General features: G+C 38.5%; 46 protein-coding genes and 1 riboswitch (1 of these 47 running past the window's edge). Of the genes, 19 read left to right on the top strand and 27 right to left on the bottom strand.

Annotation, left to right across the window (positions count from 1 at the left end; all coding sequences use genetic code 11):
• From BT797_RS06365 to BT797_RS06340, 6 genes are all read right to left on the bottom strand, one after another.
• Positions 1-2,312, bottom strand: the 5' portion of a protein-coding gene (locus tag BT797_RS06365) for a phosphotransferase (RefSeq protein WP_075471364.1). Its footprint begins 421 nt before the window's first position; only the first 2,312 of its 2,733 coding nucleotides appear in the window; its start codon is at positions 2,310-2,312; its stop codon lies off the left edge, out of view.
• A gap of 21 nt (positions 2,313-2,333) precedes the next feature.
• On the bottom strand, positions 2,334-3,266 hold the full coding sequence (locus tag BT797_RS06360) for a UbiA family prenyltransferase (RefSeq protein WP_075471363.1): 933 nt from the start codon (positions 3,264-3,266) through the stop codon (positions 2,334-2,336).
• Positions 3,267-3,323: 57 nt separating this feature from the next.
• Complete coding sequence (locus BT797_RS06355; protein ID WP_075471362.1) at positions 3,324-5,618, bottom strand: efflux RND transporter permease subunit; 2,295 nt, start codon at positions 5,616-5,618, stop codon at positions 3,324-3,326.
• A 685-nt stretch (positions 5,619-6,303) separates the two neighbouring features.
• Entirely contained in the window at positions 6,304-7,635 is a 1,332-nt protein-coding gene (locus BT797_RS06350; protein WP_139291747.1) for a hypothetical protein, read from the bottom strand.
• A gap of 31 nt (positions 7,636-7,666) precedes the next feature.
• The gene (locus BT797_RS06345) at positions 7,667-8,467 is read right to left on the bottom strand and encodes an outer membrane lipoprotein-sorting protein (protein ID WP_075471360.1); all 801 of its coding nucleotides are present in this window, start codon (positions 8,465-8,467) and stop codon (positions 7,667-7,669) included.
• A 406-nt stretch (positions 8,468-8,873) separates the two neighbouring features.
• Complete coding sequence (locus BT797_RS06340) at positions 8,874-9,422, bottom strand: hypothetical protein (protein ID WP_045109959.1); 549 nt, start codon at positions 9,420-9,422, stop codon at positions 8,874-8,876.
• Between the two features lie 286 nt (positions 9,423-9,708).
• Positions 9,709-9,813: riboswitch (TPP riboswitch) on the top strand.
• Positions 9,814-9,886: 73 nt separating this feature from the next.
• Between BT797_RS06340 and thiD the strand changes: the two genes are divergently transcribed.
• The 5 genes from thiD (at position 9,887) to tenA (ending at position 14,048) form a co-directional block, all read left to right on the top strand.
• The gene (gene thiD, locus BT797_RS06335; RefSeq protein ID WP_075471359.1) at positions 9,887-10,720 is read left to right on the top strand and encodes a bifunctional hydroxymethylpyrimidine kinase/phosphomethylpyrimidine kinase; all 834 of its coding nucleotides are present in this window, start codon (positions 9,887-9,889) and stop codon (positions 10,718-10,720) included.
• On the top strand, positions 10,713-11,522 hold the full coding sequence (locus tag BT797_RS06330; RefSeq protein WP_170860820.1) for an ABC transporter ATP-binding protein: 810 nt from the start codon (positions 10,713-10,715) through the stop codon (positions 11,520-11,522). Before thiD ends, BT797_RS06330 begins: the two co-directional genes overlap by 8 nt.
• Positions 11,515-12,321 carry an ABC transporter permease gene (locus tag BT797_RS06325; RefSeq protein ID WP_045109956.1) on the top strand — a complete coding sequence of 269 codons (807 nt, stop codon included), beginning with the start codon at positions 11,515-11,517 and terminating at the stop codon, positions 12,319-12,321. The genes BT797_RS06330 and BT797_RS06325 overlap by 8 nt, the downstream gene beginning before the upstream one ends.
• Before the next feature lie 85 nt (positions 12,322-12,406).
• A complete protein-coding gene (locus BT797_RS06320) occupies positions 12,407-13,354 on the top strand; it encodes an ABC transporter substrate-binding protein (RefSeq protein WP_045109955.1) in 948 nt (315 codons plus the stop codon).
• A 31-nt stretch (positions 13,355-13,385) separates the two neighbouring features.
• On the top strand, positions 13,386-14,048 hold the full coding sequence (gene tenA / locus BT797_RS06315) for a thiaminase II (RefSeq protein ID WP_045109954.1): 663 nt from the start codon (positions 13,386-13,388) through the stop codon (positions 14,046-14,048).
• Positions 14,049-14,160: 112 nt separating this feature from the next.
• Here tenA and BT797_RS06310 read toward each other — a convergent pair whose 3' ends face one another.
• The 4 genes from BT797_RS06310 to mrcB are packed head-to-tail and all read right to left on the bottom strand — an operon-like array spanning position 14,161 to position 19,543.
• Complete coding sequence (locus BT797_RS06310; RefSeq protein ID WP_045109953.1) at positions 14,161-14,877, bottom strand: 3'-5' exonuclease; 717 nt, start codon at positions 14,875-14,877, stop codon at positions 14,161-14,163.
• Positions 14,878-14,886: 9 nt separating this feature from the next.
• The gene (locus BT797_RS06305; RefSeq protein WP_045109952.1) at positions 14,887-16,764 is read right to left on the bottom strand and encodes a DUF294 nucleotidyltransferase-like domain-containing protein; all 1,878 of its coding nucleotides are present in this window, start codon (positions 16,762-16,764) and stop codon (positions 14,887-14,889) included.
• A 19-nt stretch (positions 16,765-16,783) separates the two neighbouring features.
• Entirely contained in the window at positions 16,784-17,245 is a 462-nt protein-coding gene (locus tag BT797_RS06300; protein ID WP_045109951.1) for a tetratricopeptide repeat protein, read from the bottom strand.
• A gap of 36 nt (positions 17,246-17,281) precedes the next feature.
• Positions 17,282-19,543, bottom strand: coding sequence for a penicillin-binding protein 1B (gene mrcB / locus BT797_RS06295; RefSeq protein WP_045109950.1), 2,262 nt, complete (start codon positions 19,541-19,543; stop codon positions 17,282-17,284).
• 438 nt (positions 19,544-19,981) lie between these two features.
• On the opposite strand from mrcB, the gene BT797_RS06290 reads away from it, so the two are divergent.
• Positions 19,982-20,464 carry a hypothetical protein gene (locus BT797_RS06290; RefSeq protein ID WP_045109949.1) on the top strand — a complete coding sequence of 161 codons (483 nt, stop codon included), beginning with the start codon at positions 19,982-19,984 and terminating at the stop codon, positions 20,462-20,464.
• A 61-nt stretch (positions 20,465-20,525) separates the two neighbouring features.
• Here the strand turns inward: BT797_RS06290 and BT797_RS06285 are convergent, their stop codons facing one another.
• The 5 genes from BT797_RS06285 to BT797_RS06265 form a co-directional block, all read right to left on the bottom strand.
• Positions 20,526-21,752, bottom strand: coding sequence for an L-lactate MFS transporter (locus BT797_RS06285; RefSeq protein WP_045109948.1), 1,227 nt, complete (start codon positions 21,750-21,752; stop codon positions 20,526-20,528).
• A 350-nt stretch (positions 21,753-22,102) separates the two neighbouring features.
• Complete coding sequence (locus BT797_RS06280; RefSeq protein ID WP_045109947.1) at positions 22,103-23,293, bottom strand: amino acid aminotransferase; 1,191 nt, start codon at positions 23,291-23,293, stop codon at positions 22,103-22,105.
• Between the two features lie 226 nt (positions 23,294-23,519).
• The gene (gene pntB / locus BT797_RS06275) at positions 23,520-25,055 is read right to left on the bottom strand and encodes a Re/Si-specific NAD(P)(+) transhydrogenase subunit beta (RefSeq protein ID WP_045109946.1); all 1,536 of its coding nucleotides are present in this window, start codon (positions 25,053-25,055) and stop codon (positions 23,520-23,522) included.
• An 11-nt stretch (positions 25,056-25,066) separates the two neighbouring features.
• Positions 25,067-26,608 (bottom strand): Re/Si-specific NAD(P)(+) transhydrogenase subunit alpha, encoded by a 1,542-nt coding sequence (locus tag BT797_RS06270; RefSeq protein ID WP_045109945.1) that lies wholly within the window; start codon positions 26,606-26,608, stop codon positions 25,067-25,069.
• Positions 26,609-27,248: 640 nt separating this feature from the next.
• Complete coding sequence (locus BT797_RS06265; protein WP_045109944.1) at positions 27,249-27,704, bottom strand: hypothetical protein; 456 nt, start codon at positions 27,702-27,704, stop codon at positions 27,249-27,251.
• Positions 27,705-27,934: 230 nt separating this feature from the next.
• Here BT797_RS06265 and BT797_RS06260 point away from each other — a divergent pair, with 230 nt between their 5' ends.
• From BT797_RS06260 to BT797_RS06250, 3 genes are all read left to right on the top strand, one after another.
• A complete protein-coding gene (locus tag BT797_RS06260; protein ID WP_045109943.1) occupies positions 27,935-28,639 on the top strand; it encodes a response regulator transcription factor in 705 nt (234 codons plus the stop codon).
• Positions 28,629-30,095 carry a sensor histidine kinase gene (locus tag BT797_RS06255; protein WP_244534291.1) on the top strand — a complete coding sequence of 489 codons (1,467 nt, stop codon included), beginning with the start codon at positions 28,629-28,631 and terminating at the stop codon, positions 30,093-30,095. Before BT797_RS06260 ends, BT797_RS06255 begins: the two co-directional genes overlap by 11 nt.
• A gap of 231 nt (positions 30,096-30,326) precedes the next feature.
• Positions 30,327-31,349 carry a hypothetical protein gene (locus tag BT797_RS06250; protein WP_045109942.1) on the top strand — a complete coding sequence of 341 codons (1,023 nt, stop codon included), beginning with the start codon at positions 30,327-30,329 and terminating at the stop codon, positions 31,347-31,349.
• Between the two features lie 153 nt (positions 31,350-31,502).
• On the opposite strand, the gene BT797_RS06245 is transcribed toward BT797_RS06250, so the two are convergent.
• Positions 31,503-31,751 carry a DUF3297 family protein gene (locus BT797_RS06245; RefSeq protein WP_045109941.1) on the bottom strand — a complete coding sequence of 83 codons (249 nt, stop codon included), beginning with the start codon at positions 31,749-31,751 and terminating at the stop codon, positions 31,503-31,505.
• A gap of 927 nt (positions 31,752-32,678) precedes the next feature.
• Here BT797_RS06245 and BT797_RS06240 point away from each other — a divergent pair.
• Positions 32,679-33,476 carry a response regulator gene (locus tag BT797_RS06240; protein ID WP_045109940.1) on the top strand — a complete coding sequence of 266 codons (798 nt, stop codon included), beginning with the start codon at positions 32,679-32,681 and terminating at the stop codon, positions 33,474-33,476.
• Positions 33,477-33,548: 72 nt separating this feature from the next.
• On the opposite strand, the gene BT797_RS06235 is transcribed toward BT797_RS06240, so the two are convergent.
• Positions 33,549-34,469 (bottom strand): LysR family transcriptional regulator, encoded by a 921-nt coding sequence (locus tag BT797_RS06235; RefSeq protein WP_045109939.1) that lies wholly within the window; start codon positions 34,467-34,469, stop codon positions 33,549-33,551.
• 215 nt (positions 34,470-34,684) lie between these two features.
• Between BT797_RS06235 and metE the strand changes: the two genes are divergently transcribed.
• A complete protein-coding gene (gene metE / locus BT797_RS06230; protein WP_045109938.1) occupies positions 34,685-36,967 on the top strand; it encodes a 5-methyltetrahydropteroyltriglutamate--homocysteine S-methyltransferase in 2,283 nt (760 codons plus the stop codon).
• A 159-nt stretch (positions 36,968-37,126) separates the two neighbouring features.
• Here metE and BT797_RS06225 read toward each other — a convergent pair whose 3' ends face one another.
• Entirely contained in the window at positions 37,127-37,426 is a 300-nt protein-coding gene (locus BT797_RS06225) for a Dabb family protein (protein WP_045109937.1), read from the bottom strand.
• Positions 37,427-37,634: 208 nt separating this feature from the next.
• Between BT797_RS06225 and BT797_RS06220 the strand changes: the two genes are divergently transcribed.
• The 3 genes from BT797_RS06220 (at position 37,635) to BT797_RS06210 (ending at position 40,778) form a co-directional block, all read left to right on the top strand.
• The gene (locus BT797_RS06220; protein ID WP_045109936.1) at positions 37,635-39,362 is read left to right on the top strand and encodes a choice-of-anchor I family protein; all 1,728 of its coding nucleotides are present in this window, start codon (positions 37,635-37,637) and stop codon (positions 39,360-39,362) included.
• A 208-nt stretch (positions 39,363-39,570) separates the two neighbouring features.
• Complete coding sequence (locus tag BT797_RS06215) at positions 39,571-39,984, top strand: hypothetical protein (protein WP_045109935.1); 414 nt, start codon at positions 39,571-39,573, stop codon at positions 39,982-39,984.
• A gap of 296 nt (positions 39,985-40,280) precedes the next feature.
• On the top strand, positions 40,281-40,778 hold the full coding sequence (locus BT797_RS06210; RefSeq protein ID WP_075471358.1) for a hypothetical protein: 498 nt from the start codon (positions 40,281-40,283) through the stop codon (positions 40,776-40,778).
• A 71-nt stretch (positions 40,779-40,849) separates the two neighbouring features.
• Here the strand turns inward: BT797_RS06210 and yejK are convergent, their stop codons facing one another.
• The gene (gene yejK / locus BT797_RS06205) at positions 40,850-41,884 is read right to left on the bottom strand and encodes a nucleoid-associated protein YejK (RefSeq protein ID WP_045109933.1); all 1,035 of its coding nucleotides are present in this window, start codon (positions 41,882-41,884) and stop codon (positions 40,850-40,852) included.
• Between the two features lie 80 nt (positions 41,885-41,964).
• Here yejK and BT797_RS06200 point away from each other — a divergent pair, with 80 nt between their 5' ends.
• On the top strand, positions 41,965-42,195 hold the full coding sequence (locus tag BT797_RS06200) for a YejL family protein (RefSeq protein WP_019442879.1): 231 nt from the start codon (positions 41,965-41,967) through the stop codon (positions 42,193-42,195).
• Positions 42,196-42,278: 83 nt separating this feature from the next.
• On the top strand, positions 42,279-44,165 hold the full coding sequence (locus BT797_RS06195) for a DUF3413 domain-containing protein (protein ID WP_045109932.1): 1,887 nt from the start codon (positions 42,279-42,281) through the stop codon (positions 44,163-44,165).
• Positions 44,166-44,175: 10 nt separating this feature from the next.
• Here the strand turns inward: BT797_RS06195 and BT797_RS06190 are convergent, their stop codons facing one another.
• Positions 44,176-44,853, bottom strand: coding sequence for a metallophosphoesterase (locus BT797_RS06190; RefSeq protein ID WP_045109931.1), 678 nt, complete (start codon positions 44,851-44,853; stop codon positions 44,176-44,178).
• A 361-nt stretch (positions 44,854-45,214) separates the two neighbouring features.
• Between BT797_RS06190 and BT797_RS06185 the strand changes: the two genes are divergently transcribed.
• Positions 45,215-47,002, top strand: a complete 1,788-nt coding sequence (locus BT797_RS06185; RefSeq protein WP_075471357.1) for a GMC oxidoreductase — start codon at positions 45,215-45,217, stop codon at positions 47,000-47,002.
• A 10-nt stretch (positions 47,003-47,012) separates the two neighbouring features.
• Here the strand turns inward: BT797_RS06185 and BT797_RS06180 are convergent, their stop codons facing one another.
• Positions 47,013-47,267 (bottom strand): GIY-YIG nuclease family protein, encoded by a 255-nt coding sequence (locus BT797_RS06180; protein WP_045109929.1) that lies wholly within the window; start codon positions 47,265-47,267, stop codon positions 47,013-47,015.
• Between the two features lie 158 nt (positions 47,268-47,425).
• On the opposite strand from BT797_RS06180, the gene dacB reads away from it, so the two are divergent.
• The gene (dacB, locus tag BT797_RS06175) at positions 47,426-48,907 is read left to right on the top strand and encodes a D-alanyl-D-alanine carboxypeptidase/D-alanyl-D-alanine endopeptidase (protein WP_244534292.1); all 1,482 of its coding nucleotides are present in this window, start codon (positions 47,426-47,428) and stop codon (positions 48,905-48,907) included.
• A gap of 135 nt (positions 48,908-49,042) precedes the next feature.
• On the opposite strand, the gene BT797_RS06170 is transcribed toward dacB, so the two are convergent.
• The 5 genes from BT797_RS06170 to BT797_RS06150 form a co-directional block, all read right to left on the bottom strand.
• On the bottom strand, positions 49,043-50,344 hold the full coding sequence (locus BT797_RS06170) for an inosine/guanosine kinase (RefSeq protein ID WP_045109928.1): 1,302 nt from the start codon (positions 50,342-50,344) through the stop codon (positions 49,043-49,045).
• A gap of 144 nt (positions 50,345-50,488) precedes the next feature.
• A complete protein-coding gene (locus BT797_RS06165; protein WP_045112472.1) occupies positions 50,489-50,824 on the bottom strand; it encodes a hypothetical protein in 336 nt (111 codons plus the stop codon).
• Between the two features lie 88 nt (positions 50,825-50,912).
• The gene (locus BT797_RS06160) at positions 50,913-52,055 is read right to left on the bottom strand and encodes a fatty acid desaturase (RefSeq protein ID WP_045109927.1); all 1,143 of its coding nucleotides are present in this window, start codon (positions 52,053-52,055) and stop codon (positions 50,913-50,915) included.
• A 475-nt stretch (positions 52,056-52,530) separates the two neighbouring features.
• Positions 52,531-53,556, bottom strand: a complete 1,026-nt coding sequence (gene tdh, locus BT797_RS06155) for an L-threonine 3-dehydrogenase (RefSeq protein WP_045109926.1) — start codon at positions 53,554-53,556, stop codon at positions 52,531-52,533.
• 18 nt (positions 53,557-53,574) lie between these two features.
• Complete coding sequence (locus BT797_RS06150) at positions 53,575-54,765, bottom strand: glycine C-acetyltransferase (RefSeq protein WP_045109925.1); 1,191 nt, start codon at positions 54,763-54,765, stop codon at positions 53,575-53,577.
• A gap of 164 nt (positions 54,766-54,929) precedes the next feature.
• Here BT797_RS06150 and BT797_RS06145 point away from each other — a divergent pair, with 164 nt between their 5' ends.
• A complete protein-coding gene (locus BT797_RS06145) occupies positions 54,930-55,838 on the top strand; it encodes a LysR family transcriptional regulator (RefSeq protein ID WP_075471356.1) in 909 nt (302 codons plus the stop codon).
• A gap of 474 nt (positions 55,839-56,312) precedes the next feature.
• Here the strand turns inward: BT797_RS06145 and BT797_RS23815 are convergent.
• On the bottom strand, positions 56,313-57,671 hold a 1,359-nt coding region (locus tag BT797_RS23815; RefSeq protein WP_170860821.1), incomplete at its 5' end, for a hypothetical protein.

Genomic DNA, 57,671 nt, shown 5'->3' with positions numbered 1-57,671 from the left:
CAATCTTTTAATGTATTAACACGATTGATAAAACGAACCATGTCTTTTTCACAGAACCATTCGGGGAAATCTTCTGTCGCATGCGTGCCTAACATTTCCCACAGGTAAATTTTTTCCTGCATGTTTTCGCTGTTAGGCACATCCATGATCCACTCTTTTTTGGCGAGCTCATCTTCACGACCATACCAAATTGCATGAACTTCAGCGACACCTTCAATTGCGGCATTAATATGCTCAGGAGTCCAACCAGAAGTATCGTCGGCGCTATCCATTAGTTCCATGTTTTCCATGAGTTCTTGAACTAATATATAAGACTCACGACTATCATCCTGAACGGTCATATATGTTTTAGGCGCATTACGAACAAACCGAGGATCTGTTTGTGACATGATAGCCAACTCTCTTATATGGCAACCTCTGAATCCCATACTTTTTTTGAACTTATTATATGATGTGGCCAACCCAGGGTGCCCCATCGACATAATGCCATTCACCATTAAAATAACTTCGGTATCTAATGGCTTTATTTTAACCATTACGTTTACAGGATTTATTTCTCCTTCAAGAGTGAGCTGATAAGGATGATGCCCTATAATCTTGTTTACTCTTTCAGCTGTTAAATCACAGATAATACTGCAACCCGTTTTTTCTATTTCTAAGGGCTCCGCTTTGGCTACAATAATCCCGTAGTTTTGAGTATACGTTTGCATCCCTTTGGTGAAGAAATCTTTGTCTAGATCTTTCAACGTCAACCATTCAATCGGCCTATTACGCCCCATTTTTTCATGCGCTCTAGCAAATTGGTCACTGGCTAACGCAGATAAAGTGGATAGATCCAATGCCAAACAGAATGAAGTGATGATCTCTGCAAGCTTGTGTGAATTGTTCGCCCCCGCACAACCAAGTATTTCTAAGCACTCTCTTTGTTGCGTCAGGTTGGTCCCACCACCCACAGTACCAACGACCAGTGAAGGTAATTGAAGCGTAATGTAAATGTCATTATTTTCGTTCAGTTCTAAATGCAGATTACCTATCGATGACTCATGAACACTCGCAATATCTTGACCTGTAGCAACAAACATAGCGGCAATCACATTAGCAATATTAATATTAATACCGATAGTACCCGATGCAATTGCACCGTTAAGGATGTAGTGATAGGCCGTGATCAATTGCAGTGGTGTTACTTTTAGTGTTTTTTTACATATGTCTTCAGTTAATACGCACTCTGCGACGACTCTAATTCCTCGTCCCTTTAAAAATGAATGATAAGTGACTTTTTTATCATTCGAAGTATTTCCGTCAATCACGAAATTCTGTAATTTTAAATTTTCAAACTCTTTGAGCTGATCTAAAACCCACTGACAAGCCTGCCAAGTACAGGTTGTCGTCATATTTTGTCCGGCTGCGTCACCAGTTTCATAAATAAATTGAACATGTACAGCACGACCCATTAATTCAGTCGAGACTTCAACAAGATCGGCATAATTTGAATATTGACGCGTTTGCTTAACAAGCTCCTGATAATGATCTTTCACCCAATCGGCAAAAAATAAGGCTGATGATAAATCACTGAACACAAAAATGGGTGCTCGATACATACGCTGTCCTAATACACGAACGTTCACCCCGCCAGCTTGAGATAATGCCGTAGCACCTCGCGTTGCAGAAGCAATCAATGCACCTTCAGAGGTCGCCATCGGCGCATTAAATAATCCACGAGCATGTTTCCCCCGAATTAGCAGTGGACCTGCAACACCTAAAGGTATTTCGACAGAACCGATTAGTGCTTCGATATTACTCTTTAGTGAAGATTCATTAAGTGTCGTCTGAGCCACCATTTCAAGCTTTGCTTCTGTATGGCTACGCACATATTCGAGACGGTCTAATCTTGCTTCTTGAGTGTATAAACCTCGCCCTGGTACTTTTGGTAATGGTAATTGAGACAGTCTTCCATTGCTTTTTTGCTCTTGTATAAGGTGCAAGATATCGCATATTTTCCACAGCACTTTTTTAGTATCGCTATCAGTCTCATTTCGTAATTCAACCTGTGCAACACCATTATTTTGGTCAATCTGATAAACAGATAAATTATTTAACTGGAAGGCATGACCAAGAATAGATATTTTAATACTTTCAATACGCTGTCCAACACAACTAAATTGATACTCTTTACAGGAAAGCGTTAACTGACATTTAGAAACATTAAGCAGTGTCACAGCCCTGACATTCTTGTCGACACACATAGTACTCTTTGTATTAGCTACATCATTCATGCTGTAACTAACGATATTTTCACTTCTGGTTCTCATACTATAATCCTACCCTTGGGCTTAAATAAACGTTGCGATGATGACGATGAGATAACCAACAAGCAGGTTAAGACCGATAGCAGTTTCATTCTTTTCTCGAGCAGCTAAAGTTGGATAACGAATAAAAGTTAAAATGAATTTCAAGGAATAAACAAACATTGCAGATGACGCGATAACATAAATCCAAACAATTGAAACGTCTAAACTAAGTAGTAATAATATTTGCAAAAAAAGCATGCCTGATAGCAGTAAAATAATGACAAATGCTGAACCTTTAGTACCAAATATTTTTGAATATGAATCGACCGTCTCTCTCTCCTCTTCAGGTCCTCTGGTTTTACGTGTTATTTCAAAGCAAAAGCCACTCACAAATGACAACAGCATAGTCAGTATTAATGGGGTATTTAGTTCAATCCCAGGCACAGCTAAGTTAGCCAACCAATAAACGGTAATAGGCATAAGTAGCATATGAGAAAAAGCGTAAAGCGTAAGACGTTCCTCTAACCATTCACCACAAAAAAACTCAACGCCCATTAAGCATAAATAAACAAACATTATTGCCCAGGAAAAGGTAACAGCTCCAAAACTAAATGCATCTAGATACAGTGAAATAAGTACCTGAGAAACAATAGAAATAACGCCTAATACTTTTAAATTATTTAACGTAACAAGCCCACTTTGCAGAACTCGTTTAGGATGATTAAGTACATCTAACTCGTAATCTTTATGTTCATCAAAAATACGAACAAGTAAAAATAATAGCCAAGTGACTAAGCAGCTTACAATATCAAACAGAACAAGACTCGATTCACCATTATGCGTCGCTCTCGCAACGACGGCAGAAAGCAAATACAAAATAAAAAATAATACTGCATTAGGAAGTGGAAAACGTTCATCAATCCATCCAAGTATTCTTTTGTGGATAGAGTCGTTAAGGGTTAAAGCTTGTGTCATGATTAAAGTCCTTTTGGTACTATTCGAGCCTATTTATTAATGGGCTCATCCATTGAGTTATTTATCGAACTTGAGTAAAAGTAACGGTAATAAAATGAAGTCAATAACGGCAGCAAGCATCACTGTTAAGGCAAGTAATGCTCCCATTCCGTAGGTCGGTGAGAAGTGTGATAATGTCAGCAGTCCGAAACCTAAAGTAAGTACTATCGATGTAATAATGATGGCTATACCAACGATATTAAATGCGTACTCAACCGCTTCTGTCGTTGCCATATTATTTTGTTTCGCGTGACGATATTTAAATAGAAAATGAACAGTATCGTCAACAACAAGCCCTAGCCCCATACTTGCGACGATACTAAGACCTAGGTCAATGTGACCATCCATAAGCCCCCATATACCATAAGCCATCATGATCGGAATAATATTAGGGATGATACTAATAAGGCCTAGCTTCCAAGAGCGCAGCAAGAAGCTCAGTAATACTGAAATTAAGATCAACGCAAGCGCAGTTCCTTTCAGCAAGCTCTCACTATTACGATCTGAAATTTTTGCAAAAATCATATCAACACCCGACCCCTCTGTTAGCAACAGCGTAGGTGTATTCTCTGCAGCCCAAGTTGTTAACTTCAGATCAAATGCTGATAATTCTTTAGAGGATATTTTATGTAAATTGATTGTTAATCGTGTCGCTGATTTATCAAAATTAACCTGCTCGTCAACGCCCATACCATAAGGGAGTGACATTTCATAAAGCAACACAGATTGAGCTATCGCATTTTTACTATTTGGTACCTGATAAAAATCAGGATTATCTTGATTAAGTTTTTGGCTTAACTCCTTAACTTGTAGACTAAACCCATCAACATATCCGACATTATTTTGTGTGCGAACCCATTGAATTAACTTATCTAAATCTTTTTGATATTCAGGCGTTAATATGCCCAACTCACCACCTGACGCAACAGAGTATTGAATGAAGTTAACGCCATTTAATTTATCATTTTGAGTTTCAATTGCTTGACGAACATCGAAGGTCTCATCGTAATATTGATGCCATTGATCATTTAGTTCTAATTTAGTTGCGCCAAAACCACCAGCCAAAAGAAGCACAAAAGTGAATAGCCACAATAACTTTGTATGTGTTGTCAGCAGCTGACTAAACTTCATAATAATGGAGTGTAACCATCCGTTATCAATATTCGGCAGTTTCTTCGGTTCGGGCAATAGTAATAAAACAGCCGGAAACCAAGTCAAACTCAAAATACAGGCGATAATCGCCCCCAAAGCAACGAGATTACCAAGATCTCGATAAGGTGGTGACTCGCTAAAGTTTAAACAAAGAAGCCCTATCGCTGTTGTGACTGAAGTAATAACAATAGGTTTAATATTGGCTGTTAGAGCCTCTCGAATTGCAGATTCTTGCTTAAGGCCTTGGCGTATATAATATTGATAAGAGACAAGTAAATGCATGCAATCAGCAACTACAATGACCATAATCATTGACGGTACAGCACCAACAACTGGAGTGAGTTGATGCGCTTGCCAGCCAAAAATACCAAACACTGACAATACTGTCATCAAGGTCACACCAAGAGACAGAGTAGCGCCAGAAATAGAGCAAGATAAGAAATATATTGCAGCAAAAATTAATAAATAACTACTCGGAATAAGTAGCGCCATATCACGCTCAACCGCTTCCATTAACGCAATATTAATAACTGAAGTACCAAAAAGTTGGACTTTTACATTACTATTACTTATTTCTTCAAGCTTATTTCGAGCATAACTAATTAGCTCTGGAGTCGCAGCCTCATTACTTTCAGGTAAAGTGAGGGTAACCTGAACGATTGCAAGCGTTCCATCTACACTGACTAAATTGTTAAGTAGCCTAGGTTGAGTTTCTGCATACTGCTTTAATTCGAGTAAAAAAGACGGTGTCAAATGACTGTTTCCGGGTACTAAATCATTTATTTGTAAATCATCTTCATCTACGCTCATCTTTTGAAAGTTAATCAGTGAATCAACACGCCGAGAATAAGGAATAGCCCATGCTTCATCGGTTAATAATTCAAGATAATGAATAATTTCAGCCTGGTAGATACTTGGATTATTATTCGAACTCTCAACAAGAAAAGTCAGTGTGTCTTGTTTATTAAAGTCAGTTTCAAGTTGTTCAAATGTTTTTAACTGGGGATTGTCTAAACTGAAATAAGATCTGAAATCAGACGTAAAACTGAGGTTCAGGGTGCCAAAAATTGAAACAAAGATCAGACATGTGAACAAACAAATTGTTAGTTTTGGTCTTTTAATAACAAAGTTAATCAGTAAAGAGGTTTTTATGACTTCCATTTACAATATCCATCCTAAATATATAGTACAAGAACCACAGCAGTGAGCGAACGAACATTACAGAGTGGTTTTTTTAAATTTACTTTCTGATACGTTTGATACATTACTTTTCGTTAACATTTAAAAAGATAACATTTAGAATGGCCAGCTTCAACGTGTAAGCTATTGATTTAGAAGATATAAAAACAAACCATGAGTGACAGGGTGTCATATACAACCACTTTATAGCCATATAGTCTGCTAAATATGAAACTACCACCACACTATACCTCTCAGGGGTTAAACCCTAGTTTAAAACGCTAAGACCAGTAAAATAGAGTGGATATGTTAAATTGTTGTAAATAAAAGAATCAGCCTGCAAATTGAGCATAAATCATTGTAAATAAAAGAATTCACCTATATTAGGTAACATGATTCATTATAATCAGCATAAACAGGGTATCCAAATAGGAGTATTTAAATGCTTTTTTTTATTAACATATCTATAAAATTTAATATCCGCTTCCACTGTTACAGGTGGTCGATAACGAACAGTTAAACGTGGGTGATTTCAATAACGAAAGAGTCGATAAAAAGTGCAGGAGTTCAAGTAAAAATAATAAAGGAGGGATTTAACTGTATGGATATGGGGAATTAAATTAAGTGACTAACACAGCTAAAATAAGCCCTTGAAGGGCTCATTTAATTAAAAGTAATACTCGGCCGTGACTTGAATATAGTCGTCTTGTCGGAACATATAGCTAGGATCAAATGGATCGTCACTCCAAATAAACGTCGCGTTTGCAGATATTTTAGTGGACTCACCTACTCGGGTGCTTATATCAATAAATATTGTTCGAGAACCTTTATAATCAAGGTTCTGGTTTGTTCCTATCAGTAGTTCACTCGACTCTACATCATTAAATGTAAACCTTGATGCAACAGATATGTTATTGCGGTTAATGCTGAGATTATTACTCTCAATTTGACGCTTAATGTCTTCTAGATTACTCATATTTTCATTTAAATTTTTGATCTTGTCACGTGAGTCCCATGCATATTCAACGATCATCCCTATATCGATCATTGAGTCTTGAATAGCATAAAAATTATATTCAAACCCCGTAACAAATGCAGTGTAATTTTTGATTTTATCGCCACTTCGATTAATACTTTCTAGCTTAAGTATCCAATCATCATAAATGTACTGAGTATCAATGCCAAACTGATTAATCAATGGATAAAATGGCTTCAATGTTACCTGTCCAGTCGATAATACATCGGAATCAATCGATACGTTAAAATTAGGCTCTCTTGATGTACCATTAAACCAACTTACCCCAAGATCCCAGTTATCAATACTGTTTGTCCAACGGCTTGCTAGATCTATATGTGATTCACCATTCTTCGCTTCATATGTAGGATCACTATTATCTATTCTTATATCTATATATGTAGGTCCTATACCATTAGAGCGCCCTGAATTAAGTGCTCTTAATACGATAGGGGTTGGGCGAAAACGTGTTTTATCACCAGGAAAAATAACAGGTCGAAAAAAAGGTAATATCAGTAGTTCTACATTTCCCCAATCACTAAAGGTTGAAAAATGAAACATAGGCTGACCTAACTTTTCGTTTTCATCAAATCGATCTATTGCATCATTTTGATTAACTACATCAACTAAATTAAGCGTTTCTGTTACCCCCCAAAAAACCTTACCGATACCCACTTTCAATTCAAAAGTATCGTGATATGTAGAATAGATAGCTTCTCGAATATCAAAATGGGAACGGTTAGAGTCCACACTGTCTAAACGAACATAAGGTTTGAAAAGAACGCTTTGATCGTCCCCTTCCCAATAAAGTTCAGGGCTAAAATTTAGTGATAACTGCTCATCAGTTTGTTCCGAGTCAACTGGTGTTTGTATAAAATATCGAGTTTCTAGGCCCACCAAGCCACTTAAGTTTATCGCAGCGAATGAACTCGTGGAGATAATTAAACTTAATACAGCAACTAAGGACTTATTATTGTATTTCAACGAAGTCTCTAAATATCCCATAGGATTAAACTTATCTCGCACGCTTTAATGAATTTTTATTAAAATCGCGTACTGTTAACCCTTGATTAAACTTCACATCATGGTAAGTCATTGTCGTACTTTTCCCAGTTTGGTGATTAATCATGGTCATCGATTCGGCTCGCCAAAATTTATTAAGATATAGCTTGTAGTTATTTGCAGTAAGCGTCTTAAATTTTGTCGATTTACGATCATAAAAATCAACTTTGTGTACAAGATATTTGTCTTGATCCACCCAACTAATCAGTTTGGTATATCCAGAGTCTTCATCGGTAGGAAAACTTTCAATCACGAACATTTGGCTACCGTTAAACATGTCATCTTTTAGATAATTAAATTTGAATTTTTCTAGCTCGAATGAAGATAGATCTTCATATGAAAATTCGCTCCCCATAAAAGGGCCCGCTTTATTACGAGAGGAAATGCGCTTAACTCGTTTTAATGACGGTAAATAAAGCCATTGATCATCCGCTTTATTGATATGTGAAAAAGAAAGAAAAGCAGTACCTTTACGGTCTGCGGGTTTATCAAAAATAGTCAAACCTTTATCACCATCATCAACAACCTCTAGACTTTTTATTCGTATTTCTCGAATACTTTCCTTCCCTTTTGCATTACGCAGTACCATAGTGGTTTGCTGGATACTATCATTCCACCCAGAATCCCTTACCTTACGCTCTTTTGCGATAGCAAAACCTTTTTCTTCTGACGTTTGAGCTTGAGCAGTAATAAAACCGCTTGTCATAAACACAGAGATAGCTAAGACACCTGCGGTATATTTTTTATCCAACATAATAATTCCCTTTATTTTTCCCAACACTTATCTGAGCCCCTTTTGGTCGACAAGACAAACTAAAATGATACGTTCAAAGTTATCAAGCGATTCATTAATACGAACAATGACTTATCTATTTTAGGTTATCACATTGACTGGATATAACCTCACAAATATAACGTAACAACCTGTTTTGTAAGGGCTGTAAAAATAAAATTAAGCACAGTAAAACGTGATAACAGTATTACCTCTGCGATGAAATTTCATGGGGGATGGGAACAACGGGAATGAACTTAAAAGGATTTACTAAAACTTATGCATGATTTGCCTTCGATATATAGCAAATCATGGCCTACTCATATTGGTGTTGTTTGTATCAAGTAACAACACCAATAATATATAAAAAATAAATCTAGCCGCAATATTATTGCGCTAAACGAACTTCATTTGCTTCAATGTTTAATTCTGCAAGCTTATTAAGTAGTGCTTCTATATTTTTCTTCCCTGAACCTTCATTGGCCATTTGGAGGCGCGCAACACCAGAGAATGCATCACCAAAAGTAGCTGTATGTGGGGCCTTCACTACTTCATCAAGTATCACTTTACCGCTTAAAGTATCTGTCAACGTGTAGTTAACTTTTGTCGTGACTGTCATATCAAGGCCAAACAATGGCTGTTCAACGTCCACAATTTTAGCTGATAGTTGATATTTTCCCTTTTCAGAGAAAAGTCCTTGCTCTAATAGGCTCTCTTTAATTGCACCAGAAAAAGCAACATCACTAATTTCAGATGTCCAAGCAGCATTTGTATCCTCACCACCCGAAACTGACGACAAGGCCAAGTTATTTTGTACTGCTGCTGGATATACTTTTTGTTCGCCTTGATACACCATATTCTCAACCTGTGCACCCGATGCGCAACCAACTAAGTATAAACACGTTGCAATTGCCAATGTCTTTTTAACTACGTTCATTTTCATCATTCCTTTGTTTTTATAATAATCAAGAGTCGTACCTACAATTTATTTACCCCTTACAAACCGTAAGAGATAAAATATTATCACGTTGATTTTATTCGTATTAGCCTTTATAGCAAGCATATTCCATGCTCCTTTTTAGGTAATTGTGACAGTGCCTACAAATAATAATATATTAATCAAAAACAACATTATCCATTATAAAAGACACTAAAATTCGAACAATCATATCAATAGCTTAATTGTTTGATTGCGATTTCAACAAAACTTGTTACTATTGCAACACATATAGTCGGGGGGCCTAATAGGCTGAGATCGCATATTTATTGCGAGACCCGTTGAACCTGATTCAGTTAACACTGACGTAGGGAACTATCGATCTTGCTTCTCATGATTTGACCTTCTGCGTCTCTCAATCTTTGGCTTGATAAAGTTCCTGTGCGCCAGCCCTAGGAATATTTATGCTAAAGGTTATAACAAACATATCAACACCAATTGTATTAACCATTGCAGGGTCAGATAGCGGTGGCGGTGCTGGTATTCAAGCAGATATCAAAGCAATATCAGCAACTGGCAGTTATGCTTGTTCTGCAATCACCGCAATCACTGCGCAAAACACTCTCGGTGTATCCGCAATTTTTCCCATCCCACTTGAACATATCGAAAAACAACTCGATGCCGTATTTAGCGATTTAAACGTCGTGGCAGTGAAAGTTGGAATGCTTGCTGACTGCGATATTATCAACGTCGTCGCCGCTAAAATTAAGCAATTTAAGCCAGCATTTTTAGTTGTTGACCCAGTTATGATTGCTACTAGCGGCGACTTACTGCTTAAAGAATCAGCGATCAGTACGCTTAGATCAGAGCTACTACCACTTGCTGACTTAATCACCCCTAACCTACCCGAAGGAGCTGCTTTAATTGGTTCAGATGTGCCTACCAATGAAGATGAAATGGGCAGCATGATTAGCGAATTGCGTCAGCTTAATGTCAATGCAGTACTATTAAAAGGCGGTCACTTAGAGCAAGATGACAACAGTAACGATTTACTCATCTTCCAAGACCATGTGGAACAGTTAACCGCAAAACGCATTAATACCCACAATACGCACGGCACTGGCTGTACGCTATCCTCAGCAATCGCATCCTACTTAGCCCAAGGCTATGATCTACTGCAAGCTGTGAAGTTAGCTAAGCAATACATCTCCAACGCCATTGCTCACGCGGATGAATTAGATATAGGTAGCGGCCACGGTCCGGTTAATCACTTCTTTACTGGTCATGCTGATGTCTAGCACCTCGCAGACAAAGCTAAAATCGGAAGATAGCCTTGCGGTAAACATCGCGATTAAGAACGGTTATTTACATTATAACGACAGTATTGACCCCGTATTAAACAAGCTGAACATGACGGTGCCAGCTCGGCAGTGGACCTGTATTTTAGGGCGTAGCGGCAGTGGTAAAACCTCACTACTGCGTTACCTTGCAGGGCTGTTAGATCATAAAATAATGTGGTCAGGAGAACTATCAGTTAACGCGAATAACTTAGTTCAACCAGACTTAACCAATCAAATTGCTTACATGGCACAGCAAGATTTATTGCTACCTTGGTTGTCCGTGCTCGACAATGTCATGTTAAGCAGTAAATTCGGCACTGAAAAATCAGCACCAAAAACTGACAAAGCACTCGATCTACTGGCTAAGGTCGGTCTTGCTGATAATGCCAATCGTTTTCCGCAACAACTGTCTGGAGGCATGCGTCAACGCGTGGCACTGGCAAGAACATTAATGCAAGACAAACCCGTTGTATTAATGGACGAGCCCTTTTCAGCCTTAGATGCCGTGACTCGTTATCGATTACAAGACCTCGCTTGTGAATTGTTAAAAGATAAAACCGTCGTTTTAATCACACACGAGCCCCAAGAAGCGATCCGCCTCGCTGATCATATCTATATTATGCAAGGCAAGCCTGCTGAGGCAGAATACTTACAAGTACCGACATCGGCGAAACCGCGTCAATTCGATGCTGAATGTGCACAACTACAGCAACAAATCATGACTTGTTTAGCACAGGAATATGGAGCTGAGCATGAGTAATATCATTAGTGCAAACCTGACACATCAGCAGAAGAGTAAAAACAAGAAACAAATAATCCATATTAGCCCGGTACTGCGCATTATCATTAGTGCACTTGTTATTATCGGGTTATGGCAAAGCATTGTGGTCATTTTTGAAATGCCCTCTTTCATTCTTCCCACACCATTAGCTGTCTTTGAACGCTTAATCGAGCGCCATGAAGTCTTGCTTAAGCACACATTGGTGACCGCACAAGAAATTGTATTTGGCTTGTTACTCGGTTTATTCATGGGGCTATTTTTTGCGCTGCTGATGCTATTGTTTAAGCCTATTAAGCATTGGCTATTACCGATTTTGATTGCTAGCCAAGCCATCCCCGTATTCGCCATTGCACCAGTACTGATGCTTTGGTTAGGTTACGGTATGACCTCTAAAATAGTAATGGCAGCATTAATCATCTTTTTCCCCGTGACGACCTGTTGTTATGACGGTTTGCGTAATACGCCAACTGGCTATTTAGATTTGGCTAAAACCATGGGCGCAACCAAATGGCAAATGCTACGTCATATTCAACTACCAGCTTCGTTACCGACATTAGCATCGGGTATCCGTGTGGCAGTGGTGATTGCACCTATTGGTGCTGTTGCAGGTGAATGGGTCGGCTCAAGTGCAGGCTTGGGTTATCTCATGCTCCAAGCCAATGCTCGTATGATGATTGATGAAATGTTTGCAGCATTACTGATCTTATCAACTCTGTCAGTCTTACTTTATTTTATCACTGATAAAGCATTGAAGAAGCTCATTCCTTGGGACTTTTAACTAGCTACGGCTAATCACAATAACTTAATCCCCATATGGCAACTCACGATAAAAACGAAAAAACAAAAAACAAAAAGGACATTTAATGAAAAACAACATCTTATTCAAGGCCGCAGTATTTACAGCAGCTATGTTATCGGTAAATGCACATGCTGAAACGAAGACCCTAACACTGATGCTAGATTGGTTTGTTAATCCGAATCACGGTCCTATTATTATTGCCAAAGAGCGTGGTTACTTTGCAGAACAAGGGGTGAATGTGGTGATTCAAGAACCTGCTGACCCAAGCATGCCACCAAAACTTGTCGCCGCAAATAAAATTGATCTAGCTATCACATATCAACCAAATTTAACCATTGATGTCGCGGCTGGTTTACCCCTAATCCGTTCTGCGACCTTGATTGCAACACCACTCAATACCTTGATGGTACTCGACAATAACAAAATTAATAATATGTCTGATTTAAAAGGTAAAAAGATTGGTATCGCGATTGCAGGTAACGAAGAAGCAACTGTCGGCACTATGCTAAAAACAGGCGGCGTTAACTACGATGACGTACAGATCATTAACGTAGGCTGGGCACTATCATCGTCACTTGCATCAGGTAAAGTAGATGCAATTTGGGGTGGTCTGCGCAATTTTGAAACCAACCAGCTTGAACTTGAAGGTTTTAAAGCAAAAGCCTTCTTCCCAGAAGAGCACGGCATACCAGCCTATGACGAGCTAGTATTTGTTGCTAATGCCAATACCTACGACAAAGCAGCTATCCAGGCCTTCAATAAAGCACTAGAGCAAGCAACGACCTACATTGTTAATCACCCACAAGCATCATGGAAAGAGTTTGTCGCGTATGCACCAGACACGTTAAATAACGAGCTAAATAAACGTGCCTGGAACGATACCCTAACCCGTTTCGCGCTACGCCCTTCTGCGGTTGATTTAAAACGTTATGACTATTATGCCGAATTCATGTATTCACAAAAGATCATCAAAACAATACCTAAAGCACAAAATTACGTACCAACTCTGTAGAAGATAGCCGAGAAACTAGGATACATAAACAATGAATCATCAAGATCTAATTAATGCCTGCCGTGAAGATTGGAATGCCTATACCCAACATGCGTTTGTACAACAATTAGCGCAAGGAACATTAGCACAGCCGAGTTACTTACATTACCTTAAGCAGGACTTCTTGTTTCTTAAGCAATATGCCCGTGCTTACGCGTTAGCGATTTACAAAGCACGTACCTTAGCTAATATGCGTAAAGCACTACCAAGTGTGCATGCATTACTCGATTCTGAAATTGGTCACCACGTTACTTACTGTAGCAATTGGGGATTAACTGAATCAGATTTAGAAGCAGAGCCAGAAGATTTTGGTACCGTTGCTTATACACGCTATGTACTTGATGCCGGTATGGCTGGCGATATCGTCGACCTTTATGCTGCACTTGCCCCTTGCTCAATCGGATACGCCGAAATAGGCCGAAATCTAGCCGCAGATGTAAACACCAAGCTAATCGATAATCCATTCGCAAGCTGGATTGAACTCTATAGTGGTGATGAATTTCAACAAGGTGTCGCACAAGGTACATCGCATATTGATGAATTACTGGCTGAAATCGACCTAAATAGCCAACGCGGTCGTAACCTAATACATGTATTTAGAACGGCTACTCGTATGGAAATTGCATTTTGGCAGCAAGGACTTGATGTATCCTAGTTAAAATAAGAAATAAAAACAGAGCCTAATAAAACAAAATAGCGCGTTAATATAATGAAATATTAACGCACTATTTTTTAAATGCTTACTGGTTACAACTACTATCTACTATTTACAACCAAAGATTTTTAATCGGAGTGTCTGGCGAAAAGTGATAATGAATCTGGGCTTGTAATAACTCAGCTGTCGCAATCGCATCTGTTAACGCATCATGTGGTGGATACACAGGTAAATGATAACGAGATCGGCTATTTGCAAGACGAATAGAGTCCTGACGTTTACGTTTAAATAAACTGAAAAAGCCCTTGGCTTGCGCATCTTGCACATCTGCTTCTATCTGCATAGTATCAACAACAGGGAACACAATACCTTCATTAATTAAACTACGTAAATTACTATCAAAAAAATCACGTTCAATACGGCGGTAATGAACCACAACAACCTTTCCCGCTAATGCCTCTAATACGGGCTCTAGTATCCGTAACAAATCGGGCGCACCTTTTAGATCTGTATGGGTAATACCGTGAATAATAATGGAATTTTCTTGTAATTTATCCTCTGGATCAATATACCAATGCTGCGCTTGCCGACAAAAAATACGTTTCAAATTAAACGGCACTAAGCCAATGCTAATAATGCTATTTTGTTGTGAATCCAGCCCTGTCGTTTCAAAATCTAACGCGACAAAATCAATATCACTTAACTTCGTTTCATCATGATACATGCCAGTCCGGTAAAAAGACTTTAAACGTTCATCCTTACTCTGGGCTACCTTTACTTTATAAAACGCACCCCAGTTTAAAATCTCTTTATTGATAAAGTTATGCATTAATAACCCCTACATTTTATTGGCGGTATAACGATATTTTAAAAAGTTCTGCGCATTGCTTAAAACTAAAAAGGCATCTTTAAGATTACGTCGCTCAAACTCCGACATATTTTCTGGTTCAATATTATTATCCGGTTCAATTTCCGACTCCACATCTAACGCTTGGTGACGTAAGCGAACCAAGGAAATCAACTCCATCGCATGCTGTAAGTCCTGTCCTTTTGATGCTGGTAAAATGCCCGCTTCAATTATATCTTCCAAACGTTCAAATGAATTTTGCGATTGAGAGCCAATTGCCAGTCCATGTACGCGAATTAAATCTGCCAGCGGTGCTGTACCACGACGTTTTAAGTTAATTGAATTGTTATGACGCCCGTCCTTCTCCATCACAAAATTTTTGAAGAAACCCAGTGGCGGCGTACGGTTTAATGCATTACGTGCTAAACAAGCTAAGAATCGGTTATTTTTCTTAGCGCGACGTAAAATAAAGGCATTTAGCTGCTCAGCCCATTTAACCCGACCATACACGCCTGTTAAGTCAAAGAAGATAGAACAGTTTAATAATGCTTGTGGATTCGGGTTATCAATCCAGTCAGCAAAACAATCTTCCCATTCAGCTTGAGTTTTACGAAACTCAGGATTAGTTGCCATAATATCGCCTGTACAATAGGTATAGCCGCAAGCGGCTAATCCATCACATACAAACTTAGATAATTTTTCAAAATATGCGCAGTGCTTCTCATTATCATAACTATTATCTAAAATAATACCGTTGTCTTGGTCTGTTACAATCAATTGCTCATCACGTGCCATTGAGCCCAAAGCTAGAAAGCAATAAGGAACTGGAGGCTGACCTAATTCTTCTTCGGCAAGCTCGAGTAATCGCTGTTTAAAACTGCGACCGATCTCGGACATCGCGCTACCAATCATATGTGAATTCGCATCTTCATTGACCATACGTACAAAACAATCTTTGAGCTGTTTAGAGAGTAAAACAAGATCTTCAATATTTTGTTGCTGGAAAATACTGCCCGACAACAACAAACTATTTTGTGACTCATAACGAATAATATCCGCGACTTCAATAAGACCAATAGGCTGCTTGTTCTTTAAGATAGGTAAATGATGGACGTTATAGCGTAACATCATCAACATCGCTTCTGAGACATAAGCATTATGATCGAGTGACATCAACTCTGTCGACATTACATCTGAAACAGGGTTATCAACGCTCAGACCCGTCGCTATAACTTTTGCACATAAATCATGCTGAGTGATAATACCGACAAAGTTGCTGCCATCTTCATTAACAATAGTCGGATCATTAATCAAGGCTGCAGACACACTCTCTTCCGCCATCACCTTCGCAACATCTTGAATTGATGTCGTATTTTTTAACATTACTAAGTCTCGACTCAATAATGTTTTAACTTTTGAGGTAGTTAATGAGTTCGCATCATCGTTATTATCTTCAACAGCTTGCTTTAATCGAATCGTACCTTCCACTTCCGAGAAATCAGAAAACGCTTCATAACGTTCACAAAAATCATGGAAGAGCGCTTCAGGAATACAATAAACAAGCGTGTCTTTAACCGCTTTTGCTGGAAGTCGAACTTTATTATTGGCTAATAAACCCATCTGACCAAATATTTCGCCTTGATCGAGGCGGTTATATAATTCACCTTTGCGGCGGTATATTTCCACCACACCACTGCGAATAAAATACAGGTCATGGATCTTATCGCCATACTCAATAATCATCGAATCTGCACGGAAGTATGAGATCTCAATACTTTTAACCACTTCTTCTAACGCTTCTTCAGGAAGTTGATCAAAAGGTTGATACTGGCTAATAAAGTTTTTAATTTCTAGTAGTTCGATTTCCATTCTTTACTCTATTTATAAATTATAAATATGCCGCAGCACGTTCAATTAAAGATTCTGCTTGTCGACGTAACAGCCAATCTGCACCCAATGTTATCGATTTTTCAGCCAATGAGCGGGCTTGCTTATAATTACCTTGATAAAAATAACGCTCACCTAAACGGAAATAAGTTTCAGGATAACGTGGCGCGATTCGGATAGCCCGCTCTAATGATGCAATCGCAGCTCGATTATCACCACTATTTACCTGTTTTTCAGCACGTTTCATTAGTGATAATACCGCAGCAGGTGCTTGAGCCGTATCATCTACCAATGCTGGTTTGGGCTTAGCTTTTGGTTCCGGTTTGCTTTGTTCGCCCGAAACTGGAACAGTATTATTCGTCTCTTGTACTTGCGTACCATTGGAATTGTACGTAGGTATTGTCCCGCAGGCCGTTAAAAGTAATGGCAGTGCGAACAGACACGCGCGTTTTATTATTTTCATGTTACTTCCAAAATTAATGTTTAATGACAAATCGCATTATTCGACAAGATCACGGAACCACTCAATCACTCGCTTAACCCCTTGATTACAACGTAATTCAATTTCAGGTTCATAACCACTCATAAAAGGCAGCGGGATCGAGTTAAGACAACTACCTTGGCTACCTTGACCAGTATCACGATCAACCCAACCGACTGTAATATTCTGTGGTGGCAAGTTCTGAATCGGCAATGCTGAACGTTGGCGGAAAATGTCAGCCCAAACACGCAAAGCCCCACTAGAACCTGTTAAACCAGTCGTCACATTATCATCACGTCCCATCCATACAACGGCCATCATGTCACCAGAAAATCCTGCGAACCAACTGTCTCTTAGATCATTCGTTGTTCCCGTTTTACCTGCGACTTCAAAGTTTGGTAACAACCATTCGAGGGCTCTCCCCGAGCCTTCATGCGTAACAGCTTGCATCGCATGACGCAGCATGTACACAGAACCAGCATCAAAGCGCTTATCAACGGCTAACGGATAACGCTTCAACACATTACCCTTTGGATCGACAACGGCATTAATAGCTAATAAAGGTGTATAGAAACCATCCGCAGATAATGTTTGATACATTTGAGCAACGGTTAATGGCGTCATATCGACTGCGCCTAAGGTGACCGATGGCAAAGCCGCTATACGTTGTTCGACACCAAGACCATGGATCGTATTAATGACCTTATCTAAGCCAATCTCATTGCCTAAGCGTGCTGTAGCTTGATTATAAGACTTAGCAAGCGCTTTATATAACAGTACATCACCATGATCTTTCTTATCGTAGTTTTTAGGTGACCAAATATCCCCATTGGGTAAGTTTAGGTTATATTCATCATCACTGATCAAGGTAGACAGATTATACTTTTCAGGCTGTTCTAATGCTGTCAGGTACACAGCAGGTTTAATCAATGAGCCCACTTGACGCTTAGCATCTATGGCGCGATTAAAACCAGCATAACGCGCATTCGCACCACCAACAATAGCAATAACAGCGCCTGTATTTGGTCGTGTGATCACCACAGCACCTTCAAGTTTAGCACTCAAGCCATTACGTTTATGTCGTGCAATGGATTTAGTGAGACTTGACTCTGCACTACTCTGTACCAATGGATCAAAATGCGTAAAAATAGATAAACCATTCTCACTTAAATCTTCAACTTTATAGTCTCGCTGTAGTTGGCGGCGAACTAAATCAAGATAAGCAGGAAATCGCTTGGTGCTACTCGCAGTTTGCTCACCCATGCCTAACGGTTTCGCTTTAGCTGTCGCCGCTAATTCACTGTCTAAACGACCTTCTCGAACCGCAATATCTAGCACTAAATCACGACGGTTAAGTGCACGTTCAGGGTTTCGCCAAGGATTGTAATAACTTGCGCCACGCACTAATGCGACCAATAAGGCTTGCTTATCGATAGGTAAATCTGCAAGTGGTGTTTTAAAGTAATACTGGCTCGCTAAACCAAAGCCATGAATAGCACGAGGACCATCTTGACCAAGATAAATTTCGTTAATATACCCTTCTAAAATCTTTTCCTTCGAAAAGTGGAATTCAAGTAAGATTGCCATCAATGCTTCTTGTGCTTTTCGGCTAAAAGTGCGTTCAGAACTCAGGTAATAATTTTTAACCAGTTGCTGAGTCAGTGTTGACGCGCCTTGGGAAATACCACCTTGTTTAATATTCGCCACTAATGCACGGGCGATACCACGAACAGAAATACCAAAATGTTCGTAGAAGCTATCATCTTCAACCGCCACTAACATTGCTTGTAGCGACTCTGGTACTTCAGATAGCTGTACTAGCAGTCTATCTTCATTATGCGCAGGATAAATGCCACCAATAACAACTGGCTCTAATCGTAAAAGACCGACACCATCGTCAGTATCCAGTTTAGCAACCATGCCATCATTCAATAGCAACGAAATATTACGTGGAGGCTCTAAGCCATCACTAAATTGAAATCCGGGCGTATAAATGTGAACCTGATTACCTCGTATATTTGCTTGCCCAAGTTTAGTCGGACGAGCAACAAATTTATAACCTAATAAACCGAGTTCCGTTTTTAAATCAGCCGCAGTTAAAGCAGCGCCTTCGTATAATTCGAGCGGACGTGCGTAAACAGTCGATGGTACAGCCCACTTATTTTCATCAAATGTTGAACGAATAATAATATCTAAATAAATCATTACAGCTAACCCGATAAATACGGGGATTAGTAATAACTTCCACCATAAACCACTACCTTTTACATTCTTACTCACAAGCACCTCCCGTTATCATTTCACCGTTAATGACAACTCATTAAATCCGTTACTATATTCGAATAATAACATAGTAAATACACTCTAATCGATATTGTATTTAAAGTAATAATCACTACTTTAAATACTAAGTCAGACTTAAATAAGCATTTTAAAACCACATTAAAATCATAACCTTTACTACAAAATTTGTTATAAAACGATGATTAGCCCCACCTCAACCACCTTCAAGTGAAACCACCAATGATTGTATTGGAAAACAACCTTTTCTCCTTACTAAATCAACTTTAATAACACCCAAAGCAGTGGATCAATATCACTAACATAGTTTGATTTATTAGATAATAGACTGATATACAACTTATATTATAGCGAAATTGATTCTTGTAACTATGATTAAAAAAACACGGCATAGTTCATATAAAACAAGGATAAACGATGAAAAAATTAACCCCTCTCATTTTATCACTCGCAACAATAGCAACAGCCTCAGCTGAAGATAAAACATCTGGTGATGTCGACTTTTACCTCGGTGCTAAAACAGGTTATATATATACTGCGTTTGACAAACTCGATCCTAAGTTACCTGCTACTTTTCTTGTAGGTATTCAAAAGAGTGGCTTTGGTTTAGAGTTTGAAGGTACTTTTGTCGATATGGATAAAAACAGTGTTGATTTGGAATATGAGTCATACGCTATCTATGGGACATACCGCACACCTGGTACATACTATGCAAAATTAAGGGCTGGCTATTTAGAAGAGACACTGAAATCAGACACAAAAAAATGGGAAGAATATGGTTTTTCTGGCGGTATATTATTTGGTATTGAGTTTGGTGATGCATTCACGATCGAAGCGGGTTATACCGTTATTCAAGCAGACCTGAAATATTTTAGTTTAGGCGGTAATGTTCATTTTTAACAAGAAGGGATAGTCAATTTCTTGAACTATCCCTTTGACACAAATTAATAAGCGCTAATGATTAAGCTTTAGCTGCTGTTAATTTATTTCCTTCTTTCGCTAATACAGCTGCTTTATCAACTGGTTTAGTGAAGAAAGCAATTATAGTAACAGCTACTAATAGTGCAGCGAAAGCAAAATAAGTATTGTTAGTTGAACCAGCAACAGTTGCTAAGAAACCACCGAAGAAACCAGATACACCCCATGAAGAATAAAGGATACCGAAGTTAGTACCGTAGGTTTTTAGGCCATAGTTATCAGCAGTAATTGTTGGGAATACACTTAATAGTGCACCGTATGACATCGCACCAATTGCAATCGCAACCATCAGTGGCATTTGCGTTGTAATTGTAGTGAAGAATGCCATGTTACCCGCTTGAAGCATGAATACTAAAGCAAGTGTATTTACACGGCCAATTTTATCAGAAATTAAGCCACCAACTACACGACCACCTGTATTAAAGATAGCAAGTAAAACAACACTGAATGCAATTTGCTCTGATGTCAGACCAATTGATTTACTGATATTACCAATACTACCAATTAACATGATACCTGCAGCAGCCGAAACCATGAACATTACCCATAACTGGTAAAATTGAGGCGTTTTCAGCATTTGTTGCCAGCTAAGATTGATATCATCACTTGATGCAACCGCTTTCGCTTCAGATGCGTCAGCAACATAACCTGCAGGAGGCGCAACAAGTAGAGACGCCAGTGGAATAGCGATTACTAATAGGCCTGCACCTAAAATTTTGAATGTATCGTAGATACCGTAGTTTTCGATAAGGCTTGTAGATAATGGTGCTAGGTATACAGAAGCAAGTCCGAAACCACCTGCAGTTAAACCACTCACTAAACCTTTTTTACCTTTTGGCCACCATTTCATCGCACTTGGGCTAATACATGCGTATGAGAAACCGATACCGGCACCTACAATGCCTCCAAAGGTAAATTCAAGTTCTACTAAAGTCGTAGTGTAACCTGAAGTAATAAGACCAAGACCAACGAGAGTCACACCAAGCATGGCCACTTTTTGAGGACCAATCTTGTCTTGTAAAATACCAGCAATAAGTAAACAAGTAGCAAATGTGAAAACAGCAATTTTATACGGTGCTTTTACATCTGATGCATCAACGTTCAACGCTTCAGCTAGGGGGACTGTGAAAACACCCCATGCGTATAGAATACCGATAGTTAAGTTAATGCCGATGCCAGCTAATAGGATTTGCAGTGGTTTATTACTCATTATTGCCTCAAAATTACAAAGATTGCGGCAATTTACACGTTTTGTGATCTAGGTACAACTTTTAATTCAAAATATATTATTTTTGTTGATATAAAGTATTGCTAGAAAAGGGAAAGGCAATTTAAATATATATAAATAACAACAAATTAAAGATTAATCGTTTAATTATAAGCCTTTCAGTAATATTTTTAGCACTATAAACCAAAAAATAGACTTATCAGCATAATAAACATCAGCATATGAGTCTTTATATAAAAGGTCAAAATTGTATAATTACAAACTAAAATATGTATAAAAAATGGGCGCCGAAGCACCCATTTAGTCATTAATCATTTATTACTGATTACTGATTAAAGTACAGCAGCAATCGCTTTACATAAAGGCTGCATATTATCTTTAGTCATACCTGCAACACTGATACGGCCAGAACCGACAATGTAAACAGCATGCTCATCTTTTAATGTAGCAACTTGTTCTTTAGTAAGACCTGAGAATGAGAACATTCCGTTCTGACGAGTAATGAAGCTATAGTCACCAGTCACACCCATTTCAGCAAGTGTTGCTACAAATAGCTCACGCATTTCGTGGATACGAACACGCATTTCAGCTACTTCAGCAATCCATTGATTACGTAATGTTTCATCATCAAGAATAATCGCAACAACCGCTGCACCATGTGCAGGTGGATTTGAGTAGTTTGCACGAATACCAGATTTAATTTGACTAAATGCTGCAGCCGCAACATCTTGATCTTTCGCTACTAACGTTAGACCGCCAACACGTTCATTGTACAAACCAAAGTTTTTAGAGAAAGAATTCGCAACTAATAGTTCTTCACAATGCGCTGTAAATACACGTAGACCTGCAGCATCTTCTTCAACACCTGTTGCAAAACCTTGGTATGCAAAATCAAACAAAGGTAATAGTTTTTTGTTCGCACATAATTGCGCAAGTGTAGTCCACTGCTCAAGCGTTGGATCAATACCCGTTGGGTTATGGCAGCAACCGTGGAAAAGTACAACATCACCCGCTTCCGCTTCTGCTAGAGATGCGAGCATTACGTTGAAATCTAAACCACGCGTTTCAGCATTATAATATGCATACTGCTTAACTTCTAAACCCGCAGTATTGAAAACATTACCGTGATTTGCCCATGTTGGATTACTTACCCAAATGCGATTACTTGTTAAATGATTTTTGATAAAATCGGCAGCTGTACGTAGTGCACCAGTACCACCCGGTGCTTGTGCTGTAATTGCACGTTGCTTTGTTACAACCTCGCTATCAGCACCAAATAATAGTCTTTGTACTGCAGACGCATACGCTTTATGGCCTTCAATACTTAAATAACTTTTACTTTTTTCTTCATCAATTAACTTTTGCTCTGCTAATTTAACTGATTTTAAGATAGGCGTTTGACCGGTTTCATCTTTATAAATACCTACACCTAAATTGATTTTTTCGGCGCGTGGATCTTTAGCAAATGCTTCAGTTAAACCTAAAATTGGATCTGCTGCTGCTGTAACGATTTTCTCAAACATGGTATTCCCTATCTGCTTGTAATTAAACTACGTATTAAACCTAACATTTCACTTATTTATACCATCACAATCTCTAAATTCATAGCGATGTGGCAAAAAAATGGCTGAGATATAAAAAATAATTAAATAGACAAATTGTCACTCATTATAAAACAAAAGAAGGAGCCTTTCGGCTCCTTCTATCTTCAAAAAATCTTGTATCATTTAACCGATACTGACATCGCAATTACATTGCTTTGAAGATTTCTTCTACGCTTTCTTTAGCATCGCCAAATAACATAGTTGTATTTTCTTTGAAGAATAATGGGTTTTGAACACCAGCATAACCAGTTGCCATACTACGTTTGAATACAACAACGTTCGTTGCATTCCATACTTCTAGTACTGGCATACCTGAGATTGGCGAGTTTTCTTCTTTCGCTGCTGGGTTAACCGTATCATTTGCACCAATTACAAGTACTGTATCAGTATCGTTGAAATCGCCGTTGATCTCATCCATCTCTAATACGATATCGTAAGGTACTTTTGCTTCAGCAAGTAACACGTTCATGTGTCCAGGTAAACGACCCGCTACAGGGTGAATACCAAAGCGCACATCAACACCCGCGTCACGCAGTTTCTTCGTGATTGCAAATACAGGATACTGCGCTTGCGCTACAGCCATACCATAACCTGGAGTGATGATTACACGCTTAGAACCCATTAGCATTTCAGCAACTTCAGCAGCAGATGTTTCAACGTGAACACCTTGATCTTCATCGCCTGTTGGTGCAACAACATCGTTACCGAAGCCGCCTGCAATAACAGAGATAAACGAACGGTTCATCGCTTTACACATTACATAACTTAAAATTGCACCTGAAGAACCAACGAGCGCACCTGTTACGATTAACAAATCATTACCTAAGATAAGACCTGTAGCTGCACCAGCCCAACCAGAATAAGAGTTAAGCATAGATACAACAACTGGCATATCCGCACCACCAATTGATAGCACCAAATGCGCACCAAATACGATTGCGATAAGACTCATTAATACTAATGCAGTCGTGTTGCCTTCAAAACCAGCACCAACAAACGAGAACATCAGGTAAATAGTAGCAAGTAATGCAACTAAGTTCATTTTATGGCGGTGTGGTAACATTAACGCGCTCGATTTAACACGACCGTTTAATTTACCCCAAGCAATTAATGAACCAACAAATGTAACGATACCGATGAATACGCCCAGGAAGATTAACGTTAAGTGAATACTTAACATAACTGGATCTGTAATATTGTATTCGATATAACTGTTGTAACCGATAAATACAGCCGCCAAACCGCCGAAGCTGTTTAGGATCGCAACCATTTCTGGCATTTCAGTCATTCCGACTTTGTTTGCCCAGCGTACACCAAATGCACCACCAGCAAGCATAGCGGCAATGATATAACCGATATTTGTTACGTCACTACTAAATAATGTTGCAACAACCGCTACAATCATGCCCAGAATACCGACATAAATACCTTTCTGAGCCGTTTCTTGCTTTGATAACGCAGCAAGAGCAAGTACAAACAGTACCGCTGCAGCGATATATGCCGCTTCTAAAATACTTTTACCACCCGTTGCGACTGTAACTTCCTGTACCACGCCAACAGCAACAGGTGCTTGTTCTGCAACTGCAACCTGTGCCAATTGCGCGGCTTGTGTTGCTGCATCTACCGCTACTTGCGCAGCATTGATAGCATGTTGTGCAGCTTCAATTGATTCTTGAGACATTATAAAAATCCTTATTTACGGAACATTTTCAGCATACGCTCAGTAACGGCAAAACCACCGGCGATGTTGATAGTGGCAATAAATGTGCCGAGGAATGCGAGTAAGGTTACAAGACCACTCTCTGCGCCCATTTGGAAGAAAGCACCAAGAATAACAATACCTGAAATCGCATTCGTTACACTCATCAGCGGCGTATGTAATGATGCAGCCACATCCCAAATCAAGTAATAACCAATCACACAAGCCAGTGCGAATACCATTAAGTGATTTAAAAATTCAGCAGGAACATAATTTGCTAGCGCTGAATATGCCCAGATACCGCCACCCGCTAATAATGCCTTATAGATACCTGTTTTTTTCTTTTCAGGTTTAGCTGGCGCTTCTTTCACTTCTTCTTGTTTCGCTGCTTGAGGCGCTGCTGAAACTTGAATCGGTGGCGCAGGCCAAGTAATTTCACCGTCTTTAATTACCGTCACACCACGTTGAACAACATCGTCAAAGTTGATGGTCATTTCACCGTCTTTTTCTGGTGTGAGTAATTTAAGTAAGTTAACTAAATTGGTACCGTAAAGCTGTGATGCTTGTGCTGGTAGGCGACGAGCCATTTCGTTATAACCGATGACTTTAACACCACCGTCAGTCGTAATAACTTTATCAACCACACTTGGTTCAACGTTACCGCCGTTCACTGCAGCTAAATCGACAATCACACTACCCGCTTTCATTGCATCAACCATTTCTTGGCTAATTAGGCGTGGTGCTGGACGACCAGGAATTAATGCAGTGGTAATGATGATATCAGCATCAGCAACTTGCTCAGCAAGCATTTTCTGCTCTTGAACTTTATAGTCGTCACTCATGACTTTCGCGTAACCGTCACCAGAACCCGCAGACTCGTCAAAGTCTACCGTTAAGAATTCAGCACCCAAACTGGTGATCTGTTCTTTAACTTCAGGACGCGTATCGTACGCACGAACAATCGCACCTAAGCTACCCGCAGCGCCTACGGCAGCAAGACCAGCAACACCAGCACCAATGATCAGTACCTTGGCAGGTGGTACTTTGCCAGCAGCGGTAATTTGACCAGTAAAGAAACGGCCAAATTCATTCGCAGATTCGATTACTGCACGGTAACCGGCGATATTAGCCATTGAGCTCAATGCATCAAGTGACTGTGAACGTGAAATACGTGGCACAGAATCCATTGCTAAAACATTAATTTCACGTTTTGCAAGTTTCTCTAAAAGTGCTTCATTTTGGGCTGGCCAAATAAAGCTGATTAATGAAGTGCCTTTTTGTAATAACTTAATTTCTTTGTCATTCGCTGGCGCATTAACTTTTAGTACAATGTCAGAAGCCCAAACTTGTTTGGTATCTTCCGATATCGTTGCTCCAGCCGCTTCAAAAGTAGCGTCACTAAAATTAGCTAATTGACCCGCATTGCTTTCAACCAATACTGAAAAGCCTAATTTTTGTAACTGCTCAACCGTTGCTGGTGTTGCAGCAACTCGAGTTTCACCTTTGAGGCTCTCTCTTGGTATACCTATTTGCATCATCTGTTCCTGTCTGTTTCAACATCAAAGATAAAATACTACGTTCCATGTGTATCCCATATAGCATGAGGTACGGAGAAGCATCAGTACAAAATATCGGATTTAACCCCTTCATATTCAAAATGAAGAGAGTTATTTGTCACTAACGATTGTTCACAAAAATGTGACTTAACGCAACAACAATTTATATTAACTTACCTCATTTCAAATGGAAATTAGAATCTAAAATGTGGATTAAACGTAAAATAAATAATTATCTAGCTAAGATTAAAGCATCTTTGAAGTACAGTTGACAAGATTAAATTATTTTAATCTTCAATGATTTACATGACTAACATGAAAGGGTTTCGTTTGAAATGAAGTGGGATATCAAAATGGTATAATGTCTACAAATGACACTATGAAACAAATAGACATATGTTGTTACTTTTTATTATAAAGTGTAATTTTTTTACATTTTATACTTATCATGGGTTATTCATGGCTAATTTTACAGCAGCAAAGGTTAAAATATAATAAACTAAAACTAACGATTCCATAATTTAAACGTGCGTTTGATGATGATTAATCAGCTATAACTATCAAATTAAATGGTTTTACATATCAAACAGTGAAAACTATCTGTTATTCTCCACTATTTCTACACCATTAACGTTATATTCGCCGAACCTACTAGCTCCTTGTCCTTAAACAATAATATCGGATGAATATTACAGTCATCACTCGCTACCGAGAACAATTCGATATGATGATGTGATGACTCTATATTCATCCGTAAAAAGCCATTATGTATATGCCACTCACCATAGAACTGATCTCTCATAAATAAAGGACATAAGATCGCATCCCGAGTTTGTAAACAATCTAATTTAGCCGCTTGTCCACGATAAGTGGTTTCTAACCAATGTGAATTCGCCACTTCAGGATAATCAAAGTCACGTTTACCCGCCTCCCACAAAATATATTCACCCGAAGTACGGATAAAACGCGCTTCTTCATCAGAAATATCAAGTACAGATTCAGCCTCTAACGTCCCCTGAGTTTCATATTTGTATAACAAGATTAATTTATCAGTTTCGGTTATCTGGCCAAGCATGCTGTTACACTCTTATATTTAGGGTATAATTTAACGGTAGTGAAGATAAATAAAAATGCATAAATAAATGTGCATATGTATGATATCAATACAACCGCTTATAAAAAAATCCAACGTAGATCGCACTAACTAAGGCTGATATGCTCTATGTCTAGAGTTGCGATTAATATCAATACACAGTGATAAGATTAATAAACATATGTCGAAATGCGATAAGAGGTAAAAATACAATGAATACACACGTATTGGTGGTAGAAGATCAACAGGATATCGCAAATTTAATTCGCATCAATCTAGAGATAATTGGTAACAAAGTGACTTGCTGCCACAACGCTAAAGATGCATTTCAACTATTACACGACAACGAGTTCCAGCTTATTTTGTTAGACCTCAATCTGCCCGATATGGATGGATTAGACATATGTAAAACAATAAGAAGCCATGACGCTATTATTCCAATCATGATGTTAACCGCTCGCACAGAAGAGTTAGACCGTGTTCAAGGTCTAGAAGCTGGTGCGGATGATTACCTTGCTAAACCATTTAGCGTATTAGAATTACAAGCGCGCGTAAAAGCCCTACTTCGTCGTAGTAATGCACAAGCAGCAAATAACATAGTGCCAGAACAAATTAAGATTGCAGATTTAATCATAGACCAAGCAACGCATTGTGTGTATCGAAATAAAGAATTAATAACGCTGACGAGTACTGAATTTTCTTTATTATTCTTTTTAGCCAAATCTCCTGGCCGCGTGTATAGCAGAGAACAATTGCTTGCTGAAGTATGGGATTATCATAACGACTGTTATGAACATACCGTCAACTCACACATGAATAGATTAAGAAATAAAATTGAGCCAAATCCAGCAAAACCCACTTACATCAAAACAGTATGGGGCGTTGGTTATAAGCTGGAGGTCTCCGATGTCACATAGATCCTTGCTAGGACAGATAACATTTCCGTTGATTATTTTGTTTGTCACTATGGCAACGGGATTGTTTTTTATTTATTGTGTAATTACCGATACGAACTCAGCCCGCGTAGAACAAACACTACACAAAAACTTAGCTCAGCAAATAATCCACTATTCAGAGGATTTACAACAAGGCGATATTAGTCGAACAGCACTAAAACCCGCCTTCCATAGCTTAATGCTACTTGGTCCCAGCTATGAAATATACATCACCGATAGCCAAGGTAAGCTATTAGTATATGCCGCTGAACCAAGTAAGATCAAACGTAATTCTATTGACATTAAACCACTCGAACGGTTTATTAAGGGGGCGGGCTACCCTATTTATGCAGATAACCCTAGAAGTCCTAATCAGCAAAAACTGTTCTCAGCTGCGCCTATATTCCAAAACAACCAACAAATTGGCTATGTCTTTGTTATCCTCGGCGGTGATAAATACGATAGTATTGTAAAGAACCTAGCATTCGACAGTGATATATATAAGATCCTTGCTGTGTTGATTATTTTCTTCGCATTAGCCTTTATACTACTGGTGTTCATTTTTGCACGGCTCGTCAGACCTATTAGTCAACTAGATCAAGATATAACTAATTTTGTCAAAAATGACTTCACGACTGTTTCAACGTCAACACCGAATCAATATGCCGCGAATGAAATTATTAACCTGCATAATAACTTTTCGTCATTAGAAAATAAGATACACAATCAATTAACGCAAATTAAATCGACAGAACAACTACGCCGAGAAATGCTTTCACATATCTCACACGATCTCAAAACCCCGCTAGCATCCTTAAAAGGTTATCTTGAAACTTGGTTGTTACAATATCCTGAAGCCGCTGGGAGTGACTTTATTCAAGTGGCACAAAAGAACGCTAATCAATTACAGCGTCTTGTCGAGCAGATCATCGAACTAGCTCAACTCGACAGCAATACAGTAAGCCTATACCAAGAACCTGTCGCTGTTGCTGAGTTAGCACAAGACGTATTAAGCAAATTCCAGCTACAAGCACAACAAAAGAAGATTACCCTTTCCATTGAGCCTAAAGACCCAAGTCTACAAGCCATTGCCGACATTGCTAAATTGGAGCGAGTACTAACCAACCTCGTTGATAATGCCCTAAGACACTGTCAATCTGGTGACAGTATTAAGATCCATTTACAGCCTAAAGATAACCAGCTAATCATTAGTGTTGCCGATTCTGGCGTGGGTATTCCGAAGGAAGATGTTGAGCGGATTTTTGATGCTCATTTTAGGGCTAAAAATACCGTCAATGGTCAACAAGGTAACTCGGGGTTAGGACTTGCTATTGTTGCAAAACTACTTTCATTGCACCATGCCAAGATCTCAGTATCTAGCGTGCTAAGCCAAGGTACAACGTTCAGCTTTAGTTTACCGACAAGTGGGAACATATAGGTTTGACTGCAGCTTAGTTCAACCAGCTAGGCTGTAGATTTCCTTTAAAATTATTCAGAACAACTCAAACTCTTATCTCTCAATCATTTTATTCACTCTAGATCAAACTTTTCTAATAGTTATCACTACTTATCCTTATTTTAACAACAAATATATTAACTCACACTAATCTTATACAAACCATTAAATTACGGTTATTCCACTCTCACCCCCCCTTTAGGATGGATGAATATGCACTTATTTAAACTCACTCATACGCTTGTATTTATAACACTTGTCACAGGTTGTGCTAGCTTTGAAAAAAAATCATCGACAGCAGTAGAACTCCAACAAACTAAAATCAGTAACTCACGCCTCAATCAACGCGTAAATGATGCGGTAACGAAAGTTGAGCAAAATTACCTAAGGGCGAAAGATGAAAATTTTGCTACCTATGCACCCAATACTTGGAAATCTATTCAAAAAAACTTAATCAGTATGCGTAAGCTAGTGAATAGGTTTGATCCCAATGATCAAGGTTTTTTTGGCGGTCCATCAGAGAGTACTGTTTTAGAAGATATTGCAGAGGTCAGTAATGAATTAATTAAAGCACAAAAAACAAAAACTCAGGTTACTGTATTTTTAGCTCAGCCCTTAGCTGATATTGAATATCTAGCGCCCAAAATAGACACTGTATGGCAAAGAGACTTCGTGATTATTAATCAAGATTTAAGCCACATCATAAATATGATTGAGGAAGATTATTTAGTTTCAAGACAAGAGTTTGAACGAGATAAGTTACAGAAAAAAATCAGTGAACTCGAAATAAATATTGTTACAGCAGACTATTACTTTCCATTAGAAGATCAATTTAACCTATTAAATCAGCAATTAATTCCACTAAGCTACAATAATGTATCGCAGGGCTTACAACAGCTTAATACCATTATCATTACCAGCCCTCGGGATACAGCGTTGCTGACAACAACAGCGAACTTAATCACAAATGGGATTCAACGTGCAGAGCATATAACGACAGATGTAAGCTGGATCAATGGACTTGATATAAAACAACGTGAACAGATTGTTTTACACTATCGCACCACACTCGAAGGGTTAGGCACTAAGTTTATCGGTCAAGACCTATCAAACTTGTCATACAAGGCTCAAGTACAAACGTTTGAACTCGCGCTTACTGCTAAGTTAGCAAAGTTTGAAACAACAGATGCTGATACGGCTTATAAGCAACATATGTTAAGCGACCTTGATAATTAGCCTTTACAGCTAAATGGGCCTAAATTTCTCCAGGCCCTTTTGCGATGACTTAGATTCAAATAATAAGTGGCATTGCAAAAATACGTCACAATATCGCCAACTCACTAAGAGGGATTACCCTTAACTAAGTTATCTATTTTTCAATGGCACGTCTTAACGATAAAACGATTCAACAGTTCCTTTTATCGTCATCATAAGCGGTTGACCGCGACGGTCCAACGCTTTATGTGACGGTACTTTTACCCAACCTTCACTGATACAATATTCTTCAACATCGAAACGCTCTTTACCATTAAGCATAATACCAATGTCGTGCTGGAAAACTTCTTCTATATGATGTGGGCTGCGGGGATTGCCCGAAAGGCGATCCGGTAAAGCTGGTTTCGATTTAATATCGTTCATGTTCGTGACCTGTAGTAAACAAAAAGTGCGCTATTGTAGACAATATAGACCTAAGGCTCAAGGGCTGCGGTAATAAATGTTAGTCCTCTGCATCTGTATAGTTGTAAACCCCTCGTTTATTCAATACTCAACTGTTTCTAAAAATATTACACGTTGCGAATGACTCGTAACTCCGTTACTTAAAGCATCAAAAAATATAAAGCGGATAGTCATTGTAAATGGTTCCTCCCCCCCCCCCAATGACTCCTTTTAAATTTATAGAATTTACACAATGTTACGTCTATAAAATCAAATTAACCTACGAATAAAAACAGGTAATCGATTGAAATTTAATATGATTAAATCATCATCACATTCAAGAAGGAGTCATTCTATAATCATTAATTTAGACTTATATACAAGACGAGCTACCTGACTGGGTATTTTAATTTTTGGCTATAGAGAAACCTGACTATCTTTTAAAAATCCGTGATAGTTTTACCTAAATACCAATAACAATAACAATATATGTATAAATTAATCTATCGTACTGTTTTCATTAAGCACAGATTATAGCCAGTTAAATTAAAGTGGCTAAAGTTTAAACATACACAAATGAATGGGGAATTTATATTCACTTATGATGATTGAATTAAAAGTGCTAACTCATTTCGAGATAAAATCATGGTAGGAATTAAAATTACTATCGGCTATCGTTTACTATAAAACCCTCTTCATCTTCAACTCGGGGGTAAATTAAGTAACTACAAATTAATCAGTTCAGTATATTATTTACAAGAATAAAATAATATGGGCAATCAATGTCACTATTTATCGAGCTAAAACTAGACTATCTTATTAAGTCACGGTAATTTATAGCGACTATAATACATTAGTCATACTGTTGACCATTCAGCTGTAATATCAACTTATATAACAAGGAATCATATGAGTCTTGAAGTTCGTGATCTGTCCATTTTATTAATTGAGCCTTCTAGTACACAACGTAAATTTATTACAACACAATTACATGATGCTGGTGTTGATAATATCGAATGCCTTGTTTCAATCGAGCAGGCAAAGGAAAGCTTAACCGGATTTATTCCAGATTTGATCATCAGCGCGATGTACTTTGAAGATGGATCTGGGGCTGAATTGGCTGAATACGTTAAATCTAATGTGCTTACTGAAAATATTGCCTTTATGCTCATTTCTAGCGAGCAACGATTTTCAGTCTTAGATCAAGTGAAACAAGCGGGTGCGATCGCAATTTTGCCCAAGCCATTTAAATTTGTCGACTTGCAACGCGCACTTAATGCCACACTTAGTTACATTGAACCAGAAGAAATGGAACTGGATTTATACGATGTAACCTCATTAAAAATACTGGTAGTTGATGACAGTCTGACAGCGAGAAAACACATCTGTCGCGTACTCAATAGTATGGGCATTGTGAATATAACCACGGCAGAAAATGGTGTCGAAGCACTGGAATATTTAGCTCAGAATACATTCGATTTGATCGTTACCGATTACAACATGCCTGAAATGGATGGCAAAGAGCTAATTGAAAAAATCAGAATGAACCCAGAGTTATCTTACCTACCTGTGCTGATGGTGACTTCTGAAGAAGGCAGCGCACAATTAACTGCGGTAAAACAAGCAGGTGTCTCAGCACTGTGTGACAAGCCTTTTGATATTGATACGGTAAGAATGCTTGTGCAGCAGTTATTGAATGAACAATAGTACAGGTCAACTCTAAGCATAAAGGGGGAATGAACTCACTAAATTCATTCCCCCTTTTTAACAATTAAAAGACTATAAGTTCGCTGTTTTTATCCCTTTCAGCTTCTGAAATGAACTTTCTTTCGCATCTTTTAAAAACTCAACCATATAAGGCATTTCAAGTTGCTCTATACGAATAGCTGCATATAGCGTTGTCCAACAACTTTCTTCACCAAGCGGCTTAGCTAAAATATAATCTTTCTCCAAATACTCCGTTAATGCCCAATTTGGTAATGCTGCGACACCGCGTCCACTGGCTACCAACTGTAACATCATGATCGTTAATTCCGCATGTCGAATGGCATGAGGCGAAACACCCGCAGGATCTAAAAATAGATTAAAGATATCTAGTCGTTCCTGCTCAACAGGGTATGTGATCAAGGTTTCATCACTCAGGTCCTCTGGTTCGACATATGCTTTACTCGCTAAAGTATGATGACGACTAACCGCGAGCATCGGCTGATAACTAAACAGCGGTTCGTAATGAATGCCGGATAATATTTGTGGATCAGACGTCACAACTAAGTCTACGTCCCCCCGCTTTAATGCTGGTAAAGGGGCAAAGCTAAAGCCTGAGGTTAAATCAAGTTCCACTTCAGGCCAGTGGTCACGGAACACATCAATCGCAGGCATTAACCACTGAAAGCAACTGTGACATTCTATTGCCATGTGTAAACGCCCTGCATTACCCGATAATAAACGGCTAATATCACGTTCAGTATTAGCAAACATAGGCAGTACTGATTTAGCAAGTTTAAGCACCCTCTCCCCTGCGACCGTAAAGCGTAACGGCCTTGTTTTACGAATAAATAACGCCGTATTTAAACGATCTTCAAGATCTTTTATCTGATGTGATAACGCTGACTGCGTCATATAGAGGCTTTCAGATGCTTCGACTAATGAACCGGTTTTTTCTAATGCGATAATAGTTTTCAAATGCTTAACTTCGAGCATCGTTAATTTCCTTTTAAACAGATGACTAAATTTAGCATAATGCCAACATCAATTAATTTCAACTTAATCAGTAAAAATATGAATTTGATTCATGTGAAATAATATTCAATACTTTAGCCATCTAAACAGCTAAGCGTCTATACATTAAGTTTACCATTTTAATTTAAAGTTTAAGACTCAAGCAAACAATTACATCTAAGAAAATGGAGTTACAGATGGCTAAATCACACATATTAGGTTTCCCACGTATCGGGGCAGACCGCGAATTAAAAAAAGCAATTGAATCATATTGGAAAAGTGATATCACCAAAGTTGAGTTAGAAACCGTAGGTAAAAACTTGCGGGCTAAACATTGGCAACAGCAAATTGACGCGGGGCTAGACTTCATCACTGTGGGTGACTTTGCTTGGTACGACCAAGTATTAGCATTATCAGCGACGTTAGGTGTTATCCCAGAGCGTCATCAAGAAGAAAAAATCACCCTTGATACGCTGTTCAATATGGCGCGAGGTTCTAGCCCTTGCTGTGGCCAACAAGCTGCAGCATGTGAAATGACGAAATGGTTTGATACTAATTATCACTATCTTGTTCCAGAACTAAACGAAGACCAAAATTTCGCATTAAGCTACAACCAACTTGTTGAAGAGATCCAAGAAGCAAAAGCACTTGGTTTCCCAATTAAAGCGAATTTACTAGGTCCGGTAAGCTACCTCTGGTTAAGTAAAACCAACAGTGATTTTGATAAACTGACATTACTACCTCAACTTGTTGAAACGTATAAGCAACTACTTGCTAACATCGCAACTGAAGGTGTTGAATGGCTGCAAATTGAAGAGCCTATTCTAGTTCAAGATCTAACAAGTGAATGGCAACAGGCATTCACAGCCAGTTATACTGAATTAGCAAAAGATAGCAACAAACTACTACTCACCAGTTACTTTGGTGCGCTAGGCGATAACGCTGAATTAGCATTCTCATTACCTGTTGATGGCTTCCACATTGATTTATCTCGTGCACCACAGCAACTCGACTCAGCATTAGCTTTACTGCCTGCTAACGCTATTTTATCTGCTGGTATTGTTAATGGTCGTAATATTTGGCGTAACGATCTTGCTCAATCAATCAGCGCATTACAGCAAGCTAAAACACAGTTAGGTGAACGTTTATGGGTTGCTTCTTCATGTTCATTACAACATAGCCCCGTTGATCTCGATAACGAAAACAAACTCGATGCAGAACTTAAATCTTGGTTAGCTTATGCAACGCAGAAATTAACTGAAATTAGCACTATCAATGCACTACTAAGCGGTGAGAGTTCTGAGCAATTTACAACACAATTGGCGGAATCAACAGCCGTAGTTGCATCTCGAGCAACGTCATCTCGCATTCATAACACTGCGGTTAAAGCGCGTGTTGCTGCAATTACCGACCAGGATGCACAACGTCATAGTCAATTCACACAACGTATCACAAGCCAGCAGCAAGAATTGAATTTACCATTATTCCCAACGACAACGATTGGTTCATTTCCACAGACCAGTGATATTCGTCAGACCCGTAATCAATTTAAACAAAATGTGATCAGCCAAGACCAATACATCACCAAGATGCAAGCAGAGATCAAAGATGTAGTCAAACGCCAAGAAGCACTCGGGCTAGATGTACTGGTACACGGCGAACCAGAGCGTAATGACATGGTTGAATACTTTGGTGAATTACTCGATGGTTTCGCATTCTCAAAAAATGGTTGGGTACAAAGCTATGGTACACGTTGCGTTAAACCACCAATCATCTTTGGCGACATTTCACGCCCAGCACCAATGACTGTAGCTTGGAGCCAATATGCGCAAGCGCAAACCAACAAGCTAATGAAAGGCATGCTTACAGGTCCTGTGACAATTTTATGCTGGTCATTTACCCGTGATGATATCAGCCGTGAAGAACAAACCAACCAAATTGCACTGGCCATTCGTGATGAAGTAGTTGATTTAGAAAGGGCTGGAATTAAAGTGATTCAAATTGATGAGCCAGCACTGCGTGAAGGTTTACCGCTACGTAATAGCGAGCAACAAGCCTATTTAGATTGGTCGACTAAAGCGTTCCGTATCAGTGCGTCAGGTGTAAGGGACAATACTCAGATCCATACACACATGTGTTACTGTGAATTTAATGACATAATGCCGTCAATTGCCGCATTAGATGCGGATGTTATCACGATTGAGACATCACGCTCTAACATGGAACTGTTATCAGCCTTTACTGATTTTAGTTACCCAAATGATATTGGTCCGGGTGTTTATGATATTCACTCTCCAAACGTACCAAGTGTTGAATGGATGACACAGTTAATCACCAATGCCAGTGAATACATTGATGTCGCACGCTTATGGGTTAACCCTGATTGCGGTTTGAAAACACGTGGCTGGAAAGAAACAGAAGCAGCATTGAAGAATATGGTGACAGCAGCGCATAACTTACGCGATACATTCTCTAGCTAAGAGCTTTATTACTGCATGCAGCCAAACGTTCTATCAAAGCTCGTTTAGATATGAAAATGGCAGGATACAAAAAGGAGAGCAAACGCTCTCCTTTCTTATATATCTATGTACCTATCTATAAAGAGGTCATAGCTCAAACGCGCTTATTTTAAATAATCGTTAATAATCTACAGCTGCACGCTGGCTAGTGATGCTTTTCATCATAGGTAACACAGCTTGATGTGCTGGGTGATCTTGATATATATCTAACGTTTCACGAGAATCGAGATCAGCAATTAATACTAAATCGTAAGAACCTGCACCTTGCAGACAATCAATACCAACTTCCAAATGTTGTAACCCTGGAATCTGACCATTAAGCGCTTCAAGAGCTTCTTTCGCTAATTTAGCATTTGTACTTTTATCATTTCCATTGGCAGTATCGAGTAAAGTCCACATCACAATATGTTTGAACGCCATGATTGTTCCATCCTTTTTAACAAATGAATAATTCACCCAACCAACTTGGGGATTTGAAGAAGCGAAAGTATAACTTTAAATGTCATATTTAGGTGGATGAATATCAATATTTCATAAAAATGTCATATAAGTATCACGAATATGCATTACATCTACCCTATATTTATCAATATACGCATTCATAAAAACAATTAAATAAGTGAATAAAATGAAAAATACTCTGATAAGTACAACCATCGCCCTTGCATTAACGAGTGTCATAACAGGCTGTACAGCAAAACCAAGTGACACCTCGATACAAATATCGCAACAATTCACCCAATCGCCCCTTACGGTAACAATGCTTGCGCGTTATGAATCAGGTCAATATGGTGTGAGTGCGGCAGAGATCTTAGATTATCACGCACAAAGCAAATCCATTTTTGTGGTAAACGCTAAAAGTGGTCAAATAGATATTCTTGATGCGAGTATAATTAGTACTATAAGTAGCGCAACACAAACTTCTGTAGACCCATTAACACTTAATAATTTAACTAAAAAGTCGACATTAAACCTTGCTCCAGACCTCAATCTAACACGCCTAGGCTCAGTAAACAGTGTTGCTATTTTTGGTAATTTACTTGCTGTTGCGATCGAACGTGGAGACAGCAAAGGAAACCCTGTACAAGGCCATGGATTCATTGGTTTCTATAAACTAAATAACGCAGGTAAAGCGACTTATTTACACGCTGTCAAAGTCGGTTATCTACCCGATAATGTTGTTTTCACTCATGACGGTAGTAAAGTAATTGTAGCCAACGAAGGTGAACCGAATGATGATTACACGGTCGATCCTGAAGGCTCTATTTCAATAATCAACATCAATAACAATATACCTGCAAAACAAGCGATGAATATCACTTTTAACGACTTTGATATTCACTCTTCACGTCATAATGAATTACCAAAAGGCGTTAAAATTAACGGTCCAAAATCATCAGTCAGCCAAGATCTTGAACCCGAATATATCGCAGTTTCCCACGACAATTCACAAGCATTTGTATCATTGCAAGAGAATAACGCCATTGCAATTATTAATCTAAAATCGCACAGAGTTGAAAATATTGTTGACTTAGGCAGCAAACATTATGGTCTAACGAAAAACGCAATCGACGCCAGTGATAAAGATGGCAAAATAAATATCCAATCATACGCAGGTGTATACGGTCTTTACCAGCCAGATACGATAGCTAGCTACAGTATTGATGGCGCTGACTTTATAGTTACTGCAAATGAAGGGGATGCCCGTAATTACATAGGGTTCTCCGAAGAAGTCCGTGCAGGTAAATTAACACTCGATAAAAATCACCCTCAATTTAATGCGATCCAAGATAAAAAACAGCTAGGACGATTGAAAGTGACAACCAGCATTGGCGATACAGACAATGACGGTGACATTGATAAGATCTACAGTTATGGTTCACGCTCTTTCTCTATTTGGGATGCACAAGGAAAACAAGTGTTCGACAGTGGTAATGACTTTGAGCGTATTACCGCTGACCGCTTAAGTATCGACTTCAATAACCATAACAGTAAAAACAAAGGTGATAACCGCAGTGACGATAAAGGCCCGGAGCCAGAAGCATTAGCGCTTGGCGAAATTAAAGGGCGCCAATATGCCTTTATTGGCCTTGAACGTACATCCGGCTTCATGATTTATGATATTACCGTGCCACAACAGGCTTATTTCGTCGATTACATTGTTAATCGAAACTTCACACCTAAATTTGAAGTTGAAAACGGTGTGATAACAAAGGGTGACCCTCGCGCTGTTGGTGATTTAGGTCCTGAAGGTATGACGTTTATTACAGAGGATAAGAGTCCAAACGGTAAACCCTTATTACTTGTCGCAAATGAAGTCAGTGGAACAACTGTTGTATACCAACTGAAACGTTAATCGCTCTAATATATATTGCTGATTCCTCGCGCTCAGATAAAAATGACAATTAAGATTAGCTAAATACATCATTTATGGTAGTTCATTTTTTATTTTAAATTAGCCATATTTAATTTCCCTCTGGAATGTGATTTCTAAATAAAACCAATATGATTAACTCAGTTGGAACAAACCTTAACCTAAAATACTTTCACTAGGAGTGATTACCATGGCTAACTTACTAAACCAAGTAGAAACTATCTACAATGTCGCAAAAGAAACAGCAAAAACATCTATCACTGCAGGTTTTGGTGTTTACGGCACAATCATTGATGAAGCAGCAAAGTCATCAGATAAAGCAACTCAACTATTTGAATCTTTAGTTGAACGTGGCGCTCAAGTTGAACCACAAATTAAAGAGCAAGTGTCAGCGCTTTTTGGCAAAAAAATCTCTTTAGAATCAATTGAAACTAAAGCACAAAGCATTACTAGCCGCTTTACTGGTGTTCAAGGTCAAAAACTGAATGAAGTAGAAAGCAAAATCGACCTACTTGCTCAAATGATCAGCGAATTAAAAACTGAACCAGCAAAAGTTCAAAAAGTCGTTAAAGCAGCGGCTTCAAAAGCAACAGCTGAAGCTTAATCAATCTTTGATTACTCAGTGGCTAGGGGGAGAATTTTCTCCCCCCTTTTTTCATTCTAATTTTCCATCCCATCACAATTACCTTCTTATTCAGATTTCTTATCTATTGATTTGATTTAATCATACTTTTTATTTAAATATAGTCATGATTCTGCACGATGCCGTTTAGTACACACTCTCAAAATCTGCATTACAATTACTCTAAAAGTGTTTGCTATTTGTATTTGCACTTTACGACGTAAAAACTACTATTAAGTTATATCAATGCAATGTACATCATCCAGTAAGGATAACGAATGAGCCAAGTTAGCTTAACTTATAACCCAGTTGAAGATCGCATGTTACTCATCGTTTCTAATAATATAAATCATCCTCAGTGGTGGCTCACTCGTCACATGTGCAAAAAATTATTAGAAATGCTAAATGCTGAGTTAACGCTACAATATGAACTAGATAAAATTCAATCTTTATACAAAGAAAACAAAACGACCCAAGAAGCATCTTTCGCAGATAAACATCAACAAGCATTGCATGATGCTGCTGGGAGAACCGAAATACAGAAAAAATCGACACCAGCAAAACCCGATGCGTTGCTAACAACTCGAATCTCGTTAGATAAAAAACCTGATAACCTTGTCGCCTTATATATTTATTCTCGAGAAAGCCATGGTATCTGTCTTGACCTCGACAATAACGGCTTGCATATATTTTTAGATATGATGATAAAAGTAGCTGTTAAAGGAGAATGGGGCTTAAAACAAGCGAGATCTATAGAAAATAAATTGATTGAATAAATGAGACTTAAACAGATGGTGATAATCATCATTACCACCACCTTAATTTATAACAAATAACGCGCTAAATACTATTCGTTTTCATCAACAGAATTACTACGACGAATAAGCTGCTCACGCAAATTAGGCGGAATACCCACAATTGTTAATGTATCTGTTTGCGCATCATAGGTAATACGTTCACCCATCAATTTTTGATCAAAACTAACACTAAGACCACCACCTTGTCCGACATATTTCGTCAGTTTACGCACGGCGCCACGATCCGCAGGGAAGCTATCTTCAAGTTCATAAGCTTCTGAAGCATACTGATAAAAATCACGTGATGAAACGTCTGCTAAATGATCAGACAGATCTTTGATTTCAATCTCGTTACCTTCTTTAATTTGTTCATTACAGTACTGCGCAACTTGCTCACGTGCTTGTATCGATTCACCAGCATCTAGCTCAGATACATGACAAAACTCATCAACAGCGCGCATTAAGCCTGCATTTTGTATTTTTGCATCCATTCCTTCTGTACAGCCAAGAAAATCTAAGAAAAAATCTGACACTTTACGTCCGGCACGACCTTTAATAAAGGATAAATAACGCTTCGAATCGCTATTTTGTCGCCACTCAGTCAAATCAATTTTTGCTGCAAGTTGTACTTTAGACAGTTCAAGATAATGCGTATTACTGAGATCGAGCTGTTCAGTGACCATTACACTGTCTTTATTTTCCAATAACGCAACGATGAGGTAATCAGATGCCATCCAATTATAATGAACAAAAGACAGAATACCTTGTGTCCCGAAGTCATATTTTAGTAGTTCACCCACCAACAAATTTGATGCTGCGCTTGAAAAATCAACAAAATCACTTTCTTCATCCATGAATTTACGCAGTACCATTTCAAAAGGTAGACGGCTATTGTCCTCTTCTGCGCATTTAAAATAACCAAAACCTTTCGCTGGCTTAGCGTTGTAAATTCGATGTAATTCACTTGCAAGCTCTTCAACCGGCTGTGAATTAACCAATTCCTCACTGCGAGGGTAACATTTCAGTTCACCTTCTGTATTAAAGGCTAACGAATGTAGAATAATGTTATTTAATTTTAGCTGCATATATTTAAAGTATTAGAGTTAATGAATTCTGTGAGGTATTATAATCATCTTTGCCCATTCATACATTAAAAGATTAAATTATGCCTATAGTTTCTAAATACAAAAGTGATAAAGTTGAAAAAGTTATCGATGAAGTTATTGATGTACTAGAAAAACACGATGCGCCACTAGACCTTGGTTTAATGGTACTTGGTAATGCAGCTGCAAATATCATCAATGCATCTTTATCACCAAAACAGCGCCAAGCGGTTGCTGAAAAATTTGCTAAAGCACTTGTTGCATCAGTAAAGAGCAAAGATACATCACATTAATTAAAATGATAGGCAAGGATGCCTTGTCATTTATTATTCGCCATTACATTATAAAAATATTATATGAGACAGCAGTTTAACTTATGCTAGAAACAGGACATCATTATCGCGATCAGGTCTCCAAAATTATCAGTTGGGGCCATTGGTTTAGCTTAGCCAATATCTTACTGGCAATCATTGTTGCATCACGTTACCTTTTCATCGCCGAATGGCCTGAAACTATGCTTGGTCAAGTTTATTCTCTTATCAGCTTGCTTGGCCATTTTAGTTTTATTATTTTTATATTATATCTGGTTGTGATCTTCCCTGTCAGTTTTCTGATACCGTTCCCACGTACATTACGTTTTTTAACGGTCCTGTTTTCCACATTGGGAATATCTCTGTTAATTATCGATACAGAAATATTTAAGCTCTACAATTTACATATAAATCCAATTATCTTTGAGATATTACTGGGAGAAAGTGAACAAACACTTAACTCCGATTGGCAGTCGTTCTTTGTTTTCGTGCCCTTCTTATTTTTACTCGAATTACTTATCTCAAGTTTTCTGTGGCACAGATTGAGACGTTTAAGCCGCTTTAAACTCGGCCCTATTATTGCGATCTTCTTTTTCTGCTGTTTTTTAACAGGGCACCTGCTACACATGTGGGCAGATGCGGCGGTTTACCGCCCTATTACCGCACAAAAAGCAAATTTCCCACTTGCTTACCCTATGACAGCAAGAACCTTCCTTGCTAAATACGGTTGGTTAGATAAAAAGGCATTTGATAAGCGTGTGAGTGATACAAAAAAACGATCAGATTCACGTCTCGACTACCCTAAAAATCCATTGGTAATTAACAACGAGAGTCAAAAGCTTAACGTTTTATTCGTTAATATAAGTACGCTTCGAGCAGATATGCTTAATGATAGCATCATGCCTGAAATGACAAAATTATCGCAACAAGCTCAATTATTTACTCACCACTTTAGTACCGGTAATGATAATGTATTGGGTAATTTCAGCATGATATATGGCCTTGCACCACAATACTGGGATGACATCCAAACCTCAGCAAAAGCGCCATTTATGCTCGACTATTTCACTCAAGCAGACTATAGCCTTGGTATATTTAGTACTGATGATTTAGCGTATTACCGACAAAAACAAACGGCGTTTATTAATTTGGACTCACCACAGACAAGCATTGTTGAAGGATCAAATAGTGATAATAAAACGATCAATTCAGCAATGAAATGGCTAGGTGAACAGCAAGATAAAAAACCTTGGTTTAGCTATGTCAGTCTGAACTCTGTGCAAAACATGAAAACACCGAATGGTTTTCCATCTATGTTTTATCCTAATATTCAAGACCTAAATAGCCAAGCAAGTAATCGCCAAATAGCATTATTTAATAGCTATCGAAATAGTGTTAGTTATGTCGATAAAGCAGTGGCAAAATTAGTTTATAAGCTAAAGCAAACAGGCCAGTTTGATAATACGGTTATCGTATTCACGTCTAACCATGGCACTGAATTTAATGACTCAGAAAACCATTCATGGGGTTATGGAAGTAGCTATTCAATTTATCAAACCCAAGTACCATTATTTATCGTGTGGCCTGGTAAAGAACCAAGTGTTATAGAACAAGACACAAACCACACAGATTTAGTTCCGACTATTTTGACTAACCTATCAGCTGTAAAAAACCCTATTTCAGATTACAGTAGTGGCATTGATTTATTTGCGGGTAACTTTAAAACATGGCAGTTACTCGGCGATGAAAATAACTTTGTTATCCTTCAAGAAGACACGATTACATTGTTTTCTTATCAAGGCATATTTAGTCGCCAAGGAAATCATGATGTACGTGATCGTAGTACTTACAAGTCAGCCCCACAAACAGCGATGCATGAGGCTAAGTTTAATCAGGTACTTAGTGAGTTAAATTACTTTTATAAAGCAGCGCCAGCGCAGCCACAGAATTAAGGGTTAAGAACTAGGCTATCACCATGTAGGCTTGTTGAGCGGATAAGATGGTTAATCGTCTTGTCCGCATTAACGTATCTATCCATAATTGATTTAAATTAGTTGTTACTCTCGCACAGTTTACATGCCCATGTATCGTAAATTTAACCCCCTGAATCTGAAATACTTTTCCCTTCTTTACCTGCCGGTATTGTTTAGTCGACCAAACGCATTCTTTTAATAATGCCATATCGTTTATATCTTCATTTTGTAATGATGGCCAATTTAATGGTGCATTGGCATGACAGACGCCAATTTTTCCAAATTTTGACTCGATAGTAAACGCGACGGGACAATACTGATCTATGAGTAACCTTAATCTAACTTGCTCGTCTATTGAACACTGAAAAAACCACTCTCCTCCTGCATTCCGATGAATACGAGCCAGTTCACTTTCTGTATCAGCAAATAACATTTCTTCGTGGTTTCCTCTAACAGCGTAAAACCAAGGTTTATGCAGCAGTTCAAGACAAGCTATTGAATTTGGGCCACGATCCACAATATCCCCTACAGAAAATAAACGGTCATACTCAAAATTAAACTGGCACTGCGCTAATGTAGCTAATAACAAATCATATTCACCATGAATATCTCCCACAAAGAAGTCCTGCCCTTTATGGTTAATTGGTATATCTTTATGTATTCGCATTTACTACCTCATTAGGTATACATAACAATATTTTATTTTTGCGATTGCGTTCACGTTAGCGCTATCATAAGTCAACGCCATAACAGCTTAATCAATGAAAACGTCTCTAAACATAACAGCCTGATAATTTTACTAGTATTATTTAATATAGATTGAATACAACATTAATAATTCATTGAGGAGAATGTTCCACAACATACCTACAGTATGGCACATACAATTATAACAACATCTTGATAACATATTTCAATCATTAATCTTAATTAACCTAATGAGAACACCAAGGATATTCTAGAACAAATATAGTGCTTTAGGCACAGTCTTGGTGTGAGACTAACGGATTAGCAGTAGGGGGTAATACATGTCGAGTACTAACTTTGATTTTGACCAGATAATTATTGGATCAGGTTTTGGTGGCTCAGCTAGCGCATTGCGTTTAACAGAAAAAGGATTTCGAGTATTAGTATTAGAGCGTGGTAAACGTATTAGAACAAAAGAGTTCTCACGTACGAGTTGGAATTTAAAGCGATTTATGTGGCTGCCTCAATTAGGCCTTACAGGACCATTTACACTCTCTATCACACGTAAAATTAACTTAGTTCATGGTAGTGCGGTTGGTGGAGGCTCAATTGTTTACGGCAACACTCACCTTATTCCAGGCCCAGAGATCTTTGCTCATCCATCATGGACAGGTATGCACGAAGACTGGCACGCACGTTTGTCTCCTTATTATGCATTAGCACAGCGTATGATTGGCGTACAACAAAACCGATTCTTTGGTCCTGCCGATCTTATTTTAAAAGACGTAGCAAAAGACATGGGACGTGAAAATACCTTTAAAACAGTATATAGCGGCCTACTCTATCCAAAAGGTAAAAATAAGGTTTCACAAAATATTGATGTGGATCGCTTAGGTGAAGATCGTGGCGACCCCTATTTTAATGGGGATGGTCCAAAGCGTAATAGCTGTACCTATTGTGGTAACTGTATGTCTGGTTGCCGTCACAATGCTAAAAACAGTCTCGATAAAAACTATCTTTACTTCGCTGAACGTAATGGCGCAGAAATCCGTCCAGAATCAAATGTTACTAAGGTTGAACCGATTGCCGATGAAAACGGCGTAAAGGATGGTAGTGCGGGCTACACGATCCATGTAACCGAAGGTTTAGGTTTATTTAATAAGAAAAAATATACCTTAACAACACGTGGAGTCGTCGTTTCAGGTGGTGTCTTTGGCACCATGCCACTGTTGCTAAAAATGCGCGATGTCGAAAAGACATTACCAAATCTAAGCCAAAACCTTGGTCAAAACGTACTAACAAACTCAGAAACCTTATTAACCGTTTCACACAATCGCCTGACCCAACAAGAACAAAAAGAAGAAGTTTGGAATGGTACTGCAATTACGTCGATCTTCTCTCCAGATGATGAAACCAAGGTTGAGATTGTACGTTATGCTAAAGGCAGTGATGCTGCATTTACAGGAGGCATGTCAGTACCATTGACGTCAAAACAGTCTGGTATTCCCCGCTCAGTAAGTATGCTCATTAATATCGCTAAGCAACCAATTAAAACCCTTAAAATGGCAAACCCAATTGGTAAAGCAAAAGACACAATTATCTTATTAGTGATGCAGACAGCACAAAACCACATTCATCTAGAAAGTAAACGTGCTTGGTATTCACCATTCAAACCGACATGGATACCGGTGCAACATAAAGGCGACGAAAAACTCAGAAACTACTTTCCTATTGCGCATAAAGTAGCAGAGCATTACGTAAAACGTTCAGGTGGTGACGCAGGTAATCTTGCCTTAGAAGTCATTGTGGGCACTCCTATCACAGCTCACATGATGGGGGGAGCAAGAATGGGAAAAGATCCTAAAACAGCGGTACTTGATGATACAGGCCAGACTTATGGTTATAAGAACCTGCGTATTCTCGATGGTTCCATTATTGCCGGTAACTTAGGCGTAAACCCATCACTTACGATCTTGGCCTTAACTGAACATGCAATGGCGCAGATCCCAGTATTTGATGCTGAGAGAGCTGCTAAGATTAAACCAATTCACTTCTCTGCAGCGCTCGACGGTAATCCGTCAGCAATCCAAACCGCAGGTATGCCAGAGGTCCTAGCCAAAGCCCTTTAATGGCAAAGGTTCACGCCTTTATTAAAGCGAGTTTTTGTTTCCGTGGTAACTGTTTTATCGCGTACTCTCGTTTACTAGCCCGACTTCGGTCGGGTTGGATTTCAGTATAAGCAATTCGAATCGGTTTCGCTCGACGAAAAAACTTAGCCCCCGTTCCTTTACAATGCTGCTGATAACGTCTTTCCATGTCAGTTGTTATACCACAATACAGACCCACATCTGTTTCAATAAGGTAAACAACCCATAACCGTTCTACTACTTTCATCACGACTTAGCCTTTGCTTTTATAACAATCACAATCAATACATGACTATGTTTTTCATTAAAAATATCATTCGTATAGTAACGTCGCATTTATGATATTTTGTGTAATTTAATTATACGCATTTTATTACTTTACAATCTCAGATAGAATAATCATCCATGCAGCAATCAATATTAAAAAATAATATGTTACGAACTTTCCTTTATTGTACAACTCTCTGCTTCATCAGTATTACTGCCTACGCTAATACCGATGAAATAGCGCCTTTAGCAAAACTTCTCCCGCCAGGTGCAAATGTTGCCTATGTTATTGGTCAACCTTTCAAATCAACTGAAAAAATCAATAGTGACACCATCAATCAACATAATGCCGAACTGTTATTAACACCAGCCTCAACACAAAAAATGCTAACAGCATTAACAGCCAAACTTTACCTTACTGACGAGTATATCTTTAATACCAGTTTACATGGCAATATTTATAAACAGACATTAAGCAAAATGGAGTTTAATTTTACAGGTGACCCAACTTTCACCAGAGAAGATTTACGTGAAATGCTTAAGCAATTAAAAGCAAAAGGCATCACACAAGTTAACGGCGATATCACGCTTAATCAAAGTCGTTTTAACGGTTATAATTGGGGTAATGGTCAGGTTTGGAATGATCAAGCTGTCTGCTATGCCACACAAGCATCAGCCTTGGTCATCAATAGCAATTGCGTATTAGGAAATTTAAAGCGCTCAGCCGAATTTGAGAAAGCGACAATTTATATTCCGGATTATGAGCCGATGATATTAAATAGCCAAGTCGATATCATTTCCAAAGAACAGCAAGACGCTCAATTTTGTGATTTAGAAGTAACACGTCATCCAAACAACAATTACACGTTATTCGGCTGTGTGACACCGTCTGAACGTAACCTGCCCTTATCATTTGCTATTTCAGAACCCACGGCTTACTTTACAGCACTGCTTCAAGCCGAATTATCACAAGCAAAGATTAAATTTACGGGTAAGGTGCTTGAAAGCCATCAAACGGTAAAGACAGCCCTAGTGATCAATCACCAATCACCTCCCCTTTCAGAAATTGTGGCTAAAATGATGAAAGAATCAGATAACTTAATTGCTGACATCTTATTTAAAACAATTGGCGCAGAATACTTTCTGCAAGCAGGTAATTACCGAAATGGTGCTAAAGCCATGCGCTTAATCCTCGCAGATAAGGGGATCTCATTAGCATCAAATGTGATCGCCGATGGCTCTGGACTATCTCGCCACAATTTGGTGTCTGCACAAACCATGTTCAGTGTACTAGAATATGTCATTCGGCATGATGATGAGCTACAACTATTAGATACCATGCCAATATCTGGTGTCGATGGTACGTTACAATATCGTCGTGGGTTATTGACGAAGAAACTAACAGGTAAGATTGTCGCTAAAACAGGTTCATTAAAAGGTTTATCTAATTTAGTTGGTTTTGTAAAAACAGAAAAAAACCACATGGTACCTTTTGTTCTGATGGTGAGTGGTTACAACCCTAAGACTATTGAGCAAGACAAGCCTAACAAACCAAGACAAGCATCACCTCTGACGCAATATTTGGCAGCATTCTTTAATACCATAGTGTCTCATTATTAATGGCTTGGGTATAAAAAATATTACATAAAAAATGGCGAACAGCTCAACTTAGTATCAGTTTCGTTGTTCGCCATTTTTGTATTATTTATCAAGCCGTACTCAATCTAGATAATTCGAGTATCAGCAATAAAGATATTAGCTAGACCAATAGCCTTCATCTAATGAATCTTCACGTTCAGGCAAGCCTTTTAATAGACGCGGCGAGTGTTGCGCCAATACTTCATAACTTACACGGTTTGCGTATTTACACAGCTGTGAAAGCGATGAATAAGCCAAACAATTCGCAGAATGTTTATCGGAGTTAGGCACGATATCTCTGTGATAAGCGTTAGCTAACATATCATGTAAGATTGCAGATAATGCGCCATCGCCCGCGCCATTGGTATTTTTAATTTCGACAGGACCGCCTAAATACGGTGCAATATGTGAATACATTTTTAGTGGTTCAGTTGTATCAGCTAAACGCATCGGACGGCTGTATTCATAACGGTTAAATTCAGCGATAGCACCCGGTAATAATTGACCGCTTGTTTCACGTTTATGTTTTTCATCCGTGTAACCTGCCATATAAAGCCCTTCAGCACCTGCAGTACAAAGAACAAGGTCACACCATTCTAGTGCTGCGTCCGCAGCAAGTAATGGGTCAGTAAAGCCGGTTAATGCTTCCCCCTCATCTTCATTCATTGCTATAACAGTGATATATTCATTGATAAAATTCTGCCACCACTTTTCATTACCTTCGATAATGAAACGCGTACCAAGTGTAAGGATAATGGGAATATTAAGGAATTTAGCTTGCTCAACCATGTGCATTGCAGCTTCTTTGATTGGGTCATCATCTGCACAACGTAATAAATAAGCGGAGATAAGTAAACCAGAGCTTTTCTGTAGCTGATCAACGGGTAAATGCTCTTTAGTTAATTTATTCATTAAGCCAGCATTAATACCAAAACTACGGTTACCATCAGAAGAGATAAAGGTAAAGCAACGGCCAATGGGGCCATTTACAGGTTGTAGGTAATTAAGGTTTACTTTACTGCTGGTATTACATAAATATTGGTACGCATAACTGCCAATTTTAATTTGGTCACACATAGTACCAAATAGCAGCGACTGTGATTCAGACAAGATTGCGTAGTTATGTAGGGTATTAGCAACAGTACCGCCAGCGAATTCACTCACGATAAGATCATTTTGCTTTAACTCAGTATAAATTTGCTCAGCAATTTCATCGCTGATCATCAATGACTCGCCTTTTATTAACCCAAAACGAGTTAAAAAAGCATCTTCGACATGTGCTTCAATATCAACGAGTGTCTGATCAATACCACATAATACAGGCTGAGCTACATTTGCAATATTTGCTGGTTTGACAAATGGATTGCCTGTATTTACAGGGAAATAATGCTTAGACTTGCGTTGACCGGGAAATTTCATATTTGAACCAGCATGAGAGAATAAAAGGGGGCTGATTTTACCAGTCTAATTCTGAAATACCAGTAAAACCAAATTAATGATCCAATTATTAACCACATTTTGGTCGATCACATAGATTTAATCGAAAAAAACGAAAAGTTCAGCTTAATACTGTCGAATAGTTACAACAAAATCACCACCCATTTTGGCTTCATCACTACCTCGAATCACAAAACTATTACTCACAAGATCAAATTCACATTCATGCCAAGCACAGGTGAAGTTCATCATATATTCCATTTGAGTCAATGCTTCGTTCGGATCGAGACGGACAGTGCCTTCACAATAGCCAGCAAGGACAAAACTGACAAGTGTCTCGACTCTACACTTGCGTAATGGGCTAACATATTCAACAAAGGCGAAAAATGAGGCGTTGCCGAAATCATTGGTTGGTAAATCATGCGCAAGTAAATACTTACGCATATCTTTATGCTTGATCAAAATATCCTCCATGATTTATATGCCATCCTTGGCAATCAGTTAGGGTGTATTAAGATTACACCCGACTGTTATTACATACATCTATTATCTAATGAGAAAAGCTAAGCTGCATGTTATTCCAGACTTTACGCTGTTCATAGAACGCGTCTTTAAGTTGGTTTAGTTGCAATTTAGTATCACGAATTTGTTGTTCAAATTGAATTTTATCAAATTTCTCATTCAGTGATTTTTTCTTCGATTCAAATAATACGATTTTTGCTTTATAAAAAGCGTTAAGTTTCTCACATAACACATCGTATTCTTGATTTAGACGTAAAATAACTTCTTCTGCGTTAGGTAAATGCTGCACTTTATCGTGACGACGTTTTAATTCCATCTTCAATTTAGCCTGTTCGATACGTGCTTCAGGTACTATACGTAAGTCGCTTGCTAAATTACACCACGCTAAAACATTGATTAACCATTTAGTCGGATCATATTGATACCATTTAATCCCATTACGGTAATCAGTTTCAAAGATGTGATGGTAATTATGATAACCCTCACCATGAGTGAAGATAGCTAATAATGCATTATCACGAGCAGTGTTACGATCTGTATAAGGCTGTGTGCCCCACATGTGTGCCCATGAGTTGATAAAGAATGTAAAATGATGGCTTAATACTAAACGAGCAACACCGAGCAATAATAAACTTGCCCAAACGTCCCCATACAGAAGACCCACTAAGATAGGCACACCAACATTCATAGCCAACGCAAGTACGTTATAGTATTTATGCTGCCATACTGCGATACCATCTTTTTGTAAGTCACGAACATTCGTATAATCGGTATAAAGCATGGCATTATATTCACGTAACATCCAACCAATATGCGAAAACCAAAAGCCATGACTTGCTGAGTACGGGTCTTTATCATCATGGTCAACATGCTTGTGATGACGACGGTGATCAGAGCTCCAATGGATAGCACTATTTTGTAATGCAAATGCACCACCCAATGCAAAAATTAATCGCACAGACCAATGCGCTTTATAAGTACGGTGAGACCAAAGTCTATGGTAACCACCTGTAATCGATAGGCCACACACAAAAATGCCGATGATCATGGCAACAACTTCGAAGGTCTCAAAGCCATATACATAGCCATACCAAGGCACTGCCGTTATAGCAACAAGGAAGGTTGAAGCAAAAACGAATACATTTAACCAAATTAACGGTGGTTTTTTCATAATACTATCTCTAAAGCCTAATGAAGTAGTTTCATTTATAATAGCGCACAAGTGTAAGCTGAGTTATTAATTAAAGCAATCCTATGTTACAAAAATAGCTTCTTTATCGACTTTTTTCCTTTCTTAAATTAAATATATGACGCAAATCACGTTTTAATTTGGTGGGTACATCTCTCTTTAAATAGCACCTATCAGTTTATATAGTAACCTAATTTTTAATAGCACTATTTATTATAGTGACACAAGTCAGACAACATACTAATCATATTATTCTGAAAAATGGTAATAAAGGAGGGGCCAACCTGATTAGGCTTTTATTGATTGTAATATAGGGATGATTGGTAAATTTGCATAAAAAAATCCAAGTGTTTTAAGACACTTGGATTTTGACAACTGAGAAGGGTCAATCAGCCGCTCATACTTTTCTTAACTGAGCGGCATTAGGACCAGCCCCTTTAATAAATCTTATTTTTTGTTATTCCCAGTCTAGGATTACTTTACCTGACATACCTGAACGCATAATATCAAAACCGTCTTGGAATTGATCTATTGGGAAATGGTGTGTGATGATTGGCGTTAGGTCTAAACCTGACTGGATTAATGCAGCCATTTTGTACCAAGTTTCAAACATTTCACGGCCATAAATACCTTTAATGACTAAACCTTTAAAGATAACATTACCCCATTCGATGCTCATGCTATTTGGTGGAATACCTAGCATAGCAACTTTACCACCATGGTTCATCTTATCTAACATATCGCTAAATGCAGACGGTACACCTGACATTTCAAGGCCAACATCGAAGCCTTCAGTCATTTTAAGATCATCCATCACATCTTTTAGCGATTCTGTTGCTACGTTTACAGCGCGAGTAACACCCATCTTGCGCGCTAGGTCTAAACGAAATTCATTCACATCCGTGATCACAACATTACGAGCACCAACGTGCTTACATACTGCTGCTGCCATGATACCGATAGGACCAGCACCGGTAATTAATACATCTTCACCAACCACATCAAATGATAAAGCAGTGTGTACAGCGTTACCAAACGGGTCAAAGATCGCTGCCATATCATCAGAAATATCATCTGGTAACTTGAATGCGTTAAATGCAGGAATAACTAAGTATTCAGCAAATGCGCCTTCACGGTTAACACCAACACCTGTTGTATTTCGACATAAATGTGTGCGCCCTGCACGGCAGTTACGACAGTGACCACACGTAATGTGGCCTTCACCAGAAACACGATCACCTAATGCGAAACCACGAACTTCTTGGCCGATACCAACAACTTCACCTACATACTCGTGACCCACAACCATAGGTACAGGGATCGTTTTTTGTGACCATTCATCCCAGTTATAAATATGGATATCTGTACCACAAATAGCGGTTTTGCGGATCTTGATTAACAAATCATTGTGGCCAAGCGTTGGCTTTTCCACATCTGTCATCCAAATACCTTGTTCAGGTTTTAATTTTGCTAGTGCTTTCATTTTCTTTAATCCACTTATTTAGATGATGCCAAGATCTTTACCAATACGGGTAAATGCGGCAATTGCAATATCAATTTGTTCTACGCTGTGTGCTGCTGACATTTGTGTACGGATACGTGCTTTACCATGTGGTACCACAGGGAAAGAGAAACCAATTACATAAATACCTTCAGCTAATAAACGGTCTGACATCTCAGCCGCTAATGCTGCATCGCCAATCATCACAGGTACAATCGCGTGGTCAGCACCAGCAAGTGTAAAGCCTGCCGCACTCATCTCACGACGGAAATGTTCTGCATTTGATTTAACTTTTGCACGTAATTCATGACCTTCTTCCATCATTTCAATTACACGAATAGATGCTGCAACAATTGCAGGTGCTACTGAGTTAGAGAATAAATATGGACGTGAGCGCTGACGTAACCAATCAACCACTTCTTTTTTCGCTGATGTATAACCGCCTGATGCGCCACCAAGTGCTTTGCCTAATGTACCCGTGATGATATCCACACGATCCATTACGCCGCAATGTTCAGGAGTACCACGACCGCCTTCGCCAACAAAACCAACAGCGTGAGAGTCATCAACCATTACCAGTGCGTTGTATTTGTCTGCAAGATCACAAACACCTTCAAGGTTCGCGATCACACCATCCATTGAGAATACACCGTCAGTTGCGATCAATTTATGACGCACACCTGCAGCATCTGCAGCAATAAGTTGCTCTTCTAGTGATGCCATGTTGTTATTTTTGTAACGGAAGCGTTTTGCTTTACATAGACGTACACCGTCAATGATTGACGCGTGATTTAGTTCGTCTGAGATAATTGCATCTTCTGCACCTAACAATGTTTCAAACAAACCAGTGTTTGCATCAAAGCAAGACGTATACAAGATAGTATCTTCCATACCTAGGAAAGTACTGATCTTGCTTTCTAATTCTTTATGTTTGTCCTGTGTTCCACAAATAAAACGTACTGACGCCATGCCAAAACCGTGGCTATCTAAACCTGATTGTGCAGCCGAAATAAGGTCAGCATGGTTAGCCAAACCTAAGTAGTTATTCGCACAGAAGTTAACAACTTCATTGCCAGCCACTTGAATGTTGGCATTTTGGGCAGAAGTGATGACACGTTCATTTTTATAAAGGCCATCAGCTTTAGTTTGTTCTAACTGCTTACTGATCTGATTGTAGAATGTAGAAGTCATGTAAATATTCCTTTTTAAACTTTCTTAGAAACAACTTGTTATTAACAACAGCCGAACAAGCCATGAAATAATTTATACTATGCAGCTATTCTAATTGATCCCATATAAGACTATTATCCCTGTAGATGGAAAACCATTAGTGAATCTAAGGCACAAATAGAATTATGATATCTCAAAAACTGATCGCCTTATTACCCGACTTAGCGAGTTTTACTTTAGTGGTTCAGGAAGAAAGCTTTACTGCTGCAGCAAAGAAGATAAGTGTCACCCCTTCCGCACTAAGTAAAACAATTACCCGACTTGAACAAGCTTTATCCGTTAAACTATTTGAACGTACGACCAGAAAGCTGATCATTACCGAAGCCGGAAAGAAGATTTATGATCAATGCATTTCTATGGTAAATGCTGCACAACAAGCAGTTGAAATATCAAGTCTCGAACATACTAAACCCGCAGGTTCAATCACAGTTGCGGCACCTGAGGCATTTTTAAATGTGGTGCTACAGCCTTTTGTCATTCCATTTTTAAAGCAGTATCCGCAGATTCAACTCAAGCTGCGTGCTATTGATGGGGCAATCGATATTTTTGAACATGGTATCGATGTCGCTTTTCTCCTTACGGATAAGCCGGATGAAAATTTGGTGCTAAAAGAGATGAGTAAAACCTACTTAGTACTATGTGCGAGCCCTGATTACCTAAAAGAGAAAGGGATCCCTTCCCATCCCGAACAATTAAAAGAACATGATTGCCTATATTTAGCAGAAAATGAAACCGACCACATCTGGGATTTTGTGAAAGGCGACGAATCCCATAGCGTTACAGTCTCAGGCCGTTACGCCGTCAACCATTCTCAGATGCGTCTAAACGGTGTCATTAATGGGTTAGGTATCGGTATTTTCCCCGACTTCGTCGTGCAGAAAGCGATCAGCAAAGGTGATGTTACAGAAGTTCTCTGCGACTGGACAATTAAGAGTAATTATCAGGGGATCATTGCACTTCAATATGCCCAAACTAAATACATGCCAACAAAGCTCAGAGTTTTTATCGATTACGCTATGCAACACTTGTGTTAACCATGTTAGAAGCAAGTTCAAAATATCAAATATGCACGCTATGAATCAGCGCCTCACCAGCCAGTACTACTTTTAAACCTGTTTTCTGTGCAACTCTGCTAATCAATGCAGGTAGTTTTTGCTCCGTTGGTAAGGGAATATAGCAGACTTGGCTTAGCCTTAGATATTTTACAAGTCTTTTAACAATAGCGACATTGAAGTGGTAAAGTAATTAAGAATTGTAAGGTATTTCCAAGTGATGATTCAGCAAAAAGCGATATACCTCGTAATTAAAACGGCTTAGAAAAAGTGGTCAAAACCAATCCATAGCTGAAGAGCAGCTATAAATCGGTTTATAATTAATTTAAGACCATTTGAAAAATCGTTGCGATATCCCCCTATGTCATCGTAACTACGAACTCTCGACTTTCCCTAGAAAATTAGAGTAGCCGAGATTATAGATTAAGCTTCGTTTCACTTCTGGATTTTATAATATTAGCAGTTTTTTCGACCATCTCCACAAACTAGCACTAAAGGAGGGGTCACATTATCGATAGTTGTATCTACCGTATAAACAGGAAATCCTTGACCTGAATATAGAAATAATATACCTGATTCAATGTTCATTTTTTGATATCGATTTGAGGACTGAATAGATTTAGCTATATCTTTCAACCAGTACGTACTATATGGATTACCAAACCTAACCTTAATATGCTGCCACTGTTCTAATTGCTTTGTACCTGATAATTGATTTTTAACTATAATATAAAAATCATGAGCTTTCTCTCTGGAATAATGAAGCACTAGGTCTTGTTTGTGGGTAAATACAGTAAAATCGTCAGCAGAAAATGCAGTAAGATCTAATGTATCAATTTTTCCATCTGTAGCATGGTTTAAAATAGAAACTATATTTTTATCCCGCATACTTTCCGGGGTAAAAAGATATGTGTCAGTTCCATTTCTCCCCGTAAGAATAAGATTATGAGCACTAGTACCAAGTGGCTTAATAGTGTCACGATAGTCCGTCGCAGCATAAATAAGTGTCTCTTTATTTAAAGTAACATCTACGGCCTCAGCGATTACTACTGTCCCTCCATCCATATCTGTTTTATACAAAATAGAATCTTTAGGGCTGAAAAATAAATACTGTTGATCAGAAGTAACTCCCAGATAGTTCATAACTTCATTTAGTCGTTTTCCTTTAGGCACAAAAACTCTTTCAAAGCGATCATACCAACCAAGAATTTCTTGTTGACCGTGACCATAAATAGGGATGATCTCGTTTGCCGATGCTAAGCTTGAATCCATAATTTTATTTAGTACTCTAGAAAGGCACTGAACTCGTGTATCAGATTTATTAGCTGGTACACCTAATAAAGCTGATTTAAAGGAAGATGATGTATCTAACCCCCTCCAATTAGTACATTGTTCAAGAGGATGAATAAGTTCACGCCAAGAAATCCCTATTGCCTCTAAATGACCTGTAGACACCTGCTGCTCTTTATTATCTGAATTTGCATTTTTATATTGGTAAAATATATTTTGAGAGCTTAATATTAAAGATTGACTGGAGAAAATAGCATTATCAATACTAAGTCCTACTTTTAATTCAGGGGCTGGTGCATCAGATTCCCAGTCTAAGTCAAGTTTATCATTATGGACATTGCCAGCTAGTTCACTTAAAGTGTAGCTTTCCCTCTGATTTCTAGTGCTTTCAGTATCCCTTGTTACTATCGAAAGTGTTGGGGCTGATAGCCTATCTTTATATTTCCCATCAAAAAACACAAAGGTGTCAATTTGAGGATGGCTTGACAACAATTTAGTTGATGTTTGATGTGGTTTAATTCTACC

This window comes from Moritella viscosa (assembly GCF_900120065.1).
Taxonomy (GTDB): domain Bacteria; phylum Pseudomonadota; class Gammaproteobacteria; order Enterobacterales; family Moritellaceae; genus Moritella; species Moritella viscosa.
This window is presented reverse-complemented; position numbering and strand designations above follow the sequence as displayed.

What these genes read in the sequence shown, in the direction of transcription:
- BT797_RS06360 (WP_075471363.1), bottom strand. Translation starts at nt 3,266, where the DNA reads ATGACACAAGCTTTAACCCTTAACGACTCTATCCACAAAAGAATACTT.
- BT797_RS06355 (WP_075471362.1), bottom strand. Translation starts at nt 5,618, where the DNA reads ATGGAAGTCATAAAAACCTCTTTACTGATTAACTTTGTTATTAAAAGA.
- BT797_RS06345 (WP_075471360.1), bottom strand. Translation starts at nt 8,467, where the DNA reads ATGTTGGATAAAAAATATACCGCAGGTGTCTTAGCTATCTCTGTGTTT.
- BT797_RS06340 (WP_045109959.1), bottom strand. Translation starts at nt 9,422, where the DNA reads ATGAACGTAGTTAAAAAGACATTGGCAATTGCAACGTGTTTATACTTA.
- thiD (WP_075471359.1), top strand. Translation starts at nt 9,887, where the DNA reads ATGCTAAAGGTTATAACAAACATATCAACACCAATTGTATTAACCATT.
- BT797_RS06330 (WP_170860820.1), top strand. Translation starts at nt 10,713, where the DNA reads ATGTCTAGCACCTCGCAGACAAAGCTAAAATCGGAAGATAGCCTTGCG.
- BT797_RS06325 (WP_045109956.1), top strand. Translation starts at nt 11,515, where the DNA reads ATGAGTAATATCATTAGTGCAAACCTGACACATCAGCAGAAGAGTAAA.
- BT797_RS06320 (WP_045109955.1), top strand. Translation starts at nt 12,407, where the DNA reads ATGAAAAACAACATCTTATTCAAGGCCGCAGTATTTACAGCAGCTATG.
- tenA (WP_045109954.1), top strand. Translation starts at nt 13,386, where the DNA reads ATGAATCATCAAGATCTAATTAATGCCTGCCGTGAAGATTGGAATGCC.
- BT797_RS06310 (WP_045109953.1), bottom strand. Translation starts at nt 14,877, where the DNA reads ATGCATAACTTTATCAATAAAGAGATTTTAAACTGGGGTGCGTTTTAT.
- BT797_RS06305 (WP_045109952.1), bottom strand. Translation starts at nt 16,764, where the DNA reads ATGGAAATCGAACTACTAGAAATTAAAAACTTTATTAGCCAGTATCAA.
- BT797_RS06300 (WP_045109951.1), bottom strand. Translation starts at nt 17,245, where the DNA reads ATGAAAATAATAAAACGCGCGTGTCTGTTCGCACTGCCATTACTTTTA.
- BT797_RS06290 (WP_045109949.1), top strand. Translation starts at nt 19,982, where the DNA reads ATGAAAAAATTAACCCCTCTCATTTTATCACTCGCAACAATAGCAACA.
- BT797_RS06285 (WP_045109948.1), bottom strand. Translation starts at nt 21,752, where the DNA reads ATGAGTAATAAACCACTGCAAATCCTATTAGCTGGCATCGGCATTAAC.
- BT797_RS06280 (WP_045109947.1), bottom strand. Translation starts at nt 23,293, where the DNA reads ATGTTTGAGAAAATCGTTACAGCAGCAGCAGATCCAATTTTAGGTTTA.
- pntB (WP_045109946.1), bottom strand. Translation starts at nt 25,055, where the DNA reads ATGTCTCAAGAATCAATTGAAGCTGCACAACATGCTATCAATGCTGCG.
- BT797_RS06270 (WP_045109945.1), bottom strand. Translation starts at nt 26,608, where the DNA reads ATGCAAATAGGTATACCAAGAGAGAGCCTCAAAGGTGAAACTCGAGTT.
- BT797_RS06265 (WP_045109944.1), bottom strand. Translation starts at nt 27,704, where the DNA reads ATGCTTGGCCAGATAACCGAAACTGATAAATTAATCTTGTTATACAAA.
- BT797_RS06260 (WP_045109943.1), top strand. Translation starts at nt 27,935, where the DNA reads ATGAATACACACGTATTGGTGGTAGAAGATCAACAGGATATCGCAAAT.
- BT797_RS06255 (WP_244534291.1), top strand. Translation starts at nt 28,629, where the DNA reads ATGTCACATAGATCCTTGCTAGGACAGATAACATTTCCGTTGATTATT.
- BT797_RS06250 (WP_045109942.1), top strand. Translation starts at nt 30,327, where the DNA reads ATGCACTTATTTAAACTCACTCATACGCTTGTATTTATAACACTTGTC.
- BT797_RS06245 (WP_045109941.1), bottom strand. Translation starts at nt 31,751, where the DNA reads ATGAACGATATTAAATCGAAACCAGCTTTACCGGATCGCCTTTCGGGC.
- BT797_RS06240 (WP_045109940.1), top strand. Translation starts at nt 32,679, where the DNA reads ATGAGTCTTGAAGTTCGTGATCTGTCCATTTTATTAATTGAGCCTTCT.
- BT797_RS06235 (WP_045109939.1), bottom strand. Translation starts at nt 34,469, where the DNA reads ATGCTCGAAGTTAAGCATTTGAAAACTATTATCGCATTAGAAAAAACC.
- metE (WP_045109938.1), top strand. Translation starts at nt 34,685, where the DNA reads ATGGCTAAATCACACATATTAGGTTTCCCACGTATCGGGGCAGACCGC.
- BT797_RS06225 (WP_045109937.1), bottom strand. Translation starts at nt 37,426, where the DNA reads ATGGCGTTCAAACATATTGTGATGTGGACTTTACTCGATACTGCCAAT.
- BT797_RS06220 (WP_045109936.1), top strand. Translation starts at nt 37,635, where the DNA reads ATGAAAAATACTCTGATAAGTACAACCATCGCCCTTGCATTAACGAGT.
- BT797_RS06215 (WP_045109935.1), top strand. Translation starts at nt 39,571, where the DNA reads ATGGCTAACTTACTAAACCAAGTAGAAACTATCTACAATGTCGCAAAA.
- BT797_RS06210 (WP_075471358.1), top strand. Translation starts at nt 40,281, where the DNA reads ATGAGCCAAGTTAGCTTAACTTATAACCCAGTTGAAGATCGCATGTTA.
- yejK (WP_045109933.1), bottom strand. Translation starts at nt 41,884, where the DNA reads ATGCAGCTAAAATTAAATAACATTATTCTACATTCGTTAGCCTTTAAT.
- BT797_RS06200 (WP_019442879.1), top strand. Translation starts at nt 41,965, where the DNA reads ATGCCTATAGTTTCTAAATACAAAAGTGATAAAGTTGAAAAAGTTATC.
- BT797_RS06195 (WP_045109932.1), top strand. Translation starts at nt 42,279, where the DNA reads ATGCTAGAAACAGGACATCATTATCGCGATCAGGTCTCCAAAATTATC.
- BT797_RS06190 (WP_045109931.1), bottom strand. Translation starts at nt 44,853, where the DNA reads ATGCGAATACATAAAGATATACCAATTAACCATAAAGGGCAGGACTTC.
- BT797_RS06185 (WP_075471357.1), top strand. Translation starts at nt 45,215, where the DNA reads ATGTCGAGTACTAACTTTGATTTTGACCAGATAATTATTGGATCAGGT.
- BT797_RS06180 (WP_045109929.1), bottom strand. Translation starts at nt 47,267, where the DNA reads ATGAAAGTAGTAGAACGGTTATGGGTTGTTTACCTTATTGAAACAGAT.
- dacB (WP_244534292.1), top strand. Translation starts at nt 47,426, where the DNA reads ATGCAGCAATCAATATTAAAAAATAATATGTTACGAACTTTCCTTTAT.
- BT797_RS06170 (WP_045109928.1), bottom strand. Translation starts at nt 50,344, where the DNA reads ATGAAATTTCCCGGTCAACGCAAGTCTAAGCATTATTTCCCTGTAAAT.
- BT797_RS06160 (WP_045109927.1), bottom strand. Translation starts at nt 52,055, where the DNA reads ATGAAAAAACCACCGTTAATTTGGTTAAATGTATTCGTTTTTGCTTCA.
- tdh (WP_045109926.1), bottom strand. Translation starts at nt 53,556, where the DNA reads ATGAAAGCACTAGCAAAATTAAAACCTGAACAAGGTATTTGGATGACA.
- BT797_RS06150 (WP_045109925.1), bottom strand. Translation starts at nt 54,765, where the DNA reads ATGACTTCTACATTCTACAATCAGATCAGTAAGCAGTTAGAACAAACT.
- BT797_RS06145 (WP_075471356.1), top strand. Translation starts at nt 54,930, where the DNA reads ATGATATCTCAAAAACTGATCGCCTTATTACCCGACTTAGCGAGTTTT.